The organism is Streptomyces sp. ADMS, assembly GCF_033441795.1.
Lineage (GTDB): Bacteria > Actinomycetota > Actinomycetes > Streptomycetales > Streptomycetaceae > Streptomyces.
This window is the reverse complement of record NZ_JAVFVX010000067.1, coordinates 3117-44398: the sequence shown is the minus strand read 5'-3', so window position 1 is coordinate 44398 and position 41282 is coordinate 3117. Positions and strand designations below refer to the sequence as shown.

At 68.4% G+C, this 41282-nt stretch carries 35 protein-coding genes, 1 tRNA gene and 2 pseudogenes; 22 read left to right on the top strand and 16 right to left on the bottom strand.

What is annotated here, in order from left to right; all coding sequences use genetic code 11:
• Window positions 1-277 precede the first annotated feature (277 nt).
• Together RB628_RS26240 and RB628_RS26235 are read left to right on the top strand one after the other, a co-directional pair.
• Window positions 278-1597 carry an AAA family ATPase gene (locus tag RB628_RS26240; protein WP_318322972.1) on the top strand — a complete coding sequence of 440 codons (1320 nt, stop codon included), beginning with the start codon at window positions 278-280 and terminating at the stop codon, window positions 1595-1597.
• 10 nt (window positions 1598-1607) lie between these two features.
• Entirely contained in the window at window positions 1608-2225 is a 618-nt protein-coding gene (locus RB628_RS26235; protein WP_318322971.1) for a DUF4276 family protein, read from the top strand.
• A gap of 222 nt (window positions 2226-2447) precedes the next feature.
• Here RB628_RS26235 and RB628_RS26230 read toward each other — a convergent pair whose 3' ends face one another.
• A complete protein-coding gene (locus RB628_RS26230; RefSeq protein ID WP_318322970.1) occupies window positions 2448-3542 on the bottom strand; it encodes a DUF1152 domain-containing protein in 1095 nt (364 codons plus the stop codon).
• Window positions 3543-3623: 81 nt separating this feature from the next.
• On the opposite strand from RB628_RS26230, the gene RB628_RS26225 reads away from it, so the two are divergent.
• From RB628_RS26225 to RB628_RS26215, 3 genes are all read left to right on the top strand, one after another.
• Entirely contained in the window at window positions 3624-4364 is a 741-nt protein-coding gene (locus RB628_RS26225; protein WP_318322969.1) for a GntR family transcriptional regulator, read from the top strand.
• 276 nt (window positions 4365-4640) lie between these two features.
• Window positions 4641-5078, top strand: coding sequence for an ATP-binding protein (locus tag RB628_RS26220; protein WP_318322968.1), 438 nt, complete (start codon window positions 4641-4643; stop codon window positions 5076-5078).
• A gap of 95 nt (window positions 5079-5173) precedes the next feature.
• A complete protein-coding gene (locus RB628_RS26215; protein ID WP_318322967.1) occupies window positions 5174-5902 on the top strand; it encodes a GntR family transcriptional regulator in 729 nt (242 codons plus the stop codon).
• Window positions 5903-5941: 39 nt separating this feature from the next.
• On the opposite strand, the gene RB628_RS26210 is transcribed toward RB628_RS26215, so the two are convergent.
• Entirely contained in the window at window positions 5942-6157 is a 216-nt protein-coding gene (locus tag RB628_RS26210; RefSeq protein ID WP_318322966.1) for a hypothetical protein, read from the bottom strand.
• A gap of 452 nt (window positions 6158-6609) precedes the next feature.
• Window positions 6610-6683, bottom strand: a tRNA-Gly gene (locus RB628_RS26205).
• A 339-nt stretch (window positions 6684-7022) separates the two neighbouring features.
• Between RB628_RS26205 and RB628_RS26200 the strand changes: the two genes are divergently transcribed.
• The 4 genes from RB628_RS26200 (at window position 7023) to RB628_RS26185 (ending at window position 9186) form a co-directional block, all read left to right on the top strand.
• A complete protein-coding gene (locus tag RB628_RS26200; protein ID WP_318322977.1) occupies window positions 7023-7202 on the top strand; it encodes a hypothetical protein in 180 nt (59 codons plus the stop codon).
• Between the two features lie 162 nt (window positions 7203-7364).
• Window positions 7365-7940 (top strand): dCTP deaminase, encoded by a 576-nt coding sequence (gene dcd, locus RB628_RS26195; RefSeq protein WP_318322965.1) that lies wholly within the window; start codon window positions 7365-7367, stop codon window positions 7938-7940.
• Window positions 7937-8446, top strand: a complete 510-nt coding sequence (locus RB628_RS26190; RefSeq protein ID WP_318322964.1) for a phosphoribosyltransferase — start codon at window positions 7937-7939, stop codon at window positions 8444-8446. The genes dcd and RB628_RS26190 overlap by 4 nt, the downstream gene beginning before the upstream one ends.
• A gap of 269 nt (window positions 8447-8715) precedes the next feature.
• Complete coding sequence (locus RB628_RS26185) at window positions 8716-9186, top strand: SPW repeat protein (RefSeq protein WP_318322963.1); 471 nt, start codon at window positions 8716-8718, stop codon at window positions 9184-9186.
• 163 nt (window positions 9187-9349) lie between these two features.
• On the opposite strand, the gene RB628_RS26180 is transcribed toward RB628_RS26185, so the two are convergent.
• The 4 genes from RB628_RS26180 to RB628_RS26165 all read right to left on the bottom strand — a co-directional run bounded on the left by RB628_RS26180 (window position 9350) and on the right by RB628_RS26165 (window position 16229).
• A complete protein-coding gene (locus tag RB628_RS26180; RefSeq protein WP_318322962.1) occupies window positions 9350-10312 on the bottom strand; it encodes a Yip1 family protein in 963 nt (320 codons plus the stop codon).
• A 252-nt stretch (window positions 10313-10564) separates the two neighbouring features.
• Window positions 10565-11875: a VCBS repeat-containing protein gene (locus tag RB628_RS26175; protein WP_318322961.1), complete on the bottom strand. Its 1311-nt coding sequence runs from the start codon at window positions 11873-11875 to the stop codon at window positions 10565-10567.
• A 458-nt stretch (window positions 11876-12333) separates the two neighbouring features.
• On the bottom strand, window positions 12334-13746 hold the full coding sequence (locus tag RB628_RS26170; protein WP_318322960.1) for an FG-GAP and VCBS repeat-containing protein: 1413 nt from the start codon (window positions 13744-13746) through the stop codon (window positions 12334-12336).
• A gap of 191 nt (window positions 13747-13937) precedes the next feature.
• Complete coding sequence (locus RB628_RS26165; RefSeq protein ID WP_318322959.1) at window positions 13938-16229, bottom strand: 4Fe-4S dicluster domain-containing protein; 2292 nt, start codon at window positions 16227-16229, stop codon at window positions 13938-13940.
• A 223-nt stretch (window positions 16230-16452) separates the two neighbouring features.
• Between RB628_RS26165 and RB628_RS26160 the strand changes: the two genes are divergently transcribed.
• The 5 genes from RB628_RS26160 (at window position 16453) to RB628_RS26140 (ending at window position 21771) form a co-directional block, all read left to right on the top strand.
• Window positions 16453-17481, top strand: coding sequence for an MraY family glycosyltransferase (locus RB628_RS26160; protein ID WP_318322958.1), 1029 nt, complete (start codon window positions 16453-16455; stop codon window positions 17479-17481).
• A gap of 98 nt (window positions 17482-17579) precedes the next feature.
• Window positions 17580-19433: a molecular chaperone DnaK gene (dnaK, locus tag RB628_RS26155; protein WP_318322957.1), complete on the top strand. Its 1854-nt coding sequence runs from the start codon at window positions 17580-17582 to the stop codon at window positions 19431-19433.
• Window positions 19430-20092 carry a nucleotide exchange factor GrpE gene (grpE, locus tag RB628_RS26150; protein ID WP_318322956.1) on the top strand — a complete coding sequence of 221 codons (663 nt, stop codon included), beginning with the start codon at window positions 19430-19432 and terminating at the stop codon, window positions 20090-20092. The genes dnaK and grpE overlap by 4 nt, the downstream gene beginning before the upstream one ends.
• Window positions 20093-20128: 36 nt before the next feature.
• Window positions 20129-21319 (top strand): molecular chaperone DnaJ, encoded by a 1191-nt coding sequence (gene dnaJ, locus RB628_RS26145; protein WP_318322955.1) that lies wholly within the window; start codon window positions 20129-20131, stop codon window positions 21317-21319.
• 5 nt (window positions 21320-21324) lie between these two features.
• Window positions 21325-21771: a heat shock protein transcriptional repressor HspR gene (locus RB628_RS26140; RefSeq protein WP_318322954.1), complete on the top strand. Its 447-nt coding sequence runs from the start codon at window positions 21325-21327 to the stop codon at window positions 21769-21771.
• A 63-nt stretch (window positions 21772-21834) separates the two neighbouring features.
• Here the strand turns inward: RB628_RS26140 and RB628_RS26135 are convergent, their stop codons facing one another.
• A complete protein-coding gene (locus tag RB628_RS26135; protein WP_318322953.1) occupies window positions 21835-22449 on the bottom strand; it encodes a hypothetical protein in 615 nt (204 codons plus the stop codon).
• Between the two features lie 299 nt (window positions 22450-22748).
• Here RB628_RS26135 and RB628_RS26130 point away from each other — a divergent pair, with 299 nt between their 5' ends.
• Window positions 22749-23876, top strand: coding sequence for a sugar ABC transporter substrate-binding protein (locus tag RB628_RS26130; protein WP_318322952.1), 1128 nt, complete (start codon window positions 22749-22751; stop codon window positions 23874-23876).
• A gap of 214 nt (window positions 23877-24090) precedes the next feature.
• Here the strand turns inward: RB628_RS26130 and RB628_RS26125 are convergent, their stop codons facing one another.
• Genes RB628_RS26125 through RB628_RS26115 form a run of 3 tightly spaced genes read right to left on the bottom strand, consistent with a single transcriptional unit; the run spans window position 24091 to window position 27445 of the window.
• The gene (locus RB628_RS26125; protein ID WP_318322976.1) at window positions 24091-24933 is read right to left on the bottom strand and encodes a transglutaminase family protein; all 843 of its coding nucleotides are present in this window, start codon (window positions 24931-24933) and stop codon (window positions 24091-24093) included.
• Window positions 24934-24959: 26 nt separating this feature from the next.
• Window positions 24960-25901: an alpha-E domain-containing protein gene (locus RB628_RS26120; RefSeq protein ID WP_318322951.1), complete on the bottom strand. Its 942-nt coding sequence runs from the start codon at window positions 25899-25901 to the stop codon at window positions 24960-24962.
• Complete coding sequence (locus RB628_RS26115; RefSeq protein WP_318322950.1) at window positions 25898-27445, bottom strand: circularly permuted type 2 ATP-grasp protein; 1548 nt, start codon at window positions 27443-27445, stop codon at window positions 25898-25900. The genes RB628_RS26120 and RB628_RS26115 overlap by 4 nt, the downstream gene beginning before the upstream one ends.
• Window positions 27446-27850: 405 nt before the next feature.
• On the opposite strand from RB628_RS26115, the gene RB628_RS26110 reads away from it, so the two are divergent.
• Window positions 27851-28978 carry a helix-turn-helix transcriptional regulator gene (locus RB628_RS26110; protein WP_318322975.1) on the top strand — a complete coding sequence of 376 codons (1128 nt, stop codon included), beginning with the start codon at window positions 27851-27853 and terminating at the stop codon, window positions 28976-28978.
• On the opposite strand, the gene RB628_RS26105 is transcribed toward RB628_RS26110, so the two are convergent.
• Complete coding sequence (locus RB628_RS26105) at window positions 28896-29936, bottom strand: helix-turn-helix transcriptional regulator (protein ID WP_318322949.1); 1041 nt, start codon at window positions 29934-29936, stop codon at window positions 28896-28898. The genes RB628_RS26110 and RB628_RS26105 overlap by 83 nt on opposite strands.
• A 13-nt stretch (window positions 29937-29949) precedes the next feature.
• On the bottom strand, window positions 29950-30927 hold the full coding sequence (locus tag RB628_RS26100) for a helix-turn-helix transcriptional regulator (protein ID WP_318322948.1): 978 nt from the start codon (window positions 30925-30927) through the stop codon (window positions 29950-29952).
• A 332-nt stretch (window positions 30928-31259) separates the two neighbouring features.
• Between RB628_RS26100 and RB628_RS26095 the strand changes: the two genes are divergently transcribed.
• From RB628_RS26095 to RB628_RS26085, 3 genes are all read left to right on the top strand, one after another.
• On the top strand, window positions 31260-31613 hold the full coding sequence (locus RB628_RS26095; RefSeq protein WP_318322947.1) for a hypothetical protein: 354 nt from the start codon (window positions 31260-31262) through the stop codon (window positions 31611-31613).
• Window positions 31614-31922: 309 nt separating this feature from the next.
• Window positions 31923-34520 (top strand): ATP-dependent chaperone ClpB, encoded by a 2598-nt coding sequence (clpB, locus tag RB628_RS26090; protein WP_318322946.1) that lies wholly within the window; start codon window positions 31923-31925, stop codon window positions 34518-34520.
• 416 nt (window positions 34521-34936) lie between these two features.
• Window positions 34937-35467 carry a YbjN domain-containing protein gene (locus RB628_RS26085; RefSeq protein WP_318322945.1) on the top strand — a complete coding sequence of 177 codons (531 nt, stop codon included), beginning with the start codon at window positions 34937-34939 and terminating at the stop codon, window positions 35465-35467.
• 373 nt (window positions 35468-35840) lie between these two features.
• Here the strand turns inward: RB628_RS26085 and RB628_RS26080 are convergent, their stop codons facing one another.
• The 3 genes and pseudogenes from RB628_RS26080 to RB628_RS26070 form a co-directional block, all read right to left on the bottom strand.
• Window positions 35841-36101 (bottom strand): Txe/YoeB family addiction module toxin, encoded by a 261-nt coding sequence (locus RB628_RS26080; protein WP_318322974.1) that lies wholly within the window; start codon window positions 36099-36101, stop codon window positions 35841-35843.
• Window positions 36098-36370, bottom strand: coding sequence for a type II toxin-antitoxin system prevent-host-death family antitoxin (locus RB628_RS26075; RefSeq protein ID WP_318322973.1), 273 nt, complete (start codon window positions 36368-36370; stop codon window positions 36098-36100). Before RB628_RS26075 ends, RB628_RS26080 begins: the two co-directional genes overlap by 4 nt.
• A 103-nt stretch (window positions 36371-36473) precedes the next feature.
• A pseudogene (locus RB628_RS26070) lies at window positions 36474-37346 on the bottom strand (aminotransferase class I/II-fold pyridoxal phosphate-dependent enzyme); the annotation flags it as partial.
• A gap of 791 nt (window positions 37347-38137) precedes the next feature.
• Here RB628_RS26070 and RB628_RS26065 point away from each other — a divergent pair.
• From RB628_RS26065 to RB628_RS26055, 3 genes and pseudogenes are all read left to right on the top strand, one after another.
• The gene (locus tag RB628_RS26065) at window positions 38138-38656 is read left to right on the top strand and encodes a DUF2617 family protein (protein WP_318322944.1); all 519 of its coding nucleotides are present in this window, start codon (window positions 38138-38140) and stop codon (window positions 38654-38656) included.
• Between the two features lie 98 nt (window positions 38657-38754).
• A complete protein-coding gene (locus RB628_RS26060) occupies window positions 38755-40398 on the top strand; it encodes a polyamine aminopropyltransferase (protein ID WP_318322943.1) in 1644 nt (547 codons plus the stop codon).
• Window positions 40399-40666: 268 nt separating this feature from the next.
• A pseudogene (locus RB628_RS26055) lies at window positions 40667-41282 on the top strand (hypothetical protein); the annotation flags it as partial.

Genomic DNA, 41282 nt, shown 5'->3' with positions numbered 1-41282 from the left:
CTCTCAGGCTAACCCCGCAGAACGGGACGTCTCACCCAAGGCTGACAGAGAGGGACTGGCGGCGTGCCGGTCGACTGGTGCGGGGCCCTCACGCTGCTGGCTTCCTGATGCGGAAGGAGCGTGTGCTCGATGTCCCATCCATCCTTCTGGGTAGGACTGTGCCGAAGATCCTGACAAGTCGCAGCCAAGGGTGCATCATGACTCTCTCGCAGAGTTCAACTTTCAAGCGAGCTGCGTTAAATGTCCGTCAGGGCGCCCCGAAGAAGGAGACCCTAGCGTGAAGCTCGAAAGTTTGAGGATCAAGCGATTTAAATCCCTGTATGACGTGAGTCTAGATTTCTCGCGCTTTCGGGTCCTTACTGGCCCTAACGGTTCAGGGAAAAGTAATCTAGTCGACGCGATCGGATTCCTGGGAGAAGTCTATCGATTTGGAACCGAATATGCAGTGGGGCGATCGGGCGGAATTGACTCTATTGCTTTTCGGGCAACGCGCCGGACTACCATCGGTGTCCAATTTTTGGTGAAGGCCTCGTTGTCCCTATCTGAAGTCCCGCGATTCACGGGCCGCAGGAACGGGCCGCAGGACAGCGACTACGAGTTTCGCATCGAGCATTCTTTCACGATCAAGCCGGCTTCGGGAAAAAGCACCTCGGATTACGCCCTAACCGAGGAGTCTTTCACGGTTTTTCTTGATTCTGGCGATACGCTTCTCAAGATTCTACAGATCTCCACTGAGGCGCACGCGGACACTCGTATTTACATGGTGGAGAGTCATGAGGTTAACCCTGCCATTCGGGAGATCTGCAAAAATGCGCTTGGCTTTTTTTGGCGCGAGAGGGAACGTGGGAGCCAGGAAGAATTGTTCAGTGTGCCAGGTATGCAGTCTGGCTCTGGGCTAGATGACATTGCAGTTCCGATCCCAGTATTCAGAGAGTTTCGACGCAGGATGTCATTCATTCAAGCGTATAGGCTGAATCCTGCGGCTTGCCGAAATCCAGGGGCGCTAACCCCGAATGCGTCGCTTGAGAGTGACGGGGGTAACCTGCCTGCTGTCGTAGCCCGCACCGCTCTGAGGCAGAAAGAAGTCTGGCTAAAAGTGATGTCCGGCATGCGGCACATCATGTCTAATCTTGAGAATATCTCTACCGAGCCGAGCCCGGACAGTGGAGGGCTTGTTCTAAAATTCCACGAAACAGGTAGCGGACGCCCTTGGTCTGCGAGGGAGGTGTCCGATGGCACCATCCAGGCTTTGGCACTCTTGCTCGCATTGCACGACCGGCGGGGACCGATCGTTCTGATCGAAGAGCCCGAGAATGCTGTTCACCCATGGGTTTTGAGGCGATTCCTCGAAGAGTGTCGGCAGGTTGAAGATCGTCAAGTTGTCCTTACGACGCACAGCCCGATCCTGTTGAAGCTCCTACGCCCCGAAGAAGTCGTATTGCTGTGGCGTGCGGGCGGCAGGTCGCACATTAAGCCGCTAATCAAGGCATTGCCGGATTCGAAAGATCTATATTATGAGAAAGGGTTCGATGTCTTCGATCTGTACGACAGTGGCCTGATTCCACAGACGCTCCCGGGCAGTGACGTCGAAGGGTAAATAGTCGAAGATGAAGCGAATTGGCGTCGTTACTGAGGGTGAATCGGAAGTTAAAGGGCTCCCGGAAATATATCCGGCATTGGAGGAGCGGGTGGGCTCGCAACTCCTCAGACCAATTCGTTCCTCGGTCGACCCTTTGTCTCCTATCCCTGTTCTAACTAAGGGGCTTCGTACGGGCATCCAGCTCTCCCTTGCACGGAATGCGCAACTGGTCGTCGTGCTTCTGGATCGAGAAAATAGCGAGACGTGCGCAGGTGCGAGGGCGGCGGATATCGAGCGAAGACTTCGCGAGGAGGTTGACGATGTCGTGCGAGTCGTCATCAAGGACCGCACCTTCGAGAACTGGCTGATTGCGAGCCCTGAAGCCTTTATCAAGCAGCGTTCCAAGTATTCTCATCCTGAGCGTATCAGTCGTGCAGCATGCCCAAATAAGGCGGATCGGCATGACGCGCCTTGCGATCTGATCAATTCCGCCATGACTAAAGGCAGATACGATAAGACGGCCGATGCTCCAAGGATCCTTAGGTTCAGCAACTTGGATTCAATGGCAGCCAATAGTAGAAGTTTCCGTCGCTTCCTCGCCGTTTTGGGGGATCCGAAATATGCGTCTGGCAGCAAGCGCCCGTGATAGGTCGGCGTAGGTTTACATGTGGCACTGCTGCGGAGTGAGTGACCACCCGAACAACGACGTACCCCTTTTCTGGCCTCAGGCGGCTGCATGCTGTTGCGCGCGGCACGGGCGCCGGCCGGGCTGGAGCGGGGCGGAGACAGGAGTGCAGGCCCGGCCGGCGCCCGGGCCGCGTGCGGGGAGCGGAGCGAGCCGCCTTGAACCCGTGAAGAAGGTTGTTACTCAGGTGGGGGCTGAGATGCACCAGAGTGGGGCCGCGTACTGCTCCGGTCGGTTGTTGATGAGCAGTCGGCGCAGGTCATCGCGCTGCGATCCGTCGAGATTCAGCACTTCGGTGAGGTGGCGGAACGTCGTGTGAGTGACTCCGCGGCTTCGGGCTTCCGCCTCGAACTGGGCGAGCTGGATCAGCACCGATTCGGCGTCGAGCTTCGCTGGCCGTTGATCCTTGAGCCAGAGAGCCTTGTTGCGCTCATAGTCGATTTCGGAGAAGCCGCAGACCTCGCGGCTCAGTGCCTCCACCTGGTCCAGGGTGGTGGTCGACATGATGGCGCGGGCCAACTCGTTGCGGCCCAACGCCTCGTCCAGGTCGACCTCGTGGACGGTCGGACTCTCGTCGGTGAGCGGGATGGGAAGTCCGGCGTCTCGGACCTCGCACGTGCCGCGTACGCCTCTGGCTGTTGCCGCGAGCATGCCTGTTGCCTCTGAGGGGTGCCATTCCAGGACCGCGCTGATCGGCTCCGCATCTTCAGCAGTGAAGGTGTGGACGAGTGGGCCGAGCATGCCTTGCAGGTCTTCGTGTGACAGTTCGCCGTCGAGACCGGGGCCTGCAACCAACAGGCGTATGGGGGCGTTTACTTGGCCGCATGCTGCCAGTGCCAGTGAGTCGGCGAGTGGGCTCTTCAGCGTCGGTTCGTCGCCTCGGGCCAACACGTCGCCGCCGACGTCCAGGAGATCGATGGAGGTCGGCTGCAAGAAGGTGACCAGCTCTTCGAGTTGGCGCGTGACGCCCTCGACGCCCTGCCCAGGGTCGATCAGGGCGAAAGAGTGCGGAAGCTCTGTCGCTAGTCGAGGGAGCGTCGACCCTGCCGGGGCGTTCGGGCGGGCTTCCGCCGGCACTGTCCAGACGGCCGGAGTGAGCAGTTCGAGGCCCGTGAAGTCATCGGATCCTCTGGGGCCCGGTACCGGGTCGATCAGCAAGCGGTCCCAGGCGTACGTGAGGATCACCGCCCGCTCGCTGTTGCCGTACAGGGCGGCGTCAAGCATTGCGGCGGCGACTGCGTCGCCCCCTCCTCCTGCTGCGACGATCAACCGCGTCATGTGCTCAAGGGTACGGGGTCGGCTCTTGACCAATCACCCTATAGTGGCTAGAGGCTATAGCCACTTGGACGAGGAGGAGACATGCCTCAGATTGAGGAGGCGCAGCCGAAGTACCTACAGATCGCGCACTTCATCCGTGATCAGATCCTTCGGGGCGACCTTCGGCCGGGGGACGAGGTTCCCTCGGAGCGGCAGTTGGCGGCGGTTTGGAAGGTATCCAGGCCGACGGCGGCGCGGTCGTTGGAGGCGCTGAGTCATCAGGGGCTCGTCGAGAAGCGGCAGGGGTCGGGCACGTACGTCCGCAGTCTGGAAGTGAACCGGCGGGCACGTGAGTTGTATGGGCGGGCCCGGCAGACCGGGAAGATCTACACGCCCGGTGAGTACGCGGTGATCACGTCGGCCGGGTGGCTGGATGCCCCGGATCACGTTGCTGAGGCGCTGGGCCTGGTGAAGGACCGTCGGGCCGTGCATCGCCGGCGTGTGACCAACAACCAGGACGGGCCCATCACGCTGTCCACCTCGTGGTTCGCGCCGGACGTCGGGCAGAGGGCGCCCAAGCTTCTGGAACCGGAACGGATCCAGGAGGGCACCCTGATGTACGTCGAGAACATGACGGGACGACAGGGAAGTTACGCCGAAGATCGAATGTGTGCCCGGCAGGCGACCGACGAGGAGGTAGCGGACCTCCAACTTGCGCCGAGCGCGGCTGTCCTGATCGTGCATCACGTCGTCTTCGACCTCCAGGACCGGCCGTTGGAGTTCGCCGAGGCCACCTACCCGCCGCACCGCTGGGCGTTCGAGCAGGGGTATCCGCTCACCTGATGGCTCGTCATTTCGGCGAACTACTTGCGCGCCACAAGTGGCTAATGCCACTATCCAGTAAGTGGCTAAGGCCACTTGATCGGAAGGGGGCACGGAGTGACGAGTCAGCGGCCGGACCAGGAAGCGCTTTTACCTTGTCGGAGTTGCCGGGGGCGCGGCTGGAAGCATGTCAGTTCGCGTACGTCCTTGGCGCTTGCCGCTGCCGCCGACCGCACCCGTGCCACATCGAAGCGGCGCTGCCTCGACTGTGACGGCAGCGGCAAGGAGTGAGCGCGGATGGCTTACAGGATCGACCGCTACCCCTCTGAGGACTCACCGCGGCTCGGAGCGATGACCTTGCATCCGACCCCGGAGTCCGTCCCTCGGGCCCGACGCTGGTTCCGGAAGTTCATCGCCCCGTACAACCCTGCCTGCTCGGTCGAGGACTGCGCGCTGATGATCTCGGAACTGGTCACTAACGCCATCCGCTACGGACAGGCTGACGAACCCTGGGTCGTGCGGGTGGAGTGGTTCCGGGAAGAGGCCTCGTTGCGGGTCGAGGTGCACAATCCGGGCTTCCCTGCGAACGTGCGACTCCGGCGCCCCGACGCCAACGACGCACACGGGCGCGGGCTGCTCCTCGTCGACTCGATCGCGGAGTCGTGGCACTCCGGGCCCAGTCGCTTCGGCGGAACGGTGGTCTCCTTCGTGGTCGCCGATGCCTGGCCGGCGTGACGAGGGGAATATCTTCAGTTGGTACTGCGTCGGCGGATTCGTCGCTAGTCTGGTTGACCAGTTGACTTGGCCAATCTCGACAGGCGGCGGCGCTCATGGCGTATGACGTGGAGGCACCGAAGTACGTACGCCTCGCGCAGACCATTCAGCAGCGCATCGAGGACGGCACGTATCCGCCAGGAACCCGTGTACCCAGTGAGAATCAACTGGTGCAAGCCTTCGGGATGTCCCGACCGACCGTCGTCCGGGCGCTGGAACTGCTGAAGCGTGACGGCTGGCTGGAGTCCCGGCAGGGATACGGCACGATCGTGCGCGGACGTCCGGCCGTCGTGGAGCACAAGGACCGCCGGGGCAACGAAGCGCTCGTGCGTGATGAGACGCAGACCCCTGGGCGGTTGGTCGAGGTTGGTCGGGTTCCTGTTCCGGCGCGCGTCGCCTCTGCGCTCGGCTTGCCGAAGCGTGCCAAGGTCCTCGTGCGCCGGTTCCTCGTTGTCGAGGACGGCGAACCCGTTGAGCTGGTCTCGTCGTACTTCCCGGTCGGCCTGGTCGAGGGCACTGAGCTGGAGAGTGCGCAGCTGCTGAGCGGCGGCACCCGTGTTCACCTTGAGGCGCGGAAGAAGGTCCGCTTCGACCATGTGACCGAACGTATCTCGGCTCGGCTCCCTGAGCGGGGCGAGGCCGAGCTTTTGGAGCTGCCGGACGGCGTGCCCGTCCTCGGTGTCCTTGTCGTCGCGCACGACGCCTCCGGTCAGGCCCTGCAAGTCTCTGATGTGCTGCTCCCCGCTGATCGGCAGGAACTCGAAGACACTTACCGGCTCACCTGAACCTGCGTACCGCCTGCCGCTCGGCTGCGACGGCCCGTCTCAGGTGCGCCGGCTGGCGAGTCGGTAGACCACGTATGTGAAGCCAAGGATGACGTCGACGGCTGCCCACAGGCCGATGATGAGACCCACGCCGATTGTGGTTCCGACGTCGTTCGCGTCGTTGCACAGCTCCAAGGCGTCGCCGGTCCGGCCTCGGCACTCTTCGGGTGTGCCGCTGACGCTCGCGGCGCCCGCGATCACCCAGATCAGAAACAAGATCTGGACGGCCAGGAAGACCCACAGAAAGACGCGGCGCCGCTTCTTCGGTCGGGGTGTCGTCTCGCCCTGATAGGGACTCTGCGGCGGGGAGCCTTGCGGCGGTGCCGGCCAGACGTTCGCCGGTGGCGCGGACCCCTGCGAGTTGCGTGGGCCCCATTACTGCGGCTCTTGAGCGTGGTGTTGCTTGCCCATGTCGAGCCCTCCTCTGCGCTGCCTGGCTTCATGGTGCGCTTGCGTTGTCCTTCACGCTCGTTGGTCGTCAGCAAGCCACAGAAAGGGGCGGCCTTCCGCCGCACATGCTTCGGCCGGAAGTGGCGGCGCGCCCGCGCGGTCGTCGGCCTCCCGGACGGCTTTCGGTTCTACGACCTAGTGGTGCGGTTGTGGTGCGGCAGCAGCCCACCGGTCTAGACAACAAGGAACCCCCGGGTCTATGACCTGGGGGTTTCGCATGGAGCGGGTGACGAGAATCGAACTCGCACTCTCAGCTTGGGAAGCTGATGTTCTACCACTAAACTACACCCGCGTAATACGCCGGTCTGGACCGGCGTCGGAACGCTCAGTCACTCTACCCCATGCCAGGCCCCCGGCGCCGAGCCGTGGGCCTGCCCCTGTTCCTGGTGGATTTCCGGTGGATTCCGGGTGCGTTCCGAGTGGGTTCCGTATGGGCCCCGGACCCATGTTCGCGGCGCGACCCGGCTGCGAGTGGCCGGAGTTGGGGCGTACGGTGGGGGCGCGGAAGAGGGGCTGGGCGGGATCGGAGTGCCGTCTGGAGGGGCGCCCTTTTCGTCCCGTAATGTGGCTTTCCTCGTCGGTCTCGACAGTTACCGGCGACGGCTCTTGGGGAAGGGACTCTGAGGACTTGATCGAGCGCACCGTCGTCCGTTGTGCCGAAGGGCACGTGTTCAACACAGCTTCGTTCCCGATGCAGCAGGCCGAGCGGCTCGGCCCCGGCCGGCTGATCCGGTGTCCGCGCTGCGCGCGGCTCCGCAGTGTGGTGCCGGTGGCGTTGGAGCAGCGGCATCGGAGCAGCAGCAGTACGTGAAGTGCCCGCAAGCCACGTACCCGCAAGCGAAGTACCCGCACGTGAAGTAGAAGCAAGCGAAGTACCCGTACATGAAGTAGAAGCACGTGAAGTACCCGCAGTAGCAGGCGCGCGGAACCGGCCGATTGTGGCCGGTCCGCGCGCCTTGCGTATCCTCGGGGCGTGCTTCTCTCAGACAAGGACATCCGGGCCGAGATCGACGCCGGGCGAGTGCGGATCGATCCCTACGACGAATCCATGGTGCAGCCGTCGAGCGTCGACGTGCGCCTCGACCGCTTCTTCCGGGTGTTCGAGAACCACCGCTACCCCCACATCGACCCCTCGATCGAACAGGCAGACCTCACGCGCCTGGTCGAGCCCGAGGGTGACGAGCCGTTCATCCTCCACCCCGGGGAGTTCGTGCTCGCCTCCACGTACGAAGTCATCACGTTGCCCGACGATCTCGCCTCCCGCCTCGAAGGCAAGAGTTCGCTCGGGCGGCTCGGGCTCGTCACCCACTCCACCGCCGGGTTCATCGACCCCGGGTTCTCCGGACACGTGACGCTCGAACTCTCCAACCTCGCGACGCTGCCCATCAAGCTCTGGCCCGGTATGAAGATCGGCCAGCTGTGTCTGTTCCAGCTGAGCTCGTCGGCCGAGTTCCCGTACGGCAGCGACCGGTACGGCTCCCGGTATCAGGGGCAGCGCGGGCCGACCGCCTCCCGGTCCTTCCTCAACTTCCACCGGACGCAGGTATGACGGTCATACGTGAGAACCTGTCCTACGAACAGTTCGGCACCGCCGTCCGCGAACTCGCGCAGACCATCGCCGACGACGGGTACGAGCCCGACGTCGTGCTCAGCATCGCGCGCGGGGGTGTGTTCGTGGCGGGCGGGCTCGCGTATGCCCTCGACTGCAAGAACATCCACCTTGTCAATGTCGAGTTCTACACCGGCGTCGGAACCACGCTGCCCATGCCCGTCATGCTCGCGCCCGTCCCCAGCGCCATCGACTTCTCCGCCAAGAAGGTCCTCATCACCGACGACGTCGCCGACACCGGCAAGACGCTCAAACTGGTGCGGGACTTCTGCCTGGACGCCGTCGCCGAGGTGCGTTCCGCGGTGATCTACGAGAAGACGCAGTCCCTCGTGAAGTGCGAGTACGTGTGGAAGCGGACCGACGACTGGATCAACTTCCCGTGGAGTGTCCTGCCTCCGGTACACAGGTCGGGTGAAACGGCCAAGCCGAACACGGAAGCGCTCTGACCTGGGCTCATGCTGCCGCTGTGGGCCGTTGCCGTCGTGATCTCAGCGGCGGTGGCGGTGGTCCCGGGCGCCGTCGCTCTGCCGTCGTCGTTGTCACGTTCCGTCCGTCGCCCCCATGGGTTCTGCGATCTTGAGGTCCGGCGTCGACCACCGCTGTTCGTGGGCGCTGCTTCCTCCGCAGCATCTTCGGTCGCCGACGGTTAACCCGTCTGCCGTGGGGCACTCGCCTTTGTGCTGGTGCACATAACGGGCAAATCGGAGGTATCGGAATGACGACACAGCCCCGGTCGGACATGGCAACGCATCCTGACATCCTCGCCATGCGGAACCGGCACGAGATGGCCGAGCATGTCGCGAGTACTCCGAGGGCCCAGGCCGTCGAGGCAATGGCCCTGATCACGGGCCTCTACCTGGCAGCCTCACCGTGGATCGCGGGTTTCAACGAGTTCTCCACCCTGGCGGTCAACAATCTGATCGTCGGCATCGCATACGCCGTGATCATGAGCGGTGGCTTCGGCCGGGCGTACGAGCGGTCGCACAGCATGGCGTGGGCCGCCTGCGCGCTCAGCGTGTGGACGATCTTCGCGCCGTGGGTCGTGGCAGGCGACGTCAGCACAACCAGGACCATCGTCAACAACATCATCGTCGGGGTGATCGCGCTCATGCTGGCCCTCATGGCCGCCGCGGCCGCCCGCCCGGTGGACAAGTCCTCCGGTGACCGCTCGTCCCCGAGTAGGTGACTGTCCCCACCCTCCGAAGACGGGCGACGGACGTCGTCAGGCGTCGGTCTCCCGTCTCCCGAAAGAGATCAAAGAGACGGGAGAAGAAGCGACGGGACAAAGCGACGGGAGGGGCCCGGCACCCGGCCGGAAGCCCCTCCCGTCGTACTCACGTCTCCTGGACCTAGAACGTGCCCAGCTTCACGATCGACAGCAGCGCGATCAGCTGGATCGCCGACGCGCCCAGTGCCTTCGGCCATGGCAGGTCGTGGGAGCGGCGGACCATCAGGGTCAGGAGTACGCCTCCCGCGACCCAGGTCGCCCAGCCCAGGATCTGTACGAAGGGTGCGTCGCCGCCCGCGAACATCGCGACCAGCAGGCGGGGGGCGTCCGTGATGGACATGATCAGCATGGAGAGGCCGACCGTCGGCTGCCAGGCGCCGTCGCCGCCGAGCTGGCGGGCGAGGGTGTGGGTGACCACGCCCAGGACGAAGGAGCTCAGGACCATCGCCACGCCCGTCGTCAGCACGATGGGGATGGCGTTGTTGAGCGTCGCGTTTATCGTGTCTTCGCGCGTGTCGTCGAACCCGAAGACGGCGATCAGGCCGTACAGGAACGTGACGACGAGCGCCGGCCCCCACACCGAGTAGTCGCGCATCTGGAGAAACGTGCGGTCGGGGGAGGTGACGATGCCCCGCAGCAGTTCCTTCCAGCGCAGCCGCGGACCGGCCGGCGGGGCCGAGGCCGCGCCGGCGCGGTAGGTGTCGCCCTGGTTGTACGGGTCGTCGTTGACCGTGAACGCCTGTGTGTGACCAGGGTTGTTGGCCGCGTACGGGTCCACGGGCGCGTTCGGATGCCCGTGGTGGGGGCCGGGGCCGTGCCCCGGACCACGCCCGTGCCCGTCGTCGCCGAAGTACTCCGGCTCGCCGTGGCCGTGCCCGCCGGGTCCGCTGCCGGCGGTCGCCTGCGGGGGCCACTGGCGTCCGGCGCCGCCCGTTCCGCTGTACGGCGGCTGCGGCGCGGGCGGGTAGCCGTACGACGGGCCGCCCTGCGGGGGCTGCGGGCCGTACGGCTGCGGGTGTTGTTGCGGTCGCGTTTGCGGGGCTCGGTTGTCCCGGCCGCCGCGTCCGATCCTGAATCCAGCCACGTCATCGAACGTACCTGGTCCCGCAGAGTGACGGGTGGGGCCCGGGCTTCAGGGCCCCGCTTTGCTGCCCAGCTGTTACATCCCTTAAGGGGGCTCTCGCATTTCCCCTAGGGAAGCGTCAGGGTGGTGTCAGGGCAGGGTCAGAGACGCGTCAGGGCGGCATCGCGGAAGTCTCCCGCCCCGTTCGGCTACGGAAGCATGTCGTCGGTCTCGTACGGGAGACGGGAGCTTTTCGGGTGTTCCCGCGCGCCCCTACAGGAACTCCGAGCTGGAGAACGTCACCGAGGGCTCCGCCGCCACTATTCCGTCCTTGGTCCCGGGATGGACGGCAACCTCGTCCCATGTCTCGCCCCGGTACGTCCGAACCGCCAGGTCCGCCCGGCCGTCTCCGTCGAAGTCGCCGACCGTGAGCACCCGCGTCGTTCCCCGGGCGGGCGGCGCGACGGTGACCATGCCCTTCGCCGAGAGGCCGGCCGCTGCCGTCGGCGCCCGGAACACCCTCAACCGTGAGCCGCTGGAGACCAGTTCGTCGCGGCCGTCGCCGTCGAAGTCGCCGGTGTCGAGCATCGAGCCGGGGGAGTCGAGGGTGCCGGAGGCGGCGTCGGGGAGGTCGTAGCGCAGTGACGTTCCGTCCATCGCGCCCACCGCCGCGTCCAGGTCACGCCCCTTGCCGAAGCGGCCGAGGGCGACATCGATGCCCTCGGGCAGCACCGTCCCCGTGCGCGTCGGGCCGTCCGGGCCGCCGAGGACGACCGCCGACTCGGCGGTGCCCTCCGTCGTACGGACGACCAGGTCGTCGTATCCGTCGGCGTTCACGTCGGCCGCCGGACCCGTCGGTACGTTGCCGGGGGCGGCGATCGGCGCACCGGCCTCGCTCGGGGCGCCCTTGCGGGTGAACGGGCCGCGCAGATAGCTGAGTTGCTGTTCCGAGGCGTGGACGACCAGGTCCTGGGCACCGTCGCCGTCGAAGTCGCCGCACACCGGCTGGTCGGGCCACTCGTTGCCGGCGCGGGCCTGTGCGGGGATCGTGAGCGCGACGGCGCGGCCGGTGAGGCCGCCCGGGGAGCCGAAGAGGAGCTGGAGCGGTACCGGGGGCTGGCCCTGGCCGTCGTACGGGGGGTCCGTCGACACGACCAGGTCGGTGAAGCCGTCGCCGTCGAGGTCGCAGCTCGCCACCGCGTCGAAGACCGCCGGCAACTGGCCCTTCGTACGGGCTGCTTGGCGGGCCGGGCTCAGCAACTGCCGGGCGCCGGGGACGAGTCCGGCCGGGGAGCCGTAGACGACGCCGATACCGGCGTCGTCCGTGTGGAGCTGGTTCTTGACCAGGTCGTTGAGGACCAGGTCGCGGTGACCGTCACCGTTGAAGTCGTCGGCGACCTTGCTGCCGTCGCCCTGCGGTACGGGGCGTTGGGCGGGGGCCTTGGCGACCTGGACGGGGGGTTGGGTGGCGGCTGCTCCCTCGTCGCCGGCGAGAGGGCCGCAGGCGGTGAGTGCGACGAGGGTGCCGAGGGCTGCCAACCCGCTGGTGGCCGTCGTACCCCGACCGGCTCTTCGCACGCGCACCCTGCACCTCGCCCGGACCATTGACCTCATTGACAACGACTCAGCTCAGTAATGATGCACGTGTTCGAGATATGAAGACACCCCCGTGCCGGTGCGGGAAAACGAGGCACAGGGGGGCCTGGTGGCAGGCGCCGGGAGAGGCGTACGTCGAACCCGCCACAATCCGCCTCAACCTGCCTCAGCCCGCCGGCTCGCTCCCGACGCGGCGCCCGTCACGTTCGTCAGACCGACGAGCCGACGAGCCGACGAGCCGCCGCGCCGACGAGCCGCCGCGCCGTCGAGCCGATGGCCGCCGCGCCGCCGCGCCGCCGAGCCGACGAGCCGCCGCGCCGCCGCGCCGTCGAGCCGACGAGCCGCCGCGGCGCCGCGCCGCCGAGCCGACGAGCCGACGAGCCGATGGCTGACGAGCCCGGAGCCGCCGCGCCGGGGAGGAACCGGGCCGCGTCTCGCCGGGGGCGTCAGTCCGCCAGCTCCGCCCCCATGAACGCCCGTGCCCCCAGACCCAGTTGCGCGACGGTGAGCGTCCGGGAGCCCGTGCCCGTCGGTCCGGACGAGGTACCGGGGAGGAGGTGGAGGCGGCCCCCCTCGTTGGCCGTGGCGATGAGCTCGGCGCGGCCGTCGCGGTTGTAGTCGCGCAGGAGGAGGGAGGCGCCGAGCCAGGCGTTGTCGGGGGAGACGTTCGGCAGGCCGGGGGTGGTGCGGTCGTACTGGCGGGCGTTCCTGCCGGTGAGGCCGGTGGAGCCACCGCGCAGGACGGTGATGGAGCCGTCGGCCCAGTAGCTGGTGCCGAGGGCCTCGTAGGGGGCGCCGACGGCCAGGTCGGGGTAGCCGTCGCCGTTGGTGTCGGCTGCTGAGACGTCGTACCCGAAGTAGTCGCTGTCCTCACGGCTGCCGGGGACGCCCGCGGTGTTCTGGCTGAGGGTGGTGAGCCTGCCGGCGGGGCCGGTGGCCGTGCCGGGCATGACGTGGACCGCGCCGCCCCTGCCCGAGCGGGAGACGCCGATCGCGAGGTCGCCGTAGCCGTTGCGGTCGAAGTCGGCGATCACGGCGCTCGATCCGGCGAGGTCGGAGGCGGCGGCGGGGAGGCTTCTCTTCCACGGCTTGGCGGGGCCGTTCCTGCCGCCCCGGTAGAACCAGACCCGCTTGCTGTTGGTGTCCGTGTCGTACCCGATGAGCGCGAAGTCCGCGGTGCCGTCCTTGGTGACCTTGCCGGCCACCACCATCTCCGCCTTGATGTCCTCGCCGTCCCACGGGTCGAGGTTGGTGGCCTTGCCGCGCCCGCCGGCCTTGGTGAACGGGCCGCGCAGGAACCAGACGAACTCGCCGTCCACGGACACGATGTCCAGGCGGCCGTCGGCGTTGAAGTCGCCGATGGCGGCGTCCAGGCCGAAGGTGTGCTTCTTGCTGCCCGGGGACGCGTACGTACTGCCCTTGGTCAGGCCCGACCTGGAGCCCCACAGGACGGTGAGCGTGCCGTGGCGGTCGGCGTGCAGTTCGCCGGGGGAGCTTGCGACGACGTCCGCGTAGCCGTCCTTGTTCAGGTCGGCCGAGGTGACCTTCGCACCGAAGCGGTCCTTCGCCTCGGCCACGCCCGCGATGCCGGGGCTGTTCTGTGTGATCACCGAGCGTTTGGCGGGGTTCAGCCCCGTCGCCGAGCCCCAGACGACGACGACCGCGCCCGCGTTCCGCTTCCCGGCCACGGTGGCGCTCTGGTCGCCGAGGAGCAGGTCGCGGTGGCCGTCGCCGTTGAAGTCGTCCACGTGCTTGGCCGGTGCGGCCGACGCCGGGGCGCCGAGTGCTACGGGACTCACGGTGGCGGCGAGGACGGCGGTGGCCAGGAGTGTGGCGCGGGCGGGGATTCGGGGGCGCAAGAGGTCTCCAGGGATGCGGCGGTCACGAGGGAGGTGCGGGGAGGTGCTGGACGATCAGGAGACCTGTGGCAAGTGACAATGGTTGTACGGCAGTTCAGTGAATCGGCAACAGCTCCGTACGGGGTCGACGCCACCGGCGCCGACCCCGTACGGAGCTGTTTCAGGACCTGTTTCCAGACCTTGTTCCAGGACTACTTCACCGGCTGCGGCTCCGGCGCGCTCTCCGTCTCCGGCTCGCCCGCCGGGGGCTCGTCGTCGACCGGGGTCTTCACGGACTCCAGGAGCAGCTGGGCGACGTCCACCACCGTGATGGACTCCTTCGCCTTGCCCTCGTTCTTCTTGCCGTTGACCGAGTCGGTCAGCATCACGAGGCAGAACGGGCAGGCGGTGGAAACGATGTCCGGGTTCAGGGACAGGGCCTCGTCGACGCGCTCGTTGTTGATGCGCTTGCCGATCCGCTCCTCCATCCACATCCGCGCGCCACCCGCGCCGCAGCAGAAGCCGCGCTCCTTGTGGCGGTGCATCTCCTGCTGGCGCAGGCCCGGGACGGCCGACATGATCTCGCGCGGGGGCGTGTAGATCTTGTTGTGGCGGCCGAGGTAGCAGGGGTCGTGGTAGGTGATGAGGCCGTCTACCGGGGTGACCGGGAGCAGCTTGCCCTCGTCGATGAGGTGCTGGAGCAGCTGGGTGTGGTGGATGACCTCGTAGTCGCCGCCGAGCTGCGGGTACTCGTTGCCGATCGTGTTCAGGCAGTGCGGGCAGGTCGCGACGATCTTCTTCGCGGACTTCGGCTTCCTCGACTCCGGCGTGACGTTGCCGTCGTCGTCCGTCTCCTCGCCGAACGCCATGTTCAGCGCCATGACGTTCTCCATGCCGAGCTCCTGGAACAGGGGCTCGTTGCCGAGACGGCGGGCGGAGTCACCGGTGCACTTCTCGTCGCCGCCCATGATCGCGAACTTGACGCCCGCGATGTGGAGGAGTTCCGCGAACGCCTTGGTGGTTTTCTTGGCGCGGTCTTCCAGCGCGCCCGCGCAGCCGACCCAGTACAGGTACTCGACCTCGGTGAGGTCCTCGATGTCCTTGCCGACGACCGGCACCTCGAAGTCGAGCTCCTTGAGCCATTCCAGGCGCTGCTTCTTCGCCAGGCCCCAGGGGTTGCCCTTCTTCTCCAGGTTCTTGAGCATCGTGCCCGCCTCGGAGGGGAAGGCGCTCTCGATCATCACCTGGTAGCGGCGCATGTCGACGATGTGGTCGACGTGCTCGATGTCCACCGGGCACTGCTCCACACAGGCGCCGCAGGTGGTGCAGGACCACAGGACGTCCGGGTCGATGACGCCGTTCTCCTCGGCGGTGCCGATCAGCGGGCGCCCGGCCTCGGCGAGGGCGGCGGCGGGAACGTCCTTGAGCTGCTCCTCGCTCGCCTTCTCCTCGCCCTCCATCGTCTTGCCGCCGCCCGCCAGCAGGTACGGGGCCTTGGCGTGGGCGTGGTCCCGCAGCGACATGATCAGCAGCTTGGGGGAGAGGGGCTTGCCGGTGTTCCAGGCCGGGCACTGCGACTGGCAGCGTCCGCACTCCGTGCACGTGGAGAAGTCGAGCAGACCCTTCCAGGAGAACTGTTCGACCTGGCTCACGCCGAAGACGTCGTCGTCGCCGGGGTCGGTGAAGTCGATCGGTTCGCCGCCGGACGTCATGGGCTGGAGGGCGCCGAGGGCCGTCCCGCCCGTCGCCTCGCGCTTGAACCAGATGTTCGGGAAGGCGAGGAAGCGGTGCCAGGCGACGCCCATGTTGGTGTTGAGCGAGACGACGATCATCCAGACGAACGACGTGCTGATCTTCACCATCGCGGTGAGGTAGATCAGGTTCTGGAGTGTGCCGACGCTCAGGCCCTTGAAGGCGAGGACCAGCGGGTACGAGGCGAAGTACGCGGCCTCGTAGTGCTCGACGTGGTGGATCGCGCCCTCAAGACCGCGCAGCACGTAGATCGCGAGGCCGATGGTGAGGATGACGTACTCGACGAAGTACGCCTGGCCCGCCTTGGAGCCCGCGAAACGGGACTTGCGGCCGGGGCGCGAGGGCAGGTTCAGCAGGCGGATCACGATGAGCACGGCGATGCCGAGGATGGTCATCACGCCGATGAACTCGATGTACAGCTCGAACGGCAGGAAGCCGCCGATGACCGGCAGCGTCCAGTCCGCCGAGAAGAGCTGGCCGAAGGCCTGGGCGAGGGTCGGCGGCAGCGTCAGGAAGCCGACCGCCACGAACCAGTGCGCGAAGCCGACGATGCCCCACCGGTTCATGCGTGTGTGACCGAGGAACTCCTTCACCAGCGTCACACTGCGCTGATAGGGGTTGTCCGTCCGAAGGCCGGCCGGGACCGGCTGGCCGAGTCCGAAGTAGCGGACGAACTGACCGATGGCGCGTGCGAGCAGCGCGACGCCGACCACGGTCAGGACCAGCGACACGATGATCGCGGCGAGTTGCATGTCGGGGCTCCTCAGGCCTGCGCGTAACCAACTGGATGCCGAGCAGTATTACTAAGCGGTAACTTAGGTATTCTGTCAGAGACTACCCACATCCTGACCCGCACTGTAGTCAGCGGCGGAGTGATCTGGATCGCTCAGGCTTACCTGAGTCGTAGATCAGATCTCATCGGAACGGATCGTGTTATTCGTACTTAATTGTTACGTTTGCGCCTAACGTGAACCCGTGCTCTACGGGATCCTCGCCGCCACCGCCGCCCTTCTCCTCGCCGCCGTCCTCACCGCCCTCCTGCGGACACTCGCCCTGCGCCTCGGTGTGCTCGACCGGCGCCGGTCGCGTCCCCTGCCCCTGCTCGGCGGGCTCGCCGTCGTGCTCGCGACCGGGCTGGTCGCGGGGGCGGGGGAGTGGACCGGGTACGCCCCGCTCGGGGACGGGGTCGGTGCACTGCTCGTCGCCGGGGCGGGCGTCGGCGCGCTCGGGCTCGTGGCCGACGTGCGACGGGTGAAGGCGCGCTTCCTCGTCGCCGGTACGGCCGTCGCCGCCGCGTTCGTCGTGCCGTACGAGGAGTTGGGGTTCGGGGCCGGGCTGCTCGCCCTCCTCTGGATCGTGTTCGTCGCGGTCGCTTTCCGGGCTCTCGACCATGCCGACGGTCTGCTCGGCACGGTCGGGGTGCTGACCGCCTTCGGGGTGGGCGCGTGTGCCGCCGTCGAGGTGCTCGACGGGCTCGCCGTGCTGCTGAGCGTCCTGGCCGCCGCGCTCACCGGGTTCCTCATGCACAACTGGCATCCCGCGCGGATCGCCCTCGGCGCGTGCGGGTCCCTGTTCACCGGGTTCGTGCTGGCCGCGGCGGCGGTGGCCGTCAGGACCGGACACGAACCGGCGTCCAGCGCGGGGGTGTTGTTCGCGCTCACCGCCGTGGCCGGTGCGGATGTGGTGCTCGTCGTCGTGTCGCGGAGGGTGGCGGGGCGGCCGTTGTCGCGCGGGGGCCCGGACCATCTCGCGCACCGGTTGCGGAGGCTCGGGCTCACCCCGCGCGGGGCGGCCGTACTGCTCGGTGCGGGGGCCTTCGGGGCGGTGCTCGTGGGAGTGCTCGTGCATGGCGGGTGGGCCGGGGGATCGGGGCTGTGGTGGGTGGCGGGGGTGGCCGGGATGGTCGTACTGGGGCTGCTGAGGGTTCCCGTGTACGGGCTGCGGCGGCCCCCGGCCGCGCAGTCGGCGCAGGTCAGGGCATCCTTGCGTGTAAGGAACGGATAAGAGTTGAGTGTGGTCGACTCAGCTCTGTTGACCGCGCGACGGGAGTGATGCACACTTGAGCCTGTTCCACTCAAGTCATTGCTGCTGGAGGAATTGAAATGGCACGTGCGGTCGGCATCGACCTGGGCACGACTAACTCCGTCGTCAGCGTTCTGGAGGGCGGCGAGCCCACCGTCATCACCAACGCCGAGGGTGCCAGGACCACGCCGTCCGTCGTCGCCTTCGCGAAGAACGGTGAGGTGCTGGTCGGCGAGGTCGCCAAGCGCCAGGCGGTCACCAACGTCGACAGGACCATCCGGTCGGTCAAGCGCCACATGGGCACCGACTGGAAGATCGAGCTCGACGGGAAGAACTTCAACCCGCAGCAGATGAGCGCCTTCATCCTGCAGAAGCTGAAGCGCGACGCCGAGGCCTACCTGGGCGAGAAGGTCACGGACGCGGTCATCACCGTCCCGGCCTACTTCAACGACTCCGAGCGCCAGGCGACGAAGGAGGCCGGCGAGATCGCGGGCCTCAACGTCCTGCGCATCGTGAACGAGCCCACCGCGGCCGCGCTCGCGTACGGCCTCGACAAGGACGACCAGACGATCCTCGTCTTCGACCTCGGTGGCGGCACCTTCGACGTGTCCCTCCTGGAGATCGGTGACGGCGTCGTCGAGGTGAAGGCCACCAACGGTGACAACCACCTCGGTGGTGACGACTGGGACCAGCGCGTCATGGACTACCTGGTGCAGCAGTTCCGCACCGGCCACGGCGTGGACCTGGGCAAGGACAAGATGGCCCTCCAGCGCCTCCGCGAGGCCGCCGAGAAGGCCAAGATCGAGCTGTCCTCGTCCACCGAGACCTCGATCAACCTGCCCTACATCACGGCCTCCGCCGAGGGCCCGCTGCACCTGGACGAGAAGCTCACGCGCGCCCAGTTCCAGCAGCTGACGGCCGATCTGCTGGAGCGCTGCAAGACGCCGTTCCACAACGTCATCAAGGACGCGGGCATCGCCCTCTCCGAGATCGACCACGTCGTTCTCGTCGGTGGCTCGACCCGTATGCCCGCCGTCGCCGAGCTCGTCAAGGAGCTGACGGGCGGCCGGGACGCCAACAAGGGTGTGAACCCGGACGAGGTCGTCGCCATCGGCGCCGCGCTCCAGGCGGGTGTCCTCAAGGGCGAGGTCAAGGACGTCCTGCTCCTCGACGTGACGCCGCTGTCCCTCGGTATCGAGACCAAGGGAGGGATCATGACGAAGCTCATCGAGCGCAACACGACGATCCCGACCAAGCGTTCCGAGATCTTCACGACGGCCGAGGACAACCAGCCGTCCGTCCAGATCCAGGTCTACCAGGGCGAGCGCGAGATCGCGGCGTACAACAAGAAGCTCGGGATGTTCGAGCTGACGGGCCTGCCGCCGGCCCCGCGCGGCGTGCCGCAGATCGAGGTCGCCTTCGACATCGACGCCAACGGCATCATGCACGTCACGGCCAAGGACCTCGGCACGGGCAAGGAACAGAAGATGACCGTCACCGGTGGCTCCTCGCTGCCGAAGGACGAGGTCGACCGGATGCGCCAGGAGGCCGAGCAGTACGCGGACGAGGACCACCGTCGCCGCGAGGCCGCCGAGACCCGCAACCAGGGCGAGCAGCTCGTCTACCAGACGGAGAAGTTCCTCAAGGACAACGAGGACAAGGTCCCCGGCGACATCAAGACCGAGGTCGAGGCCTCGATCGAGGAGCTGAAGGCCGCGCTCAAGGGCGAGGACATCGCCGAGATCCGCACCTCCACGGAGAAGGTCGCCGCCGTCTCGCAGAAGCTGGGCCAGGCGATGTACGCCGACGCCCAGGCGGGTCAGGCCGCCGGTGACGGCGCGCCCGGCGCCGAGGCCCCGAAGGCCGACGACGACGTGGTGGACGCCGAGATCGTCGACGACGAGCGCAACGAGCGCAAGGACGGTGCCGCGTGACGGAGGAGACTCCGGGCTTCGACGAGAAGCCCGACGTCCCTTCCGGCGCCACCCCCGACGACGCCGAGCCGAAGGCCGCCCCCTCTTCGGAGGGGGCGGCCCCGGCCGGGGACGCAGCAGCAGTACAGGTCGCCGGTCTGACGGCCCAGCTGGACCAGGTACGCACGGCGCTCGGTGAGCGCACGGCGGACCTCCAGCGGCTCCAGGCCGAGTATCAGAACTACCGCCGCCGGGTCGAGCGGGACCGGATCACGGTCAAGGAGATCGCCATCGCGAGCATCCTGACCGAACTCCTGCCCGTGCTCGACGACATCGGCCGCGCGAGGGAACACGGCGAACTGGTCGGCGGGTTCAAGTCCGTCGCCGAGTCGCTGGAGACCGTCGCCGCGAAGATGGGCCTGCAGCAGTTCGGCAAGGAGGGCGAGCCCTTCGACCCGATGATCCACGAGGCCCTGATGCACTCGTACGCGCCGGACGTCACGGAGACGACCTGTGTGGCGATCCTGCAGCCGGGCTACAGGTTCGGTGAGCGCAACCTGCGTCCCGCCAGGGTCGCGGTGGCCGAGCCCCAGCCCGGGGCGCAGGCCGGCAAGGGCGACTCCCCGGAGTCGGCCGACACGGCGGACGGCAAGGAGAGCGGTGGCCCGGAAGAGGGCTGACGTGAGTGACTGCGCGGGGAAGGAGGGACGTCGGGGATGAGCACCAAGGACTTCATCGAGAAGGACTTCTACAAGGTCCTCGGCGTCCCCAAGGACGCCACCGAGGCCGAGATCAAGAAGGCGTACCGGAAACTCGCCCGCGAGTTCCACCCGGACGCCAACAAGGGCAACGCCAGGGCCGAGGAGCGCTTCAAGGAGATCTCCGAGGCGAACGACGTCCTCGGCGACCCCAAGAAGCGCAAGGAGTACGACGAGGCCCGCGCCCTCTTCGGCAACGGCGGATTCCGTCCGGGGCCGGGCGCGGGCGGCGGCTCCTTCAACTTCGACCTGGGTGACCTCTTCGGAGGCGCCCCCCAGGGCGGCGGCCCCGGCGGTTCCGGTGCGGGCGGCTTCGGCGGTGGCATCGGGGACGTCTTCGGGGGCCTGTTCAACCGGGGCGGGGCCGGGACCACACGTACGCAGCCCCGGCGCGGCCAGGACATCGACACCGAGGTCACGCTGAGCTTCACGGAGGCGGTGGACGGCGCGACGGTCCCGTTGCGCATGACGTCCCAGTCGCCGTGCAAGGCGTGCTCGGGGACCGGTGACAAGAACGGCACGCCGAGGGTGTGCCCGACGTGCGTGGGCACCGGCCAGGTGGCGCGCGGCTCGGGCGGCGGCTTCTCGCTCACGGACCCCTGCCCTGACTGCAAGGGACGGGGCCTGATCGCGGAGCACGCCTGCCTGGTGTGCAGCGGCTCCGGGCGCGCCAAGTCCTCCCGGACGATGCAGGTGCGCATCCCGGCCGGGGTGGCGGACAACCAGCGCATCCGGCTGCGCGGCAAGGGAGCGCCGGGCGAGCGGGGCGGCCCGGCGGGCGATCTGTACGTCACCGTCCATGTCGACGCCCACCCGGTCTTCGGCCGCAAGGACGACAACCTGACGGTGACGGTGCCGGTGACCTTCGTCGAGGCGGCACTCGGCGGCGAGGTCAGGGTCCCGACCCTGGGCGGCCCGTCGGTCACCCTGAAACTGCCCCCGGGCACGCCCAACGGGCGCACGATGCGCGCGCGGGGCAAGGGCGCGGTCCGCAAGGACGGCACCCGGGGCGACCTGCTGGTCACCGTCGAGGTGAGTGTCCCGACGGAACTGACGGGGAAGGCTCGTGACGCACTGGAGGCGTATCGCGAGGCGACCGCGGACGAGAATCCGCGGGATGAGCTGTTCGAGGCAGCGAAGGGAGCTTGACCGAGATGGACGGTCGTCGACGCAACCCGTATGAACTGACGCAGGAGACCCCGGTCTACGTCATCTCGGTGGCGGCCCAGCTCTCGGGCCTGCACCCGCAGACCCTGCGCCAGTACGACCGCCTGGGCCTGGTCTCCCCCGACCGCACCGCCGGCCGGGGCCGCCGCTACTCGGCCCGCGACATCGAACTGCTCCGCACGGTGCAGGCACTGTCGCAGGACGAGGGCATCAACCTGGCCGGCATCAAGCGGATCATCGAACTGGAGAACCAGGTCGCCGCGTTGCAGCAGCGGGTGGTGGAGATGGAGTCCGCGCTGGACGGGGCTGCGGCTGCCATGCAGCAGCGGGAGGCCGCGGTGCATGCCTCCTATCGGCGGGATCTGGTGCCGTATCAGGAAGTGCAGCAGACGAGTGCGTTGGTGGTCTGGCGGCCCAAGAAGGCCAAGGACTAGGCAGGTCCATGTGTGAAGGGGCCCGGAGGTTCGGTTCGAACCTCCGGGCCCCTTGGCGTTCCGTCAGGAAACCGGCGGTACGGCGACGCTCACCAGGACCGGCAGTGAGGTGGTGCCGTCCTCGCGGACTCCGACGACCTGGTAGCACAGCGACGTTCCCTTCGGGACGTTCGCGTCGTGGAGCGGTTCGGTGTCCGGCACTGCCTCGAAGGCGGCGGTCTCCGGATTCCAGACGGCGCCGAGGAGCCCCGCGCGTCTTCCGTGCCCGCGGGTGTCCAGCCGCGCAACTGCACATTGCCGAGCGCGGAGAACGACGCCCCGGCCCCGTGGGTGGCCCCTGCCGGGGGTTCCGCCGTGGCCGCAGGTCGTGCTCGGTGAGGTGGACCGTGATGCCCGCACTGAGGTTCCTGGCGAAGTCGGCGGGCCGGACGACGTACCAGAGGTCCCGCCGTCCGCGACGTTGACGTTCTGGTACGGGGTCCTGGCCACGGCGGTGTACCCGGGCTTGTCGGTGTCCGTGCAGACGCCGTCGACGGTCGTGCCCCGCCACACGGTGTACGGGTCGAGATCGGCGGTGGACAGGTTGTACGGCTGCTGTGATTTCGTCCGACAGGTAACAGGGGGGTGGGTGAGGCCTCGGCCGACCGTGAGTCTGGCCGAGATCGTCCGGTGCGTCACGTCCGGTCGGGAACGGCGGAATCGAGCCGTCGATGATCAGGGATCGTGACGTATGCACGTGGTTGTACGGATCTTGTCCGAGTCTTCGAGTGCCCGCCCGGGAACACCTGGTGGAGGGCGCGCGAAGGTCACTCGCGCGGTCCTCCGCCACTTCTTCACGCACGCAGCGGAGTGTGATCTTGCCCTCCCGTTGAGTAGTTTCGCTTGACGCCCGGGGCTCGCCCACGTTGTCTTTCAGACACATGAGGCGCACGCGCTGTTGCGTCCTCGACCGGAAAGCGCCTGAAGTGAGCACCCGAATGCCCCGAACGCCTCGTATTCGTCGTACCTTCACAGCCGTGGCCGCCTTCACCGTCACGGCCTCCCTCGCCGCCGGCTGCGGCGCACTCGAAGCCGGCGGGGAAGCCAGTGAGCCGAGCCCGACCAAGGGCAACGACATCACGGTGGGGCTGCTGCTTCCAGAGACGGCGAACACCCGGTACGACAAATTCGACTACCCGATCATCAAGAACAAGGTCGCGTCGATCACCAACGGTCAGGGCAAGGTCGAGTACGCCAACGCCGGGGCGGACGCCGCCAAGCAGGCCCAGCAGTTGCAGCAGATGATCGACGACAAGGTCGACGTCCTGCTCCTCGACGCCGTGGACGCGCACGCCATCGCGAGCGGGGTCCAGAAGGCCAAGGACGCCGGAATCCCGGTCATCGCCTACGACAGGCTGGCCGAAGGACCCATCGACGCGTACATCTCCTTCGACAACGAGCTCGTCGGCGAGGTGCAGGGACGTTCCCTCCTGGAGGCCCTCGGCGGTGACATCGACACCACCGCGAAGATCGTCATGATGAACGGGTCGGTGACCGACCCGAACGCCGCGCAGTTCAAGGAGGGCGCCCTCTCCGAGCTGAACGGCAAGGTGACGATCGCGCAGTCCTTCGACACCAAGGACTGGAAGCCCGAGAACGCCAGGGCGAACATGACGAAGGCGATCGCCATCATCGGCAAGGACAACATCGCCGGCGTCTACTCCGCCAACGACGGCATGGCGGGCGGCATCATCGAGGCCCTGGAGGCCGCGGGCGTCACCAAACTGCCGCCGATCACCGGGCAGGACGCCGAACTCGCCGCCGTGCAGCGGATCCTCTCCGGCGAGCAGTACATGAGCATCTACAAGTCGTACCCGCAGGAGGCCGAGACGGCGGCCGAGATGGCCGTGGCCCGTGTCCAGGGCCGCGACATCCAGTTCGACGCCCTTACCCGGGACAGGGTCGACAGCCCGACGAACAAGGACATCCCGGCGCAGCTGGTGAGTGTGGTCGCGCTGACGGAGGCCAACATCAGGAGCACGGTCGTCGAGGACGGCATCTACAAGGTGTCCGACATCTGCACGGCGCAGTACGAGGACGAGTGCGAGGCCCGCGGGCTGAAGTAACCCGCACCCTGCCCCGGGGGCACGGATCTGCCCCCGGGGGTCGTGCGTCTCCTACGGGGTCGTGCGTCTCGTATGGGTTCACGCTTCCCCTACGGCCGCGCGCGTCTCCTGCGGGTTCGCGCTTCTCGAACGGGTTTCGCCCTCTCCTACGGCTGCGCGCGTCTCGTGCGGGTCCGCATGTCTCGTACGGTAGGCACCTCTCGTACAGGACGGCTCACGCCACCCGCGTGAACTCCACCGTCACCTCCGGCGGCCCCCCGGCCACGCCCCGGTACACGCCCTTGTGCGGCGTCACGTCGTCGTAGTCGCGCCCGCGGCCCACCACCACGTGGGACTCGTCGGCGCGCGTCCGGTTCGTCGGGTCGTAGCCGCACCAGTCGCCCGCCCAGTACTCGACCCAGGCGTGGGACTGGCCGGCCACCGGGCGGTGCAGTTCCGCCTCCCGCTCGGGGTGGAGGTAGCCGGAGACATAGCGGGTGGGCAGGCCGAGGCCCCGCAGCAGCGCGATCGTCACGTGCGCGATGTCCTGGCAGACGCCCGCGCCCTGCTCCCACGCCTCCGCCGCCGACGTGTTCACCCCCGTCGTACCGGGCAGGTACGACACCCGGTCCGCGACCAGCGACGACACCGCCGTCGCCGTCCCGTGCGGGTCGAGGCCCGCAGCGGCCTCCCTCGCCCGCTCCACCAGCTCGGGCGGGACGGTCGTCCGTGTCGTCGTCGTCGCGTACTCCAGCAGGCGGGAGTTCGCCGTCCGGTCGGCCACCTCCGCCCAGCTCGGCGCGGGGTCCAGGGGTCCCGGCGGGGCCGTCTCCACCAGGCTCTGGGCGGTGATCGTGAGGTCGGCGTGCGGGTCCATCAGGTCGAAGCCCGTGACCTGCGTGCCCCAGTAGTCCCAGTACGACCAGGTCGGCGTCGTCGGGTTCACGGTCACCCGGGCGTCCAGCGTCGTCTGGCCGGGGAGCGTCAGCGGGGTCATCCGGACCTCGTTGTGCGAGGAGATCACGGCCTGCGCGTACGCGACGTGGGTGACGTGCCGGATACGGAGCCGGCGGGTCATCGGCGCGTTCGTCGGCATGATGCTCGTCATACTGCTCGTGCTCCTTCCTGAGCCCACTCCACGGGCCCCTGGTACGGGAAGAACTTCTCCGCCACCGCTTCCGCGGAGGCCATGCAGGCGGTCTGCAAGTCCTGGAGCAGCGCGGGGAGTTGGTCTTCCATGGCCTGCGAGTCCAGGTATTCGAGTCTGGTCCGCAGACGTCCGATCGGGCGGCGGGCCGGGTCCTGGCGCGGGCGGCCCAGGGCCGCGAGGCACTCCTCCGCCGTCGTCAGCGCGTGCAGCGCCGAGCGCGGGAAGTCCCGGTCCAGGAGCAGGAATTCGGCCACTCTCGGGGTGTCGCCGAAACCGCTGTACACCCGCGCGTACGCCTCGTCCGCGCCGCTCGCGCTCAGCAGCGTCGGCCAGTCCGGGGCGTGGGCGGCGTCCAGCACCCGTACCGACAGCAGCCGTACGGTCATGTCCACCCGCTCCAGGCTGCGCCCCAGGACCACGAAACGCCAGCTGTCGTCCCGGCTCATGGTGGAGTCCGCGAGGCCGAAGAAGAGGGCGGCCCGGCGGCGTACCAGCTCCAGGTAGGCGTACGGGCCCGTGCGTCGGGCCGCGAGCCGCTGGTCGGCGAGAGCGTGCCACGTCGAGTTGAGGCACTCCCACATCTCCGAGGAGACGGCCTCCCGGGCGCTTCTGGCATTGAGCCGGGCCGCCCCCAGCGCGCCCTCGATCGCGCACGTCGAGCGGGCGTCGAAGGCGAGCTGCTCCAACACCTGCTGCATGTCCACGGGCTGGCCGCCCGCGTCGACGCCCAGGATCGCGTACAGGGAGCGGCAGGCCACGTCCCCGTCGCGCCAGGGGTCCTCCAGCAGGCGGTGCAGATAGGCGTCCAGGATGCGGCTCGTGGCGTCGGCGCGCTCCACGTAACGGCCCGTCCACGTCAGGGCCTCGGCTATCCGGGAGAGGATCACGTCGTTCACTGCTGCTGCGCCCCTTCCTGTACGAGGGTGAGGTTGCCGTCGGGTCCGTGCTGGCGCGGGGCGACCTCGGGCGGTGCGCCGGCCGGTTGCACGGGGTTCGGGGTCTCGGCGGGCCCCTCGGCGAGTACCCAGGTGTCCTTGGAGCCGCCGCCCTGGCTGGAGTTGACGATGAGGTTGCCCTCCTGGAGGGCGACGCGGGTCAGCCCGCCCGGCAGGACCCAGACCTCGTTGCCGTCGTTCACGGCGAACGGCCGCAGGTCGATGTGGCGCGGCGCCATCCGCTCGCCGGCCAGGGTGGGGGAGGTGGAGAGCGCGACGGGGCGCTGCGCGATCCAGCCACGGGGATCGGCGGCGACCGCCGCCCGGGTCCGCTCCAGCGTCTCGCGGTCGGCCTTCGGCCCGATGACGATGCCCTGGCCGCCGGCGCCGTCGACCGGCTTGATGACCAGCTGGTCGATCTGGTCGAGTACGGCCTCCAACTGGCCGGGCTCGTCCGGACGGAACGACTCCACGTTCGGAAGAATCGGTTCCTCCGAGAGGTAGTAGCGGATCAGATCGGGTACGTACGTGTAGAGCAGCTTGTCGTCCGCGATGCCGTTGCCGACCGCGTTGGCGAGGGTGACGGTGCCCGACTGGGCGGCGTTCAGGATGCCCGGGCAGCCGATCAGTGAGTCGGGCCGGAAATGGAGCGGGTCGAGGAAGTCGTCGTCCAGCCTTCGGTATACGACATGGACGGGCACCTCACCGCGCGTGGTCCGCATCCACACCCGGTTCTGGCGGCACACCAGGTCGTGCCCCTCGACCAGTTGCACGCCCATCAGCCGGGCCAGCAGGGCGTGTTCGAAGTAGGCGGCGTTGCTGGGACCCGGGGTGAGGACGACCACCCGCGGATCGGCGGCCCCGTCCGGCGCGGCGGCGCGCAGGGCGGACAGCAGGTGTTGCGCGTAGCCGTCGACGGGGACGACGTGCTGCTCGGCGAAGAGGGACGGGAAGACGCGGGTCATCGCCCGCCGGTTCTCGATGACGTACGACACCCCGGACGGCACCCGGACGTTGTCCTCCAGCACCCGGAAGTCCCCGGCCTCGTCCCGGACGAGGTCGATGCCGGCGACATGGATGCGTACCCCGCCCGGCGGCTCGATGCCCTGGGCGGCCCGGTGGAAGTGCGCCGAACTGAGCAGCAGCCGCCACGGCACGACGCCGTCCTCGAAGGCCCGGCAGGGCCCGTAGGCGTCCGCGAGATAGGCCTCCAGGGCCCGCACCCGCTGGGCGACCCCGCGCTGGATCAGATCCCACTCCAGCGCGTCGAGGATCCTCGGTACGAGGTCCAGCGGCCAGGGCCGCTCCTCGCCCGCGAAGGCGTAGGTCACCCCGCGGTCGGTGAACGCCCGGGCCATCTGGTCGGCCCGGAAGCGCAGCTCGGTCGGTTCGATGGGCTGGAGCGCCGCCAGTACCGGCTCATAGGCGGCCCTGACCTCACCCGGCCGCACAAACATCTCGTCCCACGCGTCGGCCAACGCGTATGCGTCAAATATGTCCGCCATGGCCTGAAGGTAGGGGCGGGACGTAACGGGACGATCTCCGAGTGGTTTCCGGAAGCTTGCGCGAAAGGAGTGGTACGCGCTTTCTCGCCGGGGGCCCGTGTCGGGCTGTGGAGGGCAGGCTGATGGCCCCGGCCGGATGGAGGCACCCCGCCGGGGCCGCTTCAGGCGTTCCCCCGTGCACCGAATGGCGCCCCCGTTACGCCTCTGGAAGCGCCTTCCACAATGCCCGCACGGGCAACGTCCCGCCACCGTCAGCTTGTTGCAGAGCCGTGGGCGGAGGAGGGGCGAAAGTCGGACATAGTAAGGGGATTGGGGGTGCACGACGGACCCGGCCGTGTTGCGGACCACGTCCGGGCCGCGCATAGTTGCGCTGCGAAGTGCTGGATCCAGTGGTGGGACGGGGCGATGGCCGGGCACGGGACGGACGAGCATCCACACGGTGCTGACCGACTGTGCGGGGCCGGGGATCGTGTGTATTCCCGGGCCGTACGGCGGGGCCGTGTGCCGCGCCGGGACGCCGAGGCGGCGCCGTGCCTGCTCGAACTCGCCCTGCTGCACCCCGACCCCGACGACATGGCCTGGCTGGTGCCGACCTCCCCGCAGGAGGTCATGACCCGGCTGCTGCGCGGCGTCTACGACGAGGTCAGCGCGCACCAGCGGCGTGTGAGCTCGGCGGTCGGGGCCTTCGAGCGGTACACCGCCCTCGGCGAGGAGAGCCAGTACGCCGGCTTCGGTGCCGGTGGTGGCTCCGGCTTCGGTCTCGGTTTCGGCGAGGGCACCGCTCTGCGTGTCCTGGACGGTCTCGCACGCATCCAGACCGCGATGGACGAGGCGACCCAGGCGTGCACGACCGAGGTGCTCACCGTCCAGCCCGGCGGCATCCGCCGCGAGTACGAACTCTCCGAGGGCCTGCACCGGGCACTCGAACTGCGCGCACGCGGCGTACGGATGCGGGGCCTGTACAACCACGTGGCCCGGCACGGGCAGGGACTTCTCAACTACCTCGAACTGGTGGGTGGAGCAGCCGAGGCGCGCACCCTCGACGAGGTGGTCGAGCGGCTGATCCTCTTCGACCGCACGGTGGCCTTCATCCCGGCGAACGCGGAGCGGACCGTCGCGCTGGAGATCCGCCACCCGGCGCTGGTGCAGTACCTCGTCACGGTCTTCGACCGCCTGTGGCGCCTCGCCGTCCCGCTGACGGCCCCGCTCCCCGACACGGGCATCGAGGGCATCTCGCACCGGGAGCGGTCGATCGCCGCGCTCCTCGCCGAGGGGCACCAGGACGCGGTGGTCGCGGAACGGCTGGGGATCAGCGTACGGACCTGCCGGGCGCACATCGCGCGGCTCTCGGAGACGCTGGGGGCGGCCAGCCGCACGCAGTTGGGGGTGCGGATCGCGCAGGCGGGGCTGGACGGGCCGCCGGCCGTCGCCGGCCCGGGCGGCGGGATGCTCAGCCTTCCGGCGCCGAAGGCTCCCGCCCAGCCCGCTGCCCCGATTCCGACTCCGGCTCCAGAATCCCCGACTGCCCGATGAGGTAGCCGAGTTGGGCGCGGCTCTCGCTGCCGAGGGTGGCGGCGAGCTTGGCGATGTGGACTCTGGCGGTACGGACGTTCATGCCGAGGCGGGTCGCGATGACGGCGTCGGTGTGTCCCTCGACGAGCAGGGCGGCGATGGCTCGTTGGCGGGGGGTGACGCCGTTGAGGGACGGGCGGTGGACGGACTGTGGATACATCGGGGTGGCCAGCTGCCACAGCCGCTCGAAGGTGCTCACGAAGTACGCGATGATCGCCGGTTGGCGGATTTCGAGGGCGATGTCGGAGCCTGTCGGGCGCGTCCGGTCGGAAATGAAGGCGACGGTCCGGTCGATGATGAGGATCCGGTCGGTGACCTCGTCGAGAAAGCGGGCCTCCGCGTCCCCACTCAGCTTCTCGTAGCGGGCGAAGACGAGGGGCTGGTGGAGCGTCGTAGCCTGGTAGAGGGTGCGGATACGGGCGCCCCGGTCGAGCAGGGCCTGGTCGCGGTCCATGGCGATGCTGTGGGTCAGCCTGCCGTTCTCGGTGCCGTACTCGCAGTTCGGCTGGACGGAGAGAAGCTCCTGGGAGGCGGTGGCCATGGCCTCGGTGATGGCCTGGTTGGTCCGCTTGTTGCTGAGCAGGACATTGATCGTCGGTGTGTCCGTCCGCATGCCCGGCGTCTCCACGCGCAGCAGAGGTTCGAACAGCTCGGTGAGCCGTTCCTCACGCCGCCGCTCGGCCGCGATGCGCTCCCCCGCGCCGCGCAGCAGCCGGTGCAGGGCGACCGACGGGGCGACGGGCTCCAGCCGGTCCAGGTCGTCGACGGCCGGGTGCAGCAGGCCGAGGTCGACCAGACAAGGAGCGTTGGCGGCGTCGGCACTCGGCACGTGGCCTTCGCGCAGGGCGCGCTGGTAAAGCGTCGATGCCGGTTCGCACAGCTCTTCCAGGCCGTGGTCCGGGTGGGGGGCCGGGGTCACGTGGTGGTTCTCCTCAGCGGTCCTGGTCCAGGATTCCCGACTGCGCGATCAGGAACCCGAGCTGGGCGCGGCTGCCGCTGCCCAGGGCGGTGGCCAGCTTGGCGATGTGGGCGCGGCAGGTGCGTACGTTCATTCCGAGGCGGCGGGCGATGGCCTCGTCGACGTGGCCCTCGATGAGTAGCTTGGCGATGGAGTGCTGGATGTCGGTGAGGCCGTCCGGGGCGGTTTCGTAGGGGGCGCCGGCGTTGAGCGGTACCGCCCTGCCCCACATGAACTCGAACACCTTGACCAGGTAGCGGACGAGGCCGGGGTGGCGAAGCTCCAGGGCCATCTGACGGTCGTCGCTGATGGGGATGAAAGCCACGGTCTCGTCGCAGATGATGAGCCGCTCGACGAGTTCGTCGATGGTGCGGTATTCGGCCTTCCCGTCCGCGAAATGGTCCACCCAGGCCAGTCGCTCGGGGCTGTAGCGGGCCGTGTGCTGGTAGAGCGTCCGGATCCGTACCCCTCGCTCGATCAGCGGCCGGTCGCGTTCCAGGGCGGCGATGAGTCTGCCTTCCGGGTGGCGGTGACTCGGCTGCACCGTGACCATCTCGTTCTGGCACTGGGCGGTGGCCAGGTCGAGTGCGGTGTTGATGCGGTCGAGCCCCTCCAGCACCGTGATCGAATGCGTGGACGCTGTCACTTGGGCACTGAGAGCCATGAACGGTTCGAAGGAGTCGGCCAGTTCGATCGACAAACGCCTGCGCTCGGTGATCTCGTGCTCAAGGGGATTAAGACGCTGGGCCAGAGCGACCGACGGGGACACGGGGCGCAGCCAGTTCGCGTCGTCCGGGTCGGGGTGAAGCAGAGTGAACTCCATCAGGCACGGAGCCTCTTCCACGTCCGCGCGGGAGATACGTCCCATGCGAAGCGCATTCGCATAGAGACGACTGCCATCGGCGCACAGCTCCGTCACCGCATGGGGATGTGTCGCTTTAGTCCGATTCATTGTTAAATCTCCACCCCCCAGGGTCCTGAACATGCAGGAACATGATGCATCGATTGTGTGGCCATGACGTGCCCGAATGAGCCATCGTCTTATCCGACGGGGGAAGAGGGACCTTCAAGTGAGGACGAAGCCGACTATGGGTAAGAGAATGCTTCGCTCGGTGCTTGTCGCCGCCTTCTCCGCCGTTGTGGCCTTTGGGGCACTGAGTGGCCTCTCTGTCGAGAAGGGTGACATTCGAGCGGACAGTGCCTGGTCGCTGTCAACCGCCACCGTCGCGTCCGGTGACGACACTAGCGCCGTCGACACCACGGATGACAGTGCGTGGAGCTGACATGACGACTCCGCCCGACGACCGTTCCTTCCGTCGCGAAATGGCCACCGCCTACCGCTCCGGCTGGCACTTCATCGACCTGGTCACCGCCATCCCCCACAGCGGTGACTCGCTGATGGTGACCGTGTTCGGTGAGCCGGTCGTCGTGACGCGGGACGACGAAGAGGATGTCCGGGCGTACCGGTGTCTGCGGCGGCCTCGGGGGGCGCCGCAGCCCGTACGGTGTGCCATCCGGTACGGAATGATCTTTGTGAACCTGGACCAGCGCGACCACCGGCTGGACCACCCCGACGTCTCGGATATCCCCGACCTCCAGGACGTGCAGACCATCGCAGCCACCCCCCGCAGTGCCTGACGCGATTCCCCCGTCGCAGTAGATCGCTCAGGTGCTTCCCCCCAGTAGCGGCGTCACCGTGACCTGAACACGGTGACGCCGCTGCTGTTTCCGGTGAAATATCAGGGTTTGAGCGTGTTCCCTCATGGGTGACGCGCCTGCTCGCTTGGCTGAAAGCAGCCGCCCGCCGCCTCTCCTTCGCCGTCTGTCCGTACTCCAGGGCGGGCGGCTTTTCGGTCTGTCCGCTCCCCGCTCCCACCTTGAGTGGAATAGACTCAACTTTGTGTACGTTGGCTGTGTCAGTCACGAAGTGGAAGGGAGACAGCGACCGTGGACGCCGAGCTGACCAACAGGAGCCGGGACGCGATCAACGCGGCCACCAGCAGGGCCGTGTCCGGGGGGCACCCGGACCTGACCCCCGCGCACCTGCTGCTGGCGTTGCTCGCGGGGGAGGACAACGAGAACATCGTCGACCTGCTGGCCGCTGCCGAGGCCGACCAGGCAGCCGTACGCTCGGGCGCCGAGCGCGTCCTCGCGGGCCTGCCCAGCGTGACCGGCTCGACTGTCGCACCCCCACAGCCCAGCCGGGAACTTCTTTCGGTCATCGCCGATGCGGCCGAACGGGCGAAGGAACTCGGCGACGAGTACCTCTCCACCGAGCACCTCCTCATCGGCATCGCCGCGAAGGGCGGCCCCGCCGGGGACGTACTCTCCCAGCAGGGCGCCGGCGCGAAGAAGCTGCTGGACGCGTTCCAGAAGAGCAGGGGAGGGCGTCGCGTGACCACAGCCGACCCCGAGGGCCAGTACAAGGCGCTGGAGAAGTTCGGCACGGACTTCACGGCCGCCGCCCGCGAGGGCAAGCTCGACCCGGTCATCGGCCGCGACCAGGAGATCCGCCGGGTCGTCCAGGTGCTGTCCCGCCGTACGAAGAACAACCCGGTGCTCATCGGCGAACCCGGCGTCGGCAAGACGGCCGTCGTCGAGGGCCTCGCCCAGCGCATCGTGAAGGGCGACGTACCGGAGTCCCTGAAGAACAAGCGCCTCGTCTCCCTGGACCTCGGCGCGATGGTCGCCGGGGCGAAGTACCGGGGTGAGTTCGAGGAGCGGCTCAAGACGGTCCTGGCGGAGATCAAGGGCTCCGACGGGCAGATCATCACCTTCATCGACGAACTCCACACGGTCGTCGGGGCGGGCGCCGGCGGCGACTCCGCGATGGACGCCGGCAACATGCTGAAGCCGATGCTGGCGCGGGGCGAGCTGCGTATGGTCGGCGCGACGACCCTCGACGAGTACCGCGAACGCATCGAGAAGGACCCCGCCCTGGAGCGACGCTTCCAGCAGGTCCTGGTCGCGGAACCCTCCGTCGAGGACACGATCGCGATCCTGCGCGGCCTCAAGGGCCGGTACGAGGCCCACCACAAGGTCGTCATCGCCGACAGCGCGCTGGTCGCGGCGGCCACACTCTCCGACCGCTACATCACCTCCCGCTTCCTCCCCGACAAGGCGATCGACCTGGTCGACGAGGCGGCGTCACGCCTCCGGATGGAGATCGACTCCTCCCCCCTCGAGATCGACGAACTCCAGCGCGCCGTGGACCGGTTGAAGATGGAGGAACTCGCGCTGGAGAAGGAGACCGACCCGGCCTCGCGCGAGCGCCTGGAACGGCTGCGCCGCGATCTCGCCGACAAGGAGGAGGAGTTGCGCGGCCTGACGGCCCGCTGGGAGAAGGAGAAGCAGTCCCTCAACCGGGTCGGCGAGCTGAAGGAGAAACTCGACGAACTCCGCGGCCAGGCCGAACGGGCCCAGCGCGACGGCGACTTCGACACCGCCTCCAAGCTCCTCTACGGCGAGATCCCCACCCTGGAAAGGGACTTGGAGGAAGCCTCGGAGGCCGAGGAGGAGGCGTCCAAGGACACCATGGTCAAGGAGGAGGTCGGCCCCGACGACATCGCGGACGTGGTCGGCGCCTGGACCGGCATCCCCGCCGGCCGTCTCCTGCAGGGCGAGACCCAGAAACTCCTGCGCATGGAGGAGGAGTTGGGCCGCCGCCTGATCGGCCAGTCGGAGGCGGTCCAGTCGGTGTCGGACGCGGTACGGCGGACCAGGGCCGGTATCGCGGACCCCGACCGTCCGACGGGTTCCTTCCTGTTCCTGGGCCCGACGGGTGTCGGAAAGACGGAGCTGGCGAAGGCACTGGCCGACTTCCTCTTCGACGACGAGCGGGCGATGGTCCGCATCGACATGTCGGAGTACGGCGAGAAGCACAGCGTCGCCCGCCTCGTCGGCGCCCCGCCCGGCTACGTCGGCTACGAGGAGGGCGGCCAGCTGACGGAGGCGGTGCGCCGCCGCCCGTACAGCGTGGTGCTCCTGGACGAGGTGGAGAAGGCCCACCCGGAGGTCTTCGACATCCTCCTCCAGGTCCTGGACGACGGCCGCCTCACGGACGGCCAGGGCCGGACCGTCGACTTCCGGAACGCGATCCTCGTCCTGACGTCGAACCTCGGCAGCCAGTACCTGGTGGAGCCGCTGACGTCGGCGGAGGAGAAGAAGCAGCAGGTGCTGGATCTGGTGCGGGCCAGCTTCAAGCCGGAGTTCCTGAACCGCCTCGACGACATGGTCGTCTTCTCCGCCCTGGACAGGGAGGAACTGGAGCGCATCGCGGGCCTCCAGATCGACCGCCTCGCCAAGCGCCTGGCCGAACGCCGCCTCACCCTGGACGTCACCCCGGCCGCCCGGGCCTGGCTCGCCGACGAGGGGAACGACCCGGCCTACGGCGCCCGCCCCCTCCGCCGCCTCATCCAGACGGCGATCGGCGACCGCCTCGCCAAGGAGATCCTGGCGGGCGAGGTCAAGGACGGCGACACGGTACGGGTGGATGTGTCCGGGGACGGGCTCATCGTGGGACCAGCGACCGGCAAGACGCTCTGAGGGGGAGGCGACGTTCGCGGGGATCCGACCGGGCAACCCGCCGGGGCGGCGGCCCCCGGGAGAGCGTGTGACACGGGCGGGACACCACCCGTGTCAACCTCTCGCTCAGCTCGTCAGCACCCAGACCACGATCAGGGCGAGGAAGCCGGTCACGGCCAGCACGGGCAGCCCCAGGATGAGAGAGAACACCCACCACCTGGTCCGCCCTCGAGGCGCGGTCCCCTCCTCGTGCCCCTGAGTCCCGGTCCCAGTCCCGGTCCCACCCTCTGTTCCTGCCATTGACCCCACCCTTCATGCCCCGGCAGTCCGCTTACGGACAGATCCTGTCAGCTCGGGGCCGAGAGTTCCCGCCCGGGTTGCCACGCCCCTCCCCGCATGGGAGAGGATGGCGGAATCCGTACGAAGGGAAATTCACGGTGACCATCGACCCGTCCTCGATTCCGAACTTCGGGGGCCAGCCCGAGCCGCAGCAGCAAGGACCGGCAGGCCCCGTAGTCCCGGATCAGGACCTTGTGAAGCAGCTCCTGGAACAGATGGAGCTGAAGTACGTCGTCGACGACGAGGGTGACCTCGCGGCGCCGTGGGAGCAGTTCCGTACGTACTTCATGTTCCGCGGTGAGGGTGACCAGCAGGTCTTCTCGGTGCGGACGTTCTACGACCGGCCCCACCAGATCGAGGTGAAGCCCGCGCTTCTGGAGTCGATCGACGACTGGAACCGGCGGACCCTGTGGCCCAAGGTGTACAGCCACACGCACGACGACGGCACCGTTCGCCTGATCGGCGAGGCGCAGATGCTGATCGGGACGGGCGTCAGCCTGGAGCACTTCGTGTCGTCGACGGTGAGCTGGGTGCGGGCCGCGATCGAGTTCGACAAGTGGCTCGTCGAGCAGCTGGGCCTGGAGGAGGAGATCGACGAGGCGGAGAAGCCTGGGGACGACGAGGCGTAGTCCTGCCTGTACGCCTGTGTATGGAGGAGCCCGGCCGGCGAGGCCGGGCTCTCGCCGTTTCCGGGCCGGGGTTCTCCCGCCGCCTCCACCCCTCCCTCGTCACATCCCGGCGTGGGCCGCATCGGCCTCGCCGCTCAGGCACCGGCTGAACAGCCCGAAGCCCGCCCTTCGAACGCGCGTCACTGTCTGGCAGCTCTTCGCGCGACTCCAGTGCCACCGCCACCGGGCGGGCCCCCGCACTGGTGGCGCAGTCCGTCTCCGCCACAGGGGAATCCCTTGCCGTGACCGCTGTGACTGCCGAGTCCGCGCCGCGTGGTCGCTGCGTGATGCTGGGGCCGGCAGAGGCCGTGCGGTGCTCGACCCCTGAGCCCTGTCAGTTTTCGTAGTGGTAGCGGCACTGGGCGATCAGGGCGCCGTCCTCGGTGGCCTTGTAGATCAGTCGGTGCTCGTCGTTGATGCGGCGCGACCAGTAACCCTGGAATCCGTGCTTGAGCGGTTCCGGTTTGCCGATACCTTCGTTGCCGTTCCGGGCGATGTCCGCGATGAGAGTGTTGATGCGCTTCAGGATCTTCCGGTCCTGAAGCTGCCACCACAGGTAGTCCTCCCAGGCGCGGGAGGAGAAAGTGATCTTCAACTCGCGGGCTCTTGTTCGTCGGTGGCCAGCTCGCGTACGGTACCGCCGCCGTTTTCCAGCTCGTCGATGGACGCGAGCAGGCGCCGGGCGTTCGCCGGGCTCCGCAGCAGGTACGCCGTCTCTTTGAGGGACTCGTAGTCCTCCAGGGAGACGATGACGACCGGCTCGTGTCCGGCTCGGGTGATGACGACCTCTTCGCGGTCGTCGGTGACGGAGTTGAGCACCTCGGCGTACCGTGCGCGCGACTCGGAATAGGTCATGGTCTTCACGATCAACCTCCCTGACGTACAAGAAACTGTACGTCGATGCCTGTGGTGTGGCAAGCGGCAGAACCACGGCCGTGACCGGGCTGCTCCGGGCGCGGAAGTTACGTGGCTGGACGGCAGGCGAAGAACAATGCAGCGACCGGTCCCGTAGAGCGGCGGTCAGTGTGCGAACGCCTTGCGGAGCCGCTCCGCCGCGTCGGTCCGGCGTGGATGTGGCCCAGCCCACTTTCCATCCGGTGAACGAAAAGGTCTTCCCGGCGCTCCCGATAGAGACCGTCCGTTCGCGCATCCCGGGGAAGGAGGCCAGCGGCAGATGTCCGGCGTCGTCGAAGACCAGGTGCTCGTACACCTCGTCGGTGACCACCAGCAGGTCGCGCTCCACGGCGAGCTGCGCGATCGCGGTCAGTTCGTCGCGGGTCAGGACCGTGCCCGTCGGGTTGTGCGGGGTGTTGATCAGGAGCAGGCGCGTACGGGGTGTCACGGCCGCCCGCAGCTCGTCCAAATCGAGGCGGAACGAGCCCTCGTAGGGGCGCAGTGTGACCGGTACGCGCGCGGCGCCCGCCATCGCGATGCACGCCGCGTAGGAGTCGTAGTAGGGCTCAAGGGCGATCACCTCGTCGCCGGGCTCCAGCAGCGCCAGCAGGGTCGCCGCGATGGCCTCCGTCGCGCCCACCGTCACCAGAACCTCGCGGTCGGCGTCGTACGACAGTCCGTACCGGCGCTCCTGGTGCGCCGCGATCGCCGTACGCAGCTCGGGGACGCCCGGACCCGGCGGGTACTGGTTTCCGCGGCCGTCACGCAGCGCCCGTACGGCCGCCTCGCGGATCTCCTCGGGGCCGTCGGTGTCCGGGAAACCCTGGCCGAGGTTGATCGAGCCGGTTGCGGCGGCGAGCGCCGACATCTCGGCGAAGATCGTCGTCCCGAACTCGGCGAGCCTGCGGTTGAGGAAGGGGCGTGCGGTGCTGGTCATGGTCGTCATCCTGCGCCGAAGCTCTGGACTTCCTCAACTCTGCTTTGGCAGGTGGGACACGCGGGCATCCCCTGGTCACGCAAGACGGCGAGGCGCCCACGGGGGGCCGTCTCGGGGGAACGAAAGGAGGGTGAATGTCATGGCTGTGGCCATCATCGCCCTTGTCATCCTGGCGGGCTTGTTCATCGTTGTGACCACGACGGTCCGGGCCTCCCGGGTGCGTCGGCGCGGGAGTCGGGGAAGCACCAGCTGGTGGGCCGGCGGAGCGGCGGGCTCCAGCGGTTCCGGCGGTCACTCCGGCAGCGGTACGTCGTGCGGTTCGAATTCTTCCTGCGGTGGGGCCTCGTCCTGCGGTGGCGGGTCCTCCTGCGGGGGAGGCGGGGGCGGATGCGGTGGAGGCAGCTGACACGGGGCAGCTGAGCTCCGGAAGGGGGAACCGCATCCGGATCGGGGGGTGAACGCCCGCCGGAACGACGTGTACGTACACGTCGTTCCGGCGGGCGTTCGTACGACCGCGTGCGGAGTCCGTCGCACGCTCGGGCGTACGCCCTGGTTGAACAGTTGAGCTGTGGAGCCCTCTGAGGGATGGAAACCCCACGAACTTGGGTAAAAACGCTGTGTCGGCGCCACTGTTCATGATTCCCTCTAAACCACCAACACAGCCCCTCGGACGTCCCCTGCCCCCGGACGTTCCCCGTGACTGGGCTGATCTCCCGGTGTCGACCCGTGTCGACCGGAGCGCGCCGGGCCCCCACCTTGTTTCTCCCCACCTCCCCTTTGCGTGCTAGCGGAGCCGATCCATGCTCACGACCCTGAACACCTCCTACACCGACACGCGCGCGGCCGACCTCGCCTGGGCCCTGGGCCGGGAGCCGTTGCCCGCTCTCGCCACCCTCGACATCGAACTGGCGGACACGAAACTCCAGTTGAGACTCCTCGGCGCCTCCCACCAGGTGCTGCTGGAGGATCGGCAGGGCATCTGTTCGGAGACGGTCGCGTGCATCCCCGGTTCCAGCACCCCCCTCCCGCTCGGCGTGGCCAAACGCGTCGACGACTGGGAGTACGAGTTCGCGGCGAGAGTCGAGGTCCTGTCGCCGGGATCGTTCGCCGGGCGCGCCCAGGAACTGCTGGCGCTGGTCGCGGACCATCCGAACGGCCTGGCCGGCGTCTTCCCGGGCAGCCCGCACGCCTTCACTGCGCTGCTGGCACAGCGACACGAGGGGCAGGTGCACTGGCGTACGTGGCACGCCTATCCGCAGGACGGGCAGCTGGTGGCGACCAGGACGCGGGTGGGGGTACGGGTGCCGACGGTCCTCTGAGCGCGGCGCCGGACGTTCACACCAACCTCCTCCGCGTAAACAGAGACCACACGTGTGGGTGACGAAGCGCACCGAGGGTGTGACGTAGCGTTCCCACCGTGATCGAACCGCACGTGCCGGCCCCGCCGGGCAGTCCCCCGTCCTGGGGCGACCCCGCGCGGCTGCCCGTCCGGCCCGGCACCGGCCGGTTCCTGGTCCTCGCCGGCGCCTTCGTCTGTGCGGCCTGCGGACTGGTGTACGAACTGGAACTCGTCGCGCTCGCCTCGTACCTGATCGGCGACTCGGTCACCCAGGCGTCGGTCGTGCTCTCCGTGATGGTGTTCGCCATGGGCATCGGCTCACTTGCGGCGAAGCGCCTGCGCTACCGCGCCGCGGCTGGTTTCGGCGCGATCGAGGCGGCGCTCGCACTGGTCGGCGGGTGCAGCGCGATGGCGCTGTACGCGGTGTTCGCGTGGACCGGCGACTGGGGCGGCATGTGGGCGCACGGCCCCCGCGTCCTTCTCGTCATCTTCTCCCTCGCCATCGGCCTGCTGATCGGCGCCGAGGTGCCGCTGCTCATGGAGCTGATCCAGCGCATCCGCCGCCAGGACGCGGGCGGCGCGGTCGCAGACCTGTTCGCCGCCGACTACGTGGGCGCACTGGTCGGAGGCCTCGCCTTCCCCTTCCTCCTCCTGCCCTGGCTCGGCCAGCTCACCGGCGCCCTGCTCACCGGCACGGTCAACGCGCTGGTCGGCGGGGCCCTCGTCCTCGGACTGTTCCGCCGGGACCTGACCCGGCGCGCACGCTGGCTGCTGGTGGTGGCGAACGTGACAGTGATCGGACTCCTGGCCGCCGCGGCCTTGCTCGTCGACGACTTCGAACGGGCCGCCCGGCAGGCGGTGTACGGCGATGACGTACGAGTGGCGCTCCAGACCGGCGTACAGGAGGTCGTGCTCACGGGCGGCGCCGACGGCCGTCCGCTGGACCTGTTCCTCGACGGCCGGCTGCGGGTCAGCGGGAGCGACGAGCGGCGCTACCACGAAGCGCTCGTCCACCCCGCGATGAACGGCCCCCACGCGCGCGTGCTCGTCCTCGGCGGTGGCGACGGGCTGGCGGCGCGGGAGGTGCTGCGCCATCCGGGCGTACGGCGGGTGGACGTCGTCGAACTCGACGCGGGCCTGGTGCGGCTGGCCCGCCGGGACCCGGCCCTCGCCGCCCTGAACGAGCACGCGTTCGACGACCCGCGTGTCCATGTGACGACGGGGGACGCCTTCGGGCTGCTGCGCGGGGCACGGGCCGCGTACGACGTGGTCGTCTCGGATCTGCCGGATCCGGGCATCACGGCGAGTACGAAGCTGTACTCGCAGGAGTTCTACGGCCTGGCGCGGCAGGTGCTGACGGATGACGGCCGGCTGGTCGTGCACGGCGGGCCGGTCTCCTCACGGCCGCGCGCGTTCTGGACCGTCGAGACGACCATCCGGGCCGCCGGGCTGCGCACGGCGCCCTACCGCGTGGGCGGCCGCGACGCAGGTTTCGCGGCCGGACCGGACCGTACGGCGTCGGGGGCGGCGCGGGCGCCGCACGACTGGGGGTTCGTGCTGGCGACGGCCGGGGGGCCCGCTCCAAGGCTGCGGGTGGACGAGAACGACGGGCCTCGACTGCGGACGCTGACCCAGGCGGGGCTGACGGAGGACGCACGGGCAGCGGCGCGGATGCGGGTGACGGGGTTGAGGCCGTCGACGCTGGTGCATCCGCGCTACTGAGGGAGGAGGGAGGAGGGAGGAGGGAGGGAGGAGAGAGCACGTGAGGACGTGAGGACGTGTGGGTGGAGGGGAAAGGATGGCCGGGTAGGCGCTGATCGTGTCGGGCGGCCAGGTGGTGGAGGCGTCCAGGGGCAGGGAACAGGGGTGGGAGGGAGGGGGCGGGAGGGTACGCCCGGTGGGGCCGCGCGGGTGTGGATGCCGGGGGTTCCCGGCGGAATCGGTGGATGCGGTCGTGCGTCGCGGGTCGTGCTGGGTACTCTCGGGTTTCATGGAGCATGAGGTGTTCGTTCCGGTTCCGGCCGAGCGGCTGAGGAACGTGCTCGCCGACCCCGCGCGCATCGCCCGCGCGGTTCCGGGACTCCAGCAGGACGCGGGCACCGAGCCCGTCGTCTCCGGGGTCGCCGGGCGGCTGAAGGTGCGTATCGGGGGACACACGATCACGTATCGCGGGTCCTTGCGGGTCGTCGCGGCTGTCTCGGACGCCCAGGACGAGGCCCAGGACGACGGGGAGTACGCGTACGTCGTGGAGGGCGACGCCGTCGAGGCGCGCGGCGGTGGGTCGGTGAAGCTGGCGTTGACGCTGCGGGTGCGGGGGATCGAGGGCGAGCGTGGTTCGGCGCTGGTGTTCGGGGGGACGGTGACCGCGGACGGGCGCGTGAACGAGCTGCCGGCGGACGCAGTCGCGGCGGCGGGGGTGCGGTTGCTGCGGCGGTTCGGGGAGAAGTTGGGGGAGGCCGCGGGGGAGGCCGGAGAGTCTGGGCCGGGCGAAGAGTCTGGGCCGGGCGGGGTGGCTGGGGAAGCTCCGGTGGTGGTGGACGTCGAGGTCCCTGAGGTCCCTGAAAGTCCCGTTCCCGGGGTGCCCGACGTTCCCGAGGTCCCTGAAA

Coding starts and splice junctions, on each gene's coding strand:
- RB628_RS26165 (WP_318322959.1), bottom strand. CDS start 16,229: ATGCAACTCGCCGCGATCATCGTGTCGCTGGTCCTGACCGTGGTCGGC.
- RB628_RS26130 (WP_318322952.1), top strand. CDS start 22,749: ATGCCCCGAACGCCTCGTATTCGTCGTACCTTCACAGCCGTGGCCGCC.
- RB628_RS26125 (WP_318322976.1), bottom strand. CDS start 24,933: ATGACCCGCCGGCTCCGTATCCGGCACGTCACCCACGTCGCGTACGCG.
- RB628_RS26235 (WP_318322971.1), top strand. CDS start 1,608: ATGAAGCGAATTGGCGTCGTTACTGAGGGTGAATCGGAAGTTAAAGGG.
- RB628_RS26065 (WP_318322944.1), top strand. CDS start 38,138: ATGCTCACGACCCTGAACACCTCCTACACCGACACGCGCGCGGCCGAC.
- RB628_RS26115 (WP_318322950.1), bottom strand. CDS start 27,445: ATGGCGGACATATTTGACGCATACGCGTTGGCCGACGCGTGGGACGAG.
- RB628_RS26140 (WP_318322954.1), top strand. CDS start 21,325: ATGGACGGTCGTCGACGCAACCCGTATGAACTGACGCAGGAGACCCCG.
- dnaJ (WP_318322955.1), top strand. CDS start 20,129: ATGAGCACCAAGGACTTCATCGAGAAGGACTTCTACAAGGTCCTCGGC.
- RB628_RS26190 (WP_318322964.1), top strand. CDS start 7,937: ATGACGGTCATACGTGAGAACCTGTCCTACGAACAGTTCGGCACCGCC.
- RB628_RS26095 (WP_318322947.1), top strand. CDS start 31,260: ATGACGACTCCGCCCGACGACCGTTCCTTCCGTCGCGAAATGGCCACC.
- dnaK (WP_318322957.1), top strand. CDS start 17,580: ATGGCACGTGCGGTCGGCATCGACCTGGGCACGACTAACTCCGTCGTC.
- RB628_RS26110 (WP_318322975.1), top strand. CDS start 27,851: ATGGCCGGGCACGGGACGGACGAGCATCCACACGGTGCTGACCGACTG.
- RB628_RS26220 (WP_318322968.1), top strand. CDS start 4,641: ATGGCTTACAGGATCGACCGCTACCCCTCTGAGGACTCACCGCGGCTC.
- RB628_RS26100 (WP_318322948.1), bottom strand. CDS start 30,927: ATGAATCGGACTAAAGCGACACATCCCCATGCGGTGACGGAGCTGTGC.
- RB628_RS26225 (WP_318322969.1), top strand. CDS start 3,624: ATGCCTCAGATTGAGGAGGCGCAGCCGAAGTACCTACAGATCGCGCAC.
- RB628_RS26230 (WP_318322970.1), bottom strand. CDS start 3,542: ATGACGCGGTTGATCGTCGCAGCAGGAGGAGGGGGCGACGCAGTCGCC.
- RB628_RS26215 (WP_318322967.1), top strand. CDS start 5,174: ATGGCGTATGACGTGGAGGCACCGAAGTACGTACGCCTCGCGCAGACC.
- RB628_RS26185 (WP_318322963.1), top strand. CDS start 8,716: ATGACGACACAGCCCCGGTCGGACATGGCAACGCATCCTGACATCCTC.